Origin of the sequence: Brevibacillus nigriterrae, assembly GCF_049846925.1 — a bacterium.
Taxonomy (GTDB): domain Bacteria; phylum Bacillota; class Bacilli; order Brevibacillales; family Brevibacillaceae; genus Brevibacillus_H.
This window is the reverse complement of the sequence record NZ_JBNCMT010000003.1, coordinates 1-41,511: the sequence shown is the minus strand read 5'-3', so window position 1 is coordinate 41,511 and position 41,511 is coordinate 1. Positions and strand designations below refer to the sequence as shown.

Genomic DNA, 41,511 nt, shown 5'->3' with positions numbered 1-41,511 from the left:
CCCTGTTGCTCCATTGTTCGGTGTATAAGTAAATGCTCCCGTTGCAGTATTTGTAATATTGACAACACCTAACGAGCCATTGCTAACGATCGAATATGTTAACGGATCACTATCGGAGTCTGTAGCAATAAGTGTACCAGTAACGGCTACATCCTGTGTCGTTTGATATGAACCAGCATTCGCTACAGGAGCATGATTGATTGGAGCTCTTGTAATTACCACAGTATAGGTTTTGGTCTGAAGCCCATCCTCTGCGGTCACCTTAACGGATACCTGATTCTCTCCAACGTTCAATGCGAACGGGCCAAACTGCTGTCCACTTGTCACGTTGATTGGATTTCCGCTATTTACTGTTACAGTGATCGTTGCATTGGCACTTGATGCAGTAGGTGTTAACGAAATACTTTCTACTTCATTGTTCACATTCATCGTATAACTTGTTGTATTAGATGAGAAAGGAGGTGTTAATTGACCCGTTGACAGCACCAGATTGCTTAAATTTGCGTCAGTAGAAGCGAAAGCAACCTGAACTAACTTATTCGAATCCGAATATGATCCAATTCCAAGCTGTCCACCGTTATTGCGTCCGGTTCCCCAGATCGTCCCATCGTTATACACGATCATAGAATGAACAAAGGAAGAAGAGATTATGGTTGCTGCTTTACTAGTTTTCATTTTCACCGGAGTCAAACGAGGAGTGGAGGATTCATCCCCTAGTTGTCCGAATTGATTATCTCCCCAGCCCCACACCGTTCCGTCGTTCTGAATAGCTAAACTGTGAGTCGTTCCAGTTTCAACAGAAGTAATACCAATGCCAGTCAGAGAGTTTATTACGACTGGTAAGGCACGCATATTCGTTGTCCCATCACCAACTTCACCTATAACATTTCTTCCCCAGCCATAAACGGTTCCGTCCTCTTTTACTGCAAGTGAATGAGCACCTCCAGCAGAAATAGAAGTAATACCAGAAATTCCAATCTTTACTGGAGTCAATTGTCGAGCGTTAATGGTCCCATTCCCGATTTGACCTACCTGATTATCACCCCAAGCATAAACCGTTTTATCGTCTATCAATGCCATTGCGTGGGAATGACCTGCTGAAATTTTCTTTGCATTGCTAATATTTAATACTTGTACGGGAGTCGATTTTGAGTCAGTGGTTCCATCTCCTAATTGACCGTTATTGTTTAACCCCCAGGTATAAACCTTTCCATCATCCTTCAAGGCCATTGAGTAGCCATTGCCAGCTTCAATTGCTATTACGTGATCAAGTCCTGGAATTTGCAGTGGTACCAGTTGAACATTATTACTTGTACCATTTCCTAATTGACCATTATAATTCATTCCCCAAGCATACACGGTACCATCGTTTTTAAGCGCTAGTGTAAAATTGCCGGAAGCCGAAATGGCTGTGATGTCCGTTAATCCTGGAACCTTAATCGGACGCAGATGTGCTGTAGTAGTTCCATCCCCCAGACTCCCATTCATGTTACTTCCCCATGCCCATACAGATCCAGTCGAATCAATGGCTACAGTATGTTCATTACCAGCAGAAACAGATGTAAATGTCGTATTTGCACTTGCTTGCCCAAACGGGAGAAAACTCATGCATAAGAGTAAACTCAATAAAATTTTCCACATTTTCAAAGTCTCTTCACCTCTTCAGTGTAAATTTATGGGATACGCTTCTATCACCCCATATCTTAATACACACTGAAGGGAATGAAGTCTAACAAAAGTTATATATACGGTTATGTTATTCACCAAAAATAACAGACCGTCCATGATAACGGTCTGTGCAAGAATCAGGCTGCTTTTTCATTTTTTTCTGTCGAAGTTGTAGTTGACCGAAGTTGAATGCCTGCGTCTTGCAGCATCCATTCGATGTAGCAGCCATAACCAGAGGTTGGGTCATTGACAAAAACATGGGTAACTGCTCCAACCATTTTTCCGTTTTGGATGATGGGACTCCCGCTCATCCCCTGAACAATACCCCCGGTTTTATCCAATAAACGTTTATCCGTTACTTTAATAATCATCCCTTTTGTTGCCGGAAAATGCTGTTTCACTGTGTTGACGATTTCAATATCGTACTCTTCCACTTTTTGTCCTTCCACGACTGTAAGAATTTTTGCTGGTCCTGTTTGCACCTGCTCCGCCAACGCAACTGGAATCGGTTCTTGGTACACACTACGCTTTGGCTGCTCCTTCATTTTTCCGAAGATGCCAAATGGCGTATTTCGTGTAATGGTGCCGAGTACTTCCGATTCGTTGTAGAACCGGGCAAACTTTTCTCCTGGATTACCGCTTTCCCCTTTTTCAATGGATGTGACACTTGCTTGCACAATTTGTCCATCGCCTACAACAATTGGCTGTCCTGTATCGACGTCTGAAATGACATGACCTAGCGCACCATAAGCTTTGGAGTTGGGTTCATAAAACGTCAGCGTTCCTACTCCTGCAGCAGAATCCCGAATGTATAGACCCATCCGATAATCGCCGTCTTTGGCATCCTTTGCAGGTGTCAACACCATGTTTAATTTTTCTTTTCCTCGAACGACAAGGAGTTGCACGGGTTCACCCTTATTTCCGGCTTCTGTAATCAGTTTTTTCACATCGTTCATGTCGTTAATATACAGATCATTCATGCGAATAATCATGTCTCCAACATTGATGCCTGCCCTCTCACCGGGTGAAAATTTTCCCTTGCCGGTATCAACCAAATGATGTCCAACCACGAGAACTCCTGCTGTTTGCAGCTTGACTCCAATAGACTGTCCACCGGGAATGACGCGAAGATCAGGGAGAACATTAACCTTCATTTCTTTAATCGGAATATGTCCCCATTTTAACTGCAACTCTGTCTCTCCCGCTTTTTTTGGTTCGACAGACAAAGGTTTGCTTAAATCCACACTGACTTCATGCGCTTCTGTCCCATTCACGGCAACGATCTCTGGATTGCTATTGACTAAGGTACCCATGACAGGCATTGACAACTTCAATTGTTGAAATGACCCCTCGAAAAGCCTCAATTCTGTAGGCAACGAGACAAGGTCACGAAAGGGGGTTGAGCTGATAACTAATGCTGTGATGAGTAAAACCAAGCTTCCCATCCATTTTCTTCTGTGTTGTCGCATCACCAGCAATCACTCCTACTTTCCCTACCTACACCTTTTGCTACACCTCCACCCAACCGTATATATAATGTTGCCTAGCTTCCCTGCCTTTATAACAGCAAAAACAGCCATGTCCGTTTTTGTTGACCGCAAGCGGTCGCATCGACTTTTATGAAAAACGTCGAGACGTTTTTCACAAAAAAAAGCCATCAGACTGAACTGACAGCTTTGCGAGCTTTTCCCATTTGGATCATTTCTCTTGCATGGTCTTTGGTTGTATCGGTGACGATGGCGCCTCCCAGCATGCGGGCAAGCTCCACCACCCTCTCTTCTTCATGCAGCAGCTTTACCTGTGTTGTTGTTTCCCGGTCATTCATCTCTTTGTGGATGACAAAATGCGCATCAGCAAACGAAGCAACCTGCGGTAAGTGTGTAATGCACAGCACTTGGCGATTATCTCCTACCTTCGCCAGCTTTTCGGCTATGGCCTGGGCCACTCGTCCGCTAACTCCCGTATCAACTTCATCAAAAATGAGTGTTTGTACTTGATCAGTGGTAGCAAGAATCGCTTTGATGGCCAGCATGACGCGAGACAGTTCCCCACCTGAAGCAATTTTGGCTAACGGGCGAAGCGGTTCCCCCGGATTGGGAGCAATCATGAACTCCACCATGTCGATTCCAGAAGCGTCAATGCGCCGTTTGATCCCTTCCGCTTCAATGCCGCTCTCATCGTGTTCCTGGCGTACATCAATCTGGAAACGTGCTCGTTCCATGTGAAGCTCTCGCAATTGTTCCTCAATGGCTAGAGAAAGCTGTACAGCGAGGTTTTTGCGAATAGCGCTCAGCTCCAACGCTTCTACTGCCAAGTCTGCAGCCAACTCCTGAAGTTTATCCTGCAACTGCTGCAGGCGGCTGTCAAAATTGCGGATCTCGTCTAATTCATCTTGAATCGTTGCCGCATATTCCAGAATTTCATCGACTGATTTGCCGTATTTTCGCTTTAATCCCTGAATCAGATCCAGGCGTCGCTCAACCTCAGCAAGCTCTTCTGGTTGAAACTCCAGGCTGTCTTTCACCTGACGCATCTGGTGCAATGCATCCTCCACCTGATAATAGGCAGACCTGATGTTCTCGACAATCGACTCTATTTGCTGATCATACTGGCTTACTCGCTCCAGTTCACTCATGGCATGTCCTAACCAGTCCATCCCCCGGTGCTCCCCGTACAAGGAACGATAAGCATCCTGCAATCCAGAGAATACTTTCTCCATGTTGCTCCACTTTTTGCGTAATTGGATCAACTTCTCGTCTTCCCCGGGATTAAGTGAAGCGCCTTCAATTTCATCCAGTTGATACGACAAAAGATCGATTCTCTGAATTAATTCCCGTTCATTTTTGGACATCCGCTCCACATCCTGCCTGGTTTTGCGATAGGCTGTGTACAATGTTCCAAATTCTTTTTTGGTCAGCTCCAGTTCTTTTTCCCCATACGCATCCAGCCATTCAATGTGCTTGTTTGCTTGCATGAGTGCAATCGTATCGTGTTGGCCATGTATGTTTACTAGCCACGGACCCAGTTCCCGGAGCATGGCAAGCGTAATGAGTTGACCGTTGATCCGGATCACGCTTTTGCCCTGATTGGAGATCTCTCTGCGCACCAGAAGTGCTCCGTCCTGTTCAACAGCAATCCCAAATTGCTCACAGATGGCAAACGCAGGATGGTTCGTTTCAAACTCAAACAAGCCTTCCACTTCGGCTTTTTTTTCGCCATAGCGAACATATTCGTGAGAGCTCCGTTCACCCAACAGGAGTCCCAGCGCATCAATAATGATTGACTTCCCTGCGCCTGTTTCACCCGTCAGGATATTGAGACCTTGCTGAAACGGTATCGTCACTGACTTGATGATGGCAAAATTGCGAATCGACAGTTCAACTAACACGAGAATCCCACCTTATAGCATGTCCAAAAAGCGCTGGACCACGTCCTTGGAATAATCTTTGGAGCGGCAAATAATCAGAATGGTATCGTCTCCACAGATTGTCCCCATTACTTCTTGCCACTGCAAATTGTCGATCAGTGCTCCAATTGCATTGGCATTACCAGGCATCGTTTTCATAACAATTAAATTATCCGCATGATCGATTCCCACGAAACTGTCTACCAGCACTCGTTTAATTTTTTGCAGCGGATTGAATTTTTGATCTGCAGGCAAGGAATATTTGTAGCGGCCGTCTGTCATCGGAACCTTGACCAGATGCAATTCCTTAATATCACGGGAAACAGTTGCTTGTGTAACGTTATAACCTGCCTCTCGGAGTCGGTCAACAAGCTCGTCCTGTGTTTCAATCTCATTGTTACCGATAATTTCTCTGATTTTGATGTGTCTTTGTCCTTTATTCATGAATTTCTACTCCCATTCACCATTAAGTTTGGTTCGAATTGCCTCGAAAAATTTGCCAGGATTCCATGAAATGAGTGGAGTTACAAATGGAGATTGATAAATAATGATCTCATCTCCACCTTTCAAACGAGAACCCAGCTGACCATCGATGGATAATCCAATTTCATCGTGAATCGCATCAACTTCCACACGAATGATTTGATCGGCACTAACAATCATGGGTCGTGCGGTCAAGGAATGTGGTGCTACTGGCGTCATAAGCAAAACAGGTGCATTCGGAGCTACGATCGGTCCACCTGCAGACAACGAATAGGCTGTTGATCCGGTCGGACTGGCAATGATCAACCCGTCCCCACTGAAGGTCGCTACATAACAATCATCCAGATACACCGTGCTTTGAATGATCCGACAATACGAACCTTTAGCGATTACAACATCATTTAACGCTGTGAAAGCTGCAATTTCTTCTCCGTTGCGCAACAGCTTAGCCTCGAGCATCGTTCTCTCTTCAATCCCGTACGCTCCATTCAACAGTTTTTCAACGGTTACGTTCAAATCGGTTGGCTCTGCTTCCGACAGAAAGCCCAGTGTTCCCAAATTAATTCCAAGAATCGGAATGGAATACCCCGCCAACTGGCGAGCGATACTGAGCAAAGTGCCATCTCCGCCAAGGACGCAGACGAGATCGACCCGATCTGCAAACTGGTCAATGGGACAAGAGCGATCCACTCGCCCGATATCATTCGCTAACCCTTCTTCAATCAGTATGTTGGCACCTTTTTCTTCAAACAGGTACAGTAAATCGCGTACGACAATACGTGCTTCCGGTTTTCCTTTGTTAGCTACAATTCCTATTGTATTCACGGCGCCACCCCGCCTCGTATTGAATCCTTATACAATTATACAATGAAAAATGTATATAGGAAAATGGTTTGGGACAAAAACAGTAAAAAGGCATTCGTCCAAAAAGATTGATTCTTGGAGAACGCCTTTTTTGAGGTACTTTCTTTATTTCAGTGATCGGTGTGCTTCTTGAATCACTTCTTCGATACGTGCTAGCCATGCAGATTCAAGTTCTCGAGGGGTCGCATCTGCTTTTCGAAGATGCAACAGGAATTCAATATTCCCTTCTCCCCCTGTAATCGGAGAATAACTGATCCCAGCAAGGTCAAAGCCAGTCGTCTGTGCAAAGGATGAGACCGATACCAACACATCATGGTGAATGTCTGGGTCTCGGACAATCCCATTCTTGCCAACATTGTCTTTTCCCGCTTCAAACTGTGGTTTCACCAATGCCAAAACTTCTCCTTGAGGCTTGAGAAACTGGTGCAGAACAGGCAAGATCAACCTGAGTGAAATGAATGACACGTCGATGGACGCAAAATCTGGTTTCTCCTGATCAAATTCTTCAGGGTTCATGTGGCGAAAATTCGTCCGCTCCATGACCACGACACGAGGGTCTTGACGCAACGACCAGGCAAGCTGTCCATAACCAACATCAATGGCGTATACAAGCCGGGCACCGTGCTGCAGGGCACAATCCGTAAAACCGCCTGTCGAAGCACCAATATCCATCATGACCTTATCAGTCAAGTCAACACCAAAGGTACGAATCGCCTTCTCCAGCTTCAGCCCACCTCGGCTTACGTAAGGGTGAACTTCCCCTTTTACATGAAGCTGCGCATCTTCCGGAAGTTTGGTTCCCGGTTTGTCACAACGTTCCGTACCAATATAAACCAAGCCAGCCATTACAGCAGCTTTTGCTTTTTCACGAGTATCAAATAATCCACGTTCCACTAATAATACGTCAATTCGTTCTTTTTTCATTGTCTATGCCCTTTGTCTAGATAGCGGTGTAAGTGTGCGAACATGGGAAGCAATTAAATCAGCGGTCAAACCGATCTCTTGTCTTTGTTCCTTCACGCTTCCATGCTCCACGAAGTAATCAGGAATTCCGACCATTTTTACAATCGTGTCGTGGAAGCCTTCCTGTGCGAAAAATTCAAGAACCGCACTGCCGAATCCACCCATGGTCGAGCCTTCTTCCACTGTAATGATATGGTACCCTTCTTGTGCCAAGCGAATTAGCAATTCTTCATCTAGCGGCTTGCAGAAACGGGCGTTGATCAGCATAGGTGAAATCCCTTCCCGAGCAAGCTGTTCTACTGCCTGTTCGGCGAGATCAAATACGTGACCGAAGGAAAGAATCGCTACTCCCCTCCCTTGCTTGACGACTTCTGCTTTACCAATCGGAAGAACTTTCAATTCTTCATCCATTTTGACGCCCCTACCATTTCCTCTCGGATAGCGATAAGAAATCGGTCCGTCCTCATAGGCAACTGCGGTTTTCATCATATGCTGCATTTCATTTTCATCTTTGGGAGCCATGATGACCATATTAGGAATCGAACGCATGAATGCGATATCGTACGCTCCCTGATGCGTCTCACCATCTGCACCAACCAGACCTGCCCGGTCAACGGCAAAAACCACATTCAATTTCTGACGAGCTACGTCATGAATCATCTGATCGTACGCTCGTTGTAAGAATGTAGAATACACCGCAAATACTGGCTTCATTCCCTGTGTGGCCAGTCCTGCACAGAACGTACAGGCGTGTTGTTCGGCAATACCCACGTCAAACAATCGCTCAGGGAACACTTCTGCATATCGCAGCAGTCCTGATCCTGCTGGCATTGCTGGAGTTACGGCAACCACTCGGGAATCTTCTTTGGTTAAACGAATCATCGTCTCAGCAAAAACAGATGTGTAGGCAGGTGCCTTTGTTTTTGACTTGATTTCCTCACCAGATTCGATTTTGTATGTTCCGATTCCATGCCATTTGGTTGAATTTTCTTCAGCCGGTGCGTATCCTTTGCCTTTTTTGGTAATTGCGTGAATGAGTACAGGTCCTTCTGTATGAGCGGCTGTCTCCATGCTATCGAGCAGCAGCTCCAGGTCATGTCCATCAATTGGGCCGATATAGGTGAATCCCAACTCTTCAAATAACACTCCAGAGACCAACATATATTTCATGCTGTCTTTGAGGCGTTCGGCGAAGTGAACCAGCTTGCCACCTACGGCTGGTATGGACTTGAGGATATGCTCCACTTCATCTTTTGCTCGGCGGTAATTCGGTGCCGTACGTAATTTGCCCAAGTAGTTGTGAAGTGCCCCTACATTGGGAGCAATGGACATTTCGTTATCGTTTAGGATGACAATTACATTCTTTTTCTCATGACCGATGTGGTTGAGTGCTTCGAACGCCATTCCGCCTGTCAAAGCACCATCACCGATTATACCGATGACATGATTCTTTTCCTTTAGCAGATCGCGTGCGACAGCCATACCCATAGCTGCAGACAGCGAGGTGCTGCTGTGTCCTGTTTCCCAAACATCATGCTCGCTCTCGCTCATTTTTGGGAAACCGCATAAACCTTTATATTGGCGCAGGGTCGGGAACATCTCCCGTCGACCTGTTATGATCTTATGTACGTAAGCCTGATGGCCAACATCCCATATCAGCTTGTCTTTCGGGCTATTGAAGTAGTAGTGCAATGCCAAAGTCAGTTCAACGACACCAAGGTTGGGAGCCAAATGCCCACCTGTTTCAGCAAGATTGCTCACAAGAAATTGGCGGATTTCTTCGGCTAATTGTTTTAATTGGGGTAATGTTAACTTTTTCAGTTCTTCTGGGCTATTTATGCTTGGAAGCAACATGCTAACCCCTCACTTTCAACATAAATCATAAGGAATTTACACACAAAAACAAAAGAAAAATGCTTGATTAATTATAATCGTTTCTTCTGTAAAACACCACTTTTCGAAAATAAAAATAAATATGGACGTGTTTACTACGGCTTAAAAATGAAACAGGAGGCTTTCACACCTCCTACCTCTACTATATATACGAATGACCTATTTGGTTCGTTCCATAACATAATCAGCCAATTGAGAAAGAGCCGACTGTTCCAATCCAATACTTCCAAGAGCTGTTTTTGCTTCTTCAATCAATTTTCGCAAGCGTTCTTTGGATGATTCGAGTCCAAGCAGCGATGGATAAGTTGCCTTGCCACGATCAGCATCACTTCCAACTGCCTTGCCCAGCTCTTTGACGTTCCCTTCTACGTTCAAAATATCGTCCTGAATCTGGAACGCTAGTCCGATGCACACGCCGAACCGGGTCAGTGCTTGAATTTGTTGTTCACTCGCCTGCGCCAGGTAACCCGCTCCCCGAAGTGAAGCTACCAACAGATCACCTGTTTTATGAGTGTGAATATATTCAAGTTCCTCCAGATTGAGTTGGCGTCCTTCTCCCTCGATATCCGCCATTTGGCCACCAACCATGCCCTTTGCACCCGCTCGCATCGCCAGTTCAGCAACGAGTTGAAGAGCTACTTGGGCTGGAACATCAGGGTCTTGTTCATAAGAGTCGGCAATGAGGCCAAATGCACGCGTAAGCAGAGCGTCACCTGCGAGAATGGCCGTTGCCTCTCCGAACACGACATGATTGGTTGGTTTTCCACGTCGCAAATCATCATTATCCATGGCAGGCAAGTCGTCATGAATCAGTGAGTATGTATGGATCATCTCTAATGCTACTGCATAAGGAATGCCTCGTTGAATCGGGATATTCAATGCCTCCAGTGCGGCCAAAACGAAAATCGGACGCAATCGTTTGCCACCTGCCATCAGAGAGTATTCCATCGAGTCGTACAGATTCTTGGGAACTCCCATGTTTTCAAGTGAGGGCACGAGATGTTCTTCGAGGTAGCTGATTTTCTCTTGGAGGTACGTGTTGAGTGAAACTGACATTACTCTTCTCCCTCCAACTGAAATGGCTTCTCTGTAAGCTTGGCGTTCTCTTCTACAATTTGGGTCACCTGGGCTTCAATTGCATCCAGTTTTTGACCACATAAGCGGGAGAGACGAACACCTTCTTGATAGTATTGAATTGCTTCTTCTAGTGGAATATCTCCCTCTTCCAACAAACGAACCACTTCATCTAACCGTTGAATCGCCGCTTCGAAAGGGAGATCGATTTCTTGTTCAGCTTTTTTGCGAGCCATCTTGTTTCTCCTCCTGCTCAATTTCCGTCACAACAGAACGTACATTTCCATCAACCAATCGTAACATGAGTTCGTCTCCTACAGCAAACGATTTTGTCGTCTTGACCAACTGATCATTTTTGTAGACGAGAGCATACCCACGCTGCATGATTTTGAGCGGACTCAATGCATCCAATTGCTCGATCAAATGAACCCAACGTAGCCGATCTTGATCCAACCGTCGGCGAATGGCTCGTCCCATCCGTTCATTCTGTTGGGTGAGCGTGATACGATGCTGCCCGGTAATTCGATCAAACCGGAAACGGTATAGCCTTGCTTGCAATTGCTTCATTCGTTCGGATTGCAGCTTGCGAGTCTGCTGGAATGCCTTGTTTAATCTCTCTGACAGTTGATCTGTACGCTGTCTCATCTCATCGATACGTCGCTCAGGCTGACGCATACCATAGGACGATACGTATCGCTCCAGTTTCTTTCGTTCCTGGCTGATACGCACCTGCATGGAACGATGGACTCTGTGTTCCAGTTGTTTCAACTGCTGCAAGACATCCAGATAGTGTGGAACAGCCAGCTCGGCTGCCGCCGTCGGTGTTGCTGCTCGAATATCTGCGACGAAATCGGCAATGGTCACGTCTGTCTCATGTCCGACTGCCGAGATTACTGGAATTCTCGAACCAGAGATCGTGCGGGCAACCAGCTCATCGTTAAACGCCCATAGTTCTTCAATCGAGCCGCCTCCTCTTCCGACAATGAGAACATCGATATCCATGTACTGATTCATTTTATTGATTGCCGAGACGATTGAACGCGGGGCATCGACTCCCTGAACGATGGCAGGCGCAATGACTATCTGCACTTGCGGGAATCGCCGCTTGATTGTAATGACAATATCCCGGATGGCTGCACCTGTTGGGGAGGTTACGACACCCACTTTTCTAGGATAGGCAGGAATGGAGCGTTTCCGTTCTTGTGCAAACAGCCCCTCCTGGTTTAGCTTTTCTTTCAACTGCTCATAAGCGAGATAAAGTGAGCCAATTCCATCCGGCTGTAATTCACGTGCGTACATCTGATAGGCTCCGTCCCGTTCAAACACAGAAATGGAACCGCGCACTAAGGCCCTGGTTCCATCTTTGGGGATAAACGTGAGAAAGCGGTTATGACTAGCGAACATAACCACTTTTATACGGGAGTCTTTATCTTTCAACGTGAAATACATGTGCCCACTGGAATGTTTGGTAAAATTGGAAATCTCGCCTCGCAGCCAAATGTCTTGAAGAAGGGAATCTCGTTCGATGACACCCTTCAAATAGCGATTTAATTGACTGACCGACCAGATTTCAGTTGTTCTCATGGGTTCATCCCTTCACTTCTTGTTTGGTAAGCTCCAACGTTTGTTTTGCCGATTTGACTGTATTGGCAAGAAGCATCGTAATCGTCATTGGGCCTACACCACCCGGAACTGGTGTAATAAAGCTCGCAACATCTCTTACTTCCGTAAAATCAACGTCACCAACCAATTCACCCGTCTCGATGCGATTAACACCAACGTCAATGACCACTGTACCAGGTGCCACATCATCTGCACCGATAAAATGAGCACGTCCTACGGCAACAATCAGGATATCTGCTTTGAGTGTATATTCACGCAGGTTCTTTGTACGGGAGTGACACATCGTTACTGTTGCATTTTCTCTTTGCAAAAGTAATGATACTGGTTTCCCTACAATGTTGCTTCGTCCAATGACGACCGCATGTTTCCCAGAGATTTCAGTACCTGTCCGTTTGATCAGCTCAATAATACCATGCGGTGTACATGGTAAGAAGCTGTCTGTGCCAATAACCATATTACCAACGCTAATTGGATGGAAACCGTCCACATCTTTGGATGGATCAATTGCCATGATCACCGCTTCTTCAGAAATATGGGAAGGAAGCGGAAGTTGTACGAGTATGCCATGAACGTTCGGGTTTTGATTCAAATCCTTTATGATAGCAAGCAACTCATCTTGCGTAATGGACGTATCTTTGCGAATCAGTTCAGAGCGAATCCCAACCTCTTCGCACCCTTTTACCTTACCGCGAACATAGGATTCAGAAGCAGGGTTATTTCCTACCAAAATTACAGTTAGTCCAGGAATCATGCCTTCTTTTTTCAACTGAGCAACTTCATCTTTCAATTCCTGGCGAATCGACTTAGCCACTTCTTTTCCATCTACTACTACTGCTGTCATAACGAAAAAAGCCTCCTCGTATTCATTCACTTACTTCTAGTGTAGCGATAAGCGAATACGATGTAAAGACGAATTTTATCCAATTAAAATTCATTGATTGTTCGGATTTTGTGCTGTGCCCACCCTAACATGGCAACACCGTAGGCATTATCCCCGGAATAAACCGGATCACAAAAGGTTAGTTTTGCTTGTACAGCACGATGCTCCAATCGCTTGATTAAACGCTCACGAATGTACTTATTCGCCGCTACACCACCAACAATCAAGATTTCTTTACTGTGTCCAGACTCAATCGCTGCACGCAATGACTTCTCCAATGTGTTGGCAATACATTGTTCTGTTGCCCTTGCAATTTCAGCAGGAGAAGCCGTTTGCTGATCAATCGCTCGGAGCAATGCCGCTTCCGGGCCAGAAAAACTGAACTGCAATCCATTTACTGATGATGAAACGGCAAACGTTGAATCAGCCGCATCCTCTGCCAATTTTTCCAAATACGGCCCCGCAGGAAATGCAAGCCCGAGTGCGACACCAATCCGGTCTACCAACTGTCCTGCATGAAGGTCGATGGTACCTCCGATCTTTTCAATCTGATAACCAGTACGTGTACGGACACAGGAAAGAATTTCGCTTGTTCCACCCGATAAATGAACGGCAAGGAATTGATCACTTGCTGGTTTCACCTCTGAAGTGAATTCTCCAGCAGCAATATGCCCTTCTTGGTGACTCGTGATGTAATGAGGAACTTTTAGAAAGACAGATAGCGAACGTGCAAGTCCCTCTCCCACTTTAAAAACAGGCATATAAGATTTTTCCACCGGACGTGGCTTGGCACTTGCACACACAGCAACGATGTCCCAATCCGTCAACGACAGCTCGTCGCTTAGTTCAGGCAGGTTCATCACATGCTGAAAGACGGCTTCCGATTGCTGCAGTCCCCGCTTGCCTTCCTTCACACGGAGCAAGCGTTTGGCTTCTGCTACAATCTGGCCGTCTTCTGTTGCAAGGCACAGCGATGTCCGGTAGTTACTCGTATCAATCCCTAGCAAGACCTTTTGCATGCCTTCTCACCCTAATCTTTAAGCCTGTGTTTGTTCTTGAAGATAGCTCGACAACACACCATTCACGAAACGATACGATTGATCGTCACTGAACAGCTTAGCCAGCTCAATTGCTTCGTTTACAATAACCCGCTCAGGAACTTCTTTTTCGAACATCAGTTCATAAAAAGCGAGTCGCAAAATGGCTCGATCCACATTGGCAATCCGATCCAACTTCCATCCACGTAAAAACTTGCTGATCTCTTCATCGATTTCCGACAGGTTTCCGATTGCTCCCTCGACAAGGTGCAGCATATACTCTGTATCCTCTGTACTGTCACCCATAACCATTTCTACTGCGTCTCTCAATTGGACATCTGCCATGTCAATCTGGAACAAACATTGTACTGCTTTTTCTCGAGCAATTCTGCGCTTCATTCTAGTCACCTTCTAATTTAGCTTTGTTCAAAAAGGAGGACAAACAGAGCCTCGAAGTTCAAGGCACCGAAGACCCGAGGTCGACTAACTACACCAACGTCCTGTTGGAACGTCGACACTACCACATCCTGTGGGGCGCAGCAGAGCCAGTGAGCAGCGGAGGGGCAAGGGAACGCAGAAATTCGAACGCTATGTTTCCCGGACTTTTTGAACTTCCTCTACTTGAATTTACCTGGTAATATTCGGTCAAGAATCTCTAACAAGTCTTCCCTATTGTCAAACTTCTTTCCGAAATAAAGACCCGTGCTTACAAACACGATAAACACGATTGTATCCCAAAAACCGACCAACAGATAGATAATACCAAAAAAAAGTCCCGCGGCAACTCCTATTGCTTTGCCCTTGTGCTCATTTAGTATCTCCCACCACATGTTCATTCACCTTCTATTCCACTCGTCTACGAACGGAGGGGGCATTATTGATAGGAGCTACCTCCGTAACCTTCACAGCAACTTCGGCAATTTCGATCCCTGTGATTGCTTCTACTTGTGTCTTGACATCTGCCTGCAACTTTGCCGTCATATCAGGAATCGGTGTCTCACCATCGACAGTTACCAACAGAGTAATTGTGTTACGCATATCTTTGGCAGAAACGATTGTCTTCAATTCTCTAACGCCTTTGATTTTGTGCGCAACTCGCTCCGTAATTGAGCGAATGGTAGAAAGTGAGATACTGATTTCGCCTATGTCACTGCGGGAATATATGGCCTTGTCATCCTTTTTCTTTTTGCCAGACGTAAACGCAGTCAGGAAGAATCGGAAGCTGATCAGGATAAAAATAACCACAGCGATTATGTAAGGAAGATTGTACCCTGGCGTCGTTATGTTGTAATGAAGCTGGTACATGATATCCAAAGGCACGAGTTGCAGCATAACTGCCAGTACGAGAAACGAAATCACAAGCAGAGCGAAACTGTAAAGGGTTAGAATAAACCGATCAAACAAATTCATACTCTTCTCTCCTTATGTGGAAAATGCCCCCTAGATGGGGGCATTTTACGCTTAACGAACCCGTTGATACTCTTCTTGAACAACAATTGGAGCAGGTTGCGCTTTTTCTTCCGCTTTCAGTTCAACGTCAACAATATGTACGTTTACCTCCACAACCGAAAGTCCTGTCATGCTTTCAATCGCATTGCGAACACTATCCTGAATGTTACGAGCAACTTCCGGAATACGGTGGCCGTATTTCACGATAATGGATACATCAACTGCCGCTTCACGAGTGCCTACTTCTACCCTCACGCCACGTGCAATGTTCTTGCGTCCCAGACGTTCTGCGATTTCACCAACGAAACCGCCACTCATATGTGCGACTCCTTCCACTTCAGAAGCAGCCATACCAGCGATGACTTCCAAGACCTCGGGAGCTATTTGGACCTTGCCAAGTTCTGTTTTCTCTATGTCAGTAGCAAACTCTTCCATTCTTCGCACCTCCCATTGGATTTATAAACCATTATATCAAGTGAGAATCATCTTTACAAATCAAGACTCGTCAAGGTTCAGATCATACAATTCAAGGAACTTCGTATCAAAGTGACCACTGACGAACACTTCGTGGTCAAGCACTTTGAGATGGAACGGAATCGTCGTATGAATTCCCTCGATAACGAATTCACCGAGTGCACGTTTCATGCGATCGATCGCTTCTTGTCTGTCCTTGCCCCAAACGATTACCTTTGCAATCATGGAATCGTAGAAAGGTGAGATCGTATACCCTGGATAAGCTGCACTGTCAATTCGCACGCCATAACCGCCTGGCACGACATAATTAGTGATCTTGCCTGGAGAAGGCATGAAATTCTTGATTGCATTTTCTGCATTGATCCGGCATTCAATCGCCCAACCATTCATTTGAATATCCTCTTGCGAGAAGGAAAGTGGAAGATTCGATGCGACACGGATTTGTTCTTTGATGAGATCGAATCCGGTGACCAGTTCAGTAACAGGGTGCTCAACCTGAATCCGGGTATTCATTTCCATGAAGTAAAACTTGCCGTGTTTATCCAACAGGAACTCAACGGTACCTGCACCATGATAATTCACAGCTTGTGCTGCCGCTACTGCTGCCTTACCCATCTGCTGGCGCAATTCTTCTGACAGCGCAGGTGACGGAGCTTCTTCAATCAGCTTCTGATGCCGGCGCTGAATGGAACAATCACGTTCACCTAGATAGACGACGTTGCCAAATTTATCAGCCATGACCTGAATTTCTACGTGACGAGGACCCTCCACGAATTTCTCCAGATAGACCCCTGGATTTCCGAATGCTGTTTTGGCTTCGCTTTGCGCCTGGCGAATGGCCTTTTCCAAGTCCTCGTCATTGTGCGCCACACGCATGCCTCGGCCGCCACCGCCCGCTGTTGCCTTGACCATGACAGGATAACCAATTTCATTTGCAGTTGAAATGGCATCCGTAATATCCTCAACCAGACCGTCCGTTCCTGGAACAGTCGGTACACCTGCTTTTTTCATTGTTTCTTTTGCTGTTGCCTTGTCACCCATCTTGGTGATTGCTTCCGGATCAGGACCGATGAACGTGATTTGGCAAGCGGTGCAAATTTCCGCAAAATCCGTATTCTCCGCAAGGAAACCATACCCAGGGTGAATCGCGTCCGCACCTACTTTGGTAGCAACGCTCATGATGTTGGTCATATTCAGGTAGCTTTCTTTCGATGGTGTAGGACCTATGCAATAAGCTTCATCAGCCAATTTGACGTGCAATGATTCACGATCTGCCTCTGAGTATACGGCTACTGTGCTAATTCCCATCTCACGGCAAGCTCGAATAATGCGAACGGCAATCTCACCACGGTTGGCAATTAAAATTTTATGGATCATCCGTTTTTCCCCCCGTTTTATTCTGGTTTTACAAGGAACAGCGGTTGACCGTATTCTACCAGTTGACCATCTTCAACCAAAACTTTGACGATCTCACCAGAAACTTCTGCTTCAATTTCATTGAACAGCTTCATCGCTTCCACGATGCACACTACTTTATTGGCTGTTACTTTGTCGCCCGGTTGTACAAAGGCAGGTTTGCCAGGCTCGGAAGAACGGTAGAAGGTTCCTACCATCGGAGAGACGATTTTGTGCAAATTCGCCTCATCGGCTGCTGGAGCTTGTACTGGAGTTGCTTCTGGTGCTTTCGCCACTTGTGGTGCTGCTGGTTGCGCTTCCACAACTGGAGCTTGCACAGCAACCGGGGCTGCTACAACAGGTGCCACAGGTTGAGCAACGATTTGAGGTACAACAACTTCTCCGACACCAGCGTTTTTCTTAATGGCAATTTTAGCGCCTTCCAATTCAATTTTGAATTCCTGGATGGAAGATTGATCAACAAGCTTGATGATTTCACGAATCTCATGAATCTTGAACATAAAGGTTTGTCCACTCCTTTAATAGAGCATAATAATTGCAATCGTTTTACGGAGAATAAGAGATTAGATTCTGTTCAAAAAGGAGGACAAACAGAGCCTCGAAGTTCAAGGCGCCGAAGACCCGAGGTCGACTAACTACACCAACGTCCTGTTGGAACGTCGACACTACCACATCCTGTGGGGCGCAGCAGAGCCAGTGAGCAGCGGAGGGGCAAGGCAACGAAGAAATTCGAATGCTATGTTTCCCGGACTTTTTGAACAACCGCTATTATGAGTTGATACTAATTGTTGCTCATAATTACCATGGTAGCTTTTTGAACCTGACACTGTCAAGAACCGTGCTCAGAAAACCCACCCGACACAAGCTAAGGCTGGCGTTGGACTAGGCAACAAACTGCTCAGAAAAAGAGGATAGCCCAAACACCAGGATCGGTGCGGCTATCCTCTTGGTTCAACGACCGGAATACAGGTTCCCCAATACGAGTTATTGCTTGAATCGAACGGTTACATTGCTGCCTGACACTTGGAAGTGTTGTTTGGCAAGAGCGATTACATCAACCACTTCTTGTGCTTGCAGCTTATCTTTTTGTACGATTACATCAACGTTTTTATCTTGTACGTAGACAATTGCATCTTTATAACCTTTTGCCTTGAGCAGCTCTTCCATAGCGAGCGTTTTGGTTTCAAGATTGGACAGCTCTTCATGTTTTGCTTTTGCTTCTGCAATGGCTTGCGGTGTTGCTTCTCCATTTGTCATGATTTCCATTTGCTCATCTTTTTGCTGCTGAAGCATCGCTTCCCGCTTCATGCGATACCCTTGGAAGTAATCACTTGCTGTTTCAGGCAAGGAGCTTGCATCGACATTGCTCTCCGTAGAAGTTGGTGTCTCGATGGTTGGTCCTTGTCCTTCTACCGGAGTAGCTTCCACTCCTGGCAGATCCGTCTCTTCCGTTGACACCTCTACTCCTGTCAGAGGAGCTTCCTGTTTGGTCTTATCTCCAAGTGCCGGCATTTGCTGATTGGGTCCTTTCACCAGATAATAACCTGACAATACTACCATCACTGCCAACATGGTCAACAACCAGACTGTTTGTTTGCGCAATAACATGTACGATTCCCCCTAAAAGTTTTTTTCGAATGAATGGTTACTAATACCAATTTCCTTAGCCCTTTTTCGGCAAAATGGAAATTTTATAAACAGGTACTTCCAAAGCTTTTTGAACCGCTTCTGTAATCCATGCTTTGACTTGAATGTTCTCTGCCCCTTTTGCGACGACTAGCACCCCTCTCACTTTCGGCTTCAGAGTTTTGAGCACGACAGGCTGCTCCTGTTTGGCACTCAGTACGACCACTTGTTCATCGCGTGATTGATCGCTTTGGTTTCGTGTCGCCTTGTCCTTATCTACTTCTTGCGTGTTGGCTGAACGAGAGTTACGATTCTTTTCAACCACAAGCTCCGGTGTTGAATCCAGGTTAACCATGACTTCTACCTTATCTACACCGACAACGGTTTCGAGAATCTCTTCCAGTTGGGTTTCATACATATTTTCGTATTCCCGGATGAGATTATTTTCGGGTGAGCCCCCCAGAGTCGGTGAACTCGGAATATTGGCTTGCGACTGCTCTGATCCCGAGATAACTCCACCAGATCCAAAACCTGATCCATCTTCACCAAATGTCTCAGACTTCACCGCCAGGAAATCGGTAAATATCATAAAAGCAATCCCGATCCCTAACAGAACGATGAAATAATGAATTGGACGCATTTTTTTCTGGTTCGGTTCAGACTGGAGCAACTTGCGCAACCATTCCTTCATCGCTTTCCCCTCCTTCCTTATTGGCGATTATCCTTCGTGTCATTGCGAATGACATGGACTTGATGCGGCTCCAGATTCCACTCGTTTGCAACCGATGTTGCGATATCTTTGGACAAAGGGTCATTCTGGGTACCTGAGGCAGGAATTGCTTGTTTGTTTTCTGTTTCACTTTTCGGGTCAATCTGTATTTCAATCGGTTTGATTGGTTGGATGGCAGAAATTTGGTTTGTATTGATTTTCTGTGGATCATCTATATCAATCGTAATGGCTTGAATGTGCGGCTCTTTTTCTGTGGTCTCGTCAATTTTGATGCGAACCGCAGCAACAGCCACTTGATAATTGTTTTCTACCTGACGACGGATTAACGTCTGCATTTGCTCGGTCACATACTCTGTCATCTGCTTGTCTTGTTGTCCGATGAGGTTGTCGGCAATTTGTTTCCACTGATTCTCTGTGGGTTCTTTGACCATTTTTTGCTGGTATTGACTGATGCGAAGCGACAGTTCTTCTTGTGATAAATTGAATACGCTAAAAACCGGGGACAGGATCGTCATCAAAATGATTAATCCCATGACCATTTTGACGTACCGTTGCAAATTCGTATTCGGTAATATCAGATCAAGGAAGGCTGCCAACAGTACGAGCAAAATAATTTTTTTAAGCCATAGCGTAAGCAAGTCCATTGCATTCACCTACCGAACCATCATTGAGATATTTCCTGCCGTAATGATGATTGTTATCGCTAAAAAGAACATGAGTCCGACAGTTGCCAATGCGGCGAAGACGAACAGCAAGCTTTTACCAATCGTCCCGAGAGCCGTAATGATCGGGCTGTTGCCCAACGGTTGCAGGACGGCTGACGAGATATTATAGATTAGCGCCAGCACCAGAATCTTGATTGCAGGAAAGGCACACAGGAATAAAAGAATGACTACTCCTGCCAGTCCTACTGCATTTTTGACCAGAAGCGAAGCGCCAACTACCGTATCGGCTGCATCGGAAAACATCCGACCGACCACTGGTACGAAGTTCCCTGTCACGTATTTTGCCGTACGGAGTGTCACCCCGTCTGTAATTGCGCTGGTTGCTCCCTGTATGCTGATGACAGCTAGGAAGATCGTTAGAAATGAGCCCAACGCACCCATCGCCACATTCCGCAGAAGATTCGCCAATTGTGTAACCTTGTATCGCTCGGAGAAAAGACTCACGATGGACAAAAGCGCTGATAAAAAGATGAGGGGAAACACAATGGTTGCAATCAGGATTCCACTGATGTTGATCATGAAGACAATCAGCGGATGAAGCATAGCAGCCGATGCAAAGTTTCCCATGGATGCAAGCAAGGCAACAACGAGCGGGATCATGGCAAGCATGAAATCGGACATGTCACTAATGGCATCCTTCGCATACGAGATAGCGAGATGAAAGCTGTTCATTGCCAGCACCATCAAGACGAGATAGGTAATGGAGTAGGCGACGGTACTGACCGTGTTACGTTCGAAAGCATTTTGCATGGATTCCAGAATCATGGCGAATACCGTAATCACGATGATTGAGCTTAATAGCTTCCCATTAATCCAGATTTCGTGAAAAACAAATTTCACCAACCCTTTACAGATGCTTGAGAACGTAAATTGCTCATCCTGCATGATCATCGGTACAAATCCGGGTGATTGAATATCCGGGAGGTATCCTTTGTATTCCTCCAACGTCTTCTTCCAGAACTCCTCTACTCTATGGGTATCAAGGTGCTGCGCCTGTTGTTTCACAATTGTATCGATCGGATTGATCGGATTGGTTGTAGCCGGTTCTTGCGCCAATGCGATTCCAGGTAGAAAAAGGAGTAGGAGGATGAAACAAAAGCGCCCGATACGATACATGAGTATCACTCCTGCATTTCTACTGCTTCATCCGATGAGTTAGGTCTTACACCGGAAGCAGATGAATAATGGTTTCGATAATGATCTGAACGATTGGCACTGCCAGAATCAGGATCAGGACTTTTCCGGCAAGTTCGATTTTGGAAGCTATGGCTCCTTGCCCTGCATCTCTCGTTACCTGAGCACCAAATTCCGCAATATAAGCAATCCCGATGATCTTGAGGATTGTCTCGAGAAATACAAGGTTCAGGTCAGCTTGTACAGCCAATCGCTCCAGCACCCGGATTACATCTGAAATCTTGTCAATCAGGAAGTAAAAGATGATGATCCCGCTGACGATAGCGATGAGAAATGCGAAGATCGGTTTTTGTTCTTTTACGACAATTGCGAGTATGGTTGCGATTAATCCAAGTCCGACAATTTGGACGATTTCCACCCTGATTCACCTCTTCCTAGTTGAACAAGAAGACGCGTTTGACCTCGGTAAACAAATCTCCCAGATAGTGGGCAACCATGTAAAGGACTACAACGAAACCTACCAGTGTCGCCCAATGGGCAATTTCTTCTTTCCCTGACTGTTTGAGTACGGTATGAATGACGGCCGTGATAAAACCGACTCCAGCGATCTGGAATACAGGAGTCACATCAAAATCCACGATCAACACCTCTTTTCAGAGCATCAATATTGCCACCAAAAGACCACTTAAAACGCCTAAGCTCTTGTACATTTTCTCGTACTTACTCTGGTCAAAACGCGCCTCTTCTTCGATACTTCTCATTTGTGTAACAGCTAGACGCAAGTGCTTCTGCTGGTCTTCCCGATCGGAGCTGCCGAGAACATAGCCTAAATTCAAGAGCACGTTCTTTTCATCCTGACGAAGTGAGGTTTCCTTCCAATGACGATTCAGTGAATGCTGCCAGCAAGTACTTGTCGCCATTCCCTCTGTCGACTGCAGCAGCTCGGCACCCGTCAGAAAAAAGTTACCTACCTCGGGTTGGACTCTTTTACCGATCTTGACAAATGCCCGGTAGAGTGGAGTCGCTCCATAAACTATTTCTGTCTCAAGCATCTGCAGAGATAAGATCCAGCTTCGCAACTGCTGCGGTCTCATCGCATAGTACTTAGCGATTTGCCAACCGACCATGGTGGCAGAGAATATGATAATGGCTGCTCCAATCAGCTTGACCATGCGACCTTCTCCTTTTCAAGCAGCTTTAACCCGGCATCGTATACACCACGAATCGTTCCTACTCCTGATGATCGATCGAGCACAACATAGCGGGAAAAAACTTGCTGACTGATCAGTTTGGCAATGGTGGGGCGCCGCATCATATCCTCAATTGTTGCGCCATGTGCCGAGCAAATCACGCTGACACCCGCATGGATGGCTTCCCAGATCGCTTCACTGTCCTCGCTTCTGCCGATTTCGTCCACGATGATCACGTCAGGAGACATGGACCTGATCATCATCATCATCCCCACTGCCTTCGGACAAGCATCGAGCACATCTGTACGAGGCCCTACATCTCGTTGAGGTACTCCATTGAGACAGCCTGCCAATTCTGAACGCTCGTCCACAATCGCCACTTTACGGCTGGAAGCATATTCGTTTCCGTAGCTGATCATACGTGCCAAGTCTCGAAGCAAGGTCGTTTTCCCACATTGTGGCGGTGAGAGAATCAAGGTGTTGCACACTTTGGAGTTATCTAAAAGTGAAGGCAATACTTTTGCTGCCACACCCTTTTTTTCTCGGGCGATCCGAATATTGAAGCTTGTTATATCGCGAATTCCTTTGATATCACCACGTTCGAGGACAACCTTACCTGCAATTCCGATTCGGTGCCCTCCCGTGATCGTGATATATCCTCTCTTCAACTCTTCTTCGAGTGCGTACAAGGAGTGTTGGCTGATTTGATTCAACAGCTTTGTTGCATTTTCTTCCGTGAAAATCCATCCGTTCCTGGCATTTGCCGTTAGCTGGCCTGTTGCTGTAATGAAGCTGACTTGTTGCGAGTACCGAATCTCAAGGGGGAGATTCTGCCTTAGCCGGATTTCCTCGATGTTCTCCCTTACAGCGGTGGGTAAAGCGGAAAGAATTTGGCGGATCGGAGCAGGTAGAATCGGTATTACTTCCTTCATCTCATTTCCCCCCTTTGTCCACATTTACTTATCTCATCCTATGCGGGGGTGGACGAGATTTATTCCAATAAAATACCCACTTGGCATAAGCAGAAATGGGTACACGTGGTAAAAAAAACTTCGAGATGTTTTTAACAGAAAAAAAAACCGGGAATCGACTCCCGGCTGTATCTTTATGTTGGATTTACTGCATGGATATCCTCTGTTGGCTCGATCACATAGTAATTGGAATGGCAGGTCGGACATTCGGTTTCAAAGATATAGGCATCCTCGCTATCGTCGAGGTCATAGAATTCCGTATCATCCTCGTCATCGTATACGGAATAGACCGTTACATCGTCATCCCCATCATCGTACACATTTTCATATAAATCATCATCGTCATCGAACAGAAACAGCTCCACATCGTTTAAGTCTTCATCAACAGCTTCCACATACTCTTCCGTCTCTTCCAATCGACGATAAACAGCTTTGACCTCACTTGTCAGCTCGTCCAAGACTTCGATCATTCCTGTCATGATCTTGCCCTCACGACTCGTCTCACCTAATTCCAGCCCGTCGGCTAGACCGCGCAGATAGGAAATACGCTTTTCCAAATATTCCATGGTGATCCCTCCTCGCACTTGTTTCAGATGTATTATCCCCATTGGAATGCGAGTTACCATTGGAAAAATATGTGTTACTCTCTTTTTTCCTACAGTATTATTTGCGAATCCCTATAAAAATCAGAGCAACACCCAAAAAGATGATCAGCATTTTGGAATAGTTGATTTTTTCAGCCATACCGACAAGCCCGATTGTCGTTGTAGAGAGCAAAATCAAGGGGCCTACCAATGCTAAGCCTGAATTGACCAGCAATGCCTTTTCTACCTGATTTAATTTCAGAATCAATATGGCTGCCATAATCTCGATGCTACCTGAGAGAATACGAAGAACAGCCATTCCCAAGACAGCTTTTTCAAACATCCCCTGTCCCCCCTCTACACAACTGTATGCACCTCAAGCTTAAATTAGTCTCGTCCATGTCACTCCAAAAGTTTGTCTCGCATAGGCTGTATGAAATGCAAAGAAAGAAATGAGGAGACACCATGATCGAAACACCAACTACACCATGGCCAGACGATTGGATCGATCCTTCCCAGGTGCGATGCAAGAAACCACGTCATGATGGATTAACCATGGTCATTGATAAGGGGCTCGGACTGCATGCCTTTCGGGATTTGCTGGAGACGGGAGGACCATACATTGATATATGTAAATTAGGCTTTGGCACTTCAGTGTTGTATACAGCATCACAGCTTCAGGAGAAGATCAAGGGTGCGATTCAACACCAGATGTACATCATGCCAGGTGGTACTTTTTTTGAGGTTGTCAGCCAATTTCATTCGGTTAGTGACTATCTACACTTCATCCATCAAGTTGGCTTCAATGCGGTGGAGATATCCGATGGCACATTTCCCATCCCAACGGAACAACGAGAAGAAGCCATTCGATTGGCCTGTGATCTCGGTCTGATGGTCTGTACAGAATATGGTAAGAAAGCGTCCAGTTTTGTCGCTGAGCTTGAGGAACTGATTCATACGGTAGAGGCAGATATACGCGCAGGTGCTTCCTTTGTCATTATTGAAGCAAGAGAAAGCGGGAATGTCGGAGTGTTTAACAAGGAAGGAGAATGCGATCTTTCTTTTGTGTCGGAAGTGATAAAAGCCGCAGGACCCTTTACGAGTCGACTGATTTGGGAGGCACCCAAGAAAGCACAGCAAGTAACTCTCCTTGATGCTGTCGGCTTTCAAGTTAACTTGGGCAATATTGCACCTTCTGACGTACTGTCGGTGGAAGCGTTGCGAAGAGGCCTGCGAGCGGATACATCTGCTGCGGTTATCGAGAGGAGATTGCGATCATGCGAATCGAAGTAGTACCGACAGTAGAAGAAATCCGGCAAGATCATATCAGCAACCATACTGTCGTCATGATTGATGTCCTCAGAGCGTCTAGCACCATTCTTACCGCCCTTGCCAACGGCTTTGAGCAGGTCATCCCTGTGGAGACAATTGGTCAGGCATACACCCTTCGCACCTCACAGACAATCCTTGCAGGTGAACGCCATTGCAAAAAAATATCCGATTTTGATTTCAACAACTCTCCTACCGAACTGGCGAAAGGGAACCATAAAGGATTTCAGCTTGTGCTAACTACTACAAACGGGACGAGAGCGATCCAAAAAGCAGAACGGTCTGCCCATCTCCTGATTGGTTCTTTTTTAAATGCGACGGCGTGCATGAGAGTGGCTGCCGAAAAAAAGCTGGATATAACTTTATACTGCGCCGGGTCGAGGCAAGAATTTGCCCTGGAGGATGGTCTTGCCGCCGGATGTATGATTCACAAGCTCAAAACTCTTCTGCCCAACATTCAGGTATGTGATTTGGGGGAAGCATTAGAGGCGAGCTATTTGTACGATGCTGACAAACTACCGCAGCGATTGCAGCAAACAACCACCGGAAGACGCTTGGTCCAACATCAATTCATGGCTGACCTAGCCTTCTGCGCTCAGGTTGACCTGTTTTCAATCGTTCCCGTTGTAAAAGAGAGACGCATACTCCCCCACCTTGTCTCATAGAAATGAAAAGGAGTACATGGGACAGGGGTTCGATTTGGCATGCAGATATTTTCTGGAGAAGTAATGTTGGTCATCCTGATCGTTGTCGGGCTAATTGGTCGATCACCGATAATTGCAACTGCAGCCAGTATGCTCTTGGTGTTAAAGCTCACTTCATTGGAACGGCTGTTTCCTTCGGTTGAGCGGAGGGGGTTGGAATTGGGATTGCTCTTTCTGACCATCTCCGTGCTAGTGCCGTTTGCCAGTGAAAAAATATCATGGCGTGATGTCATTCCCTTATTCACTACACTATTGGGAGTACTTGCTTTAGCAGGCGGGGCCATTGCGACGTACATGAACGGAAAAGGGCTAGATATGCTTCGCTCCGACCCCCAACTCATATTGGGACTGGTCATTGGTTCGATTATTGGCATCGTATTTTTCCGGGGAGTTCCCGTTGGTCCGCTGATGGCGGCAGGAATTACTGCCTTTTTGTTAAAGCTGTGGGAATGGATCGTCAAATAGTACGGATTGCAACAATAAAAGGCTGTCGACGGGACAACAATACCCTGTCAACAGCCTTTATTATTTCACTGATTATGCACGAGATACGTATGCCTCTGTACGTGTATCGATGATCAGCTTATCACCTTCATTAACGAAGAGAGGAACGTTAACTACGAAGCCTGTTTCCACAGTTGCTTTTTTCGTAACGTTACTTGCTGTATCGCCTTTTACGCCTGGCTCACACTCAGTTACCACGAGTTCAACTGTATTTGGAAGCTGAATACCAATCACTTCGTTGTTGTATTGCATAATATTTACGTTCATATTTTCTTTGAGGAAGTTCAACTCACGCTCGATTTGTTTACGAGTGAATGTCACTTGCTCAAAAGTTTCGGTATTCATGAAAGTGTAGTCGTCACCGCTGCCATACAAGTATTGCATCGTGCTTTGCTCGATACGTGCAGGGCTAACTTTTTCACCACCGCGGAATGTCATCTCTGTTACGTTGCCGTTACGGAGATTGCGAAGTTTTGAACGAACAAAAGCAGCGCCTTTACCCGGTTTTACGTGTTGGAATTCAAGTACGCTGTAAATGTTGTTATCAACTTCAATGGTTAAGCCAGTACGAAAGTCGTTAACTGAAATCATGATAAGCCTCCTAACAGATCTTCAACAAAAATATTATAATTTAGACAGGCAAAATGAGCAACTCTTTCGTTGATTTCGTCAGAATCTCAATGCCTGTTTCCGTGATGACCACATCATCTTCAATTCTCACTCCGCCTAAGCCTGAAATGTAAATACCCGGTTCGACGGTTACCACATTGCCCGGTTTTAATTCTGCTGCACTCACTGCAGACAAGTTTGGCGTCTCATGAACGAGCAGTCCAATTGAGTGACCAGTGGAATGGCCGTACGCTTCTGCATAGCCCGCATCCCGAATAATATCTCTCGTGAGCGCATCTGCTTCTTTCCCCGTCATACCTGGTTTCAGGTTCTCTACACAATTTAATTGTGCACGGAGAACGATATCGTAAATTTCCTTCATTTTCGGATCCGGTTCCCCGACAGAAACCGTTCTTGTGATATCAGAAATATATCCTTGATAGAGTGCACCGAAATCAAGAGTGACCATTTCTCCCGCCTGGATGATCTTGTCACTGGCAACTCCGTGTGGAAGAGCACCACGTACACCTGATGCAACAATGATATCGAAAGAAGAAGAAGTAGCACCAAGCTTGCGCATATAGAATTCCAGTTCGTTTGCAACTTCAATCTCACTTACACCTGGTTTGATAAACGTACAAATATGGGCAAAGGCAGCATCTGCGATACGTACTGCTTCTTTAATGATTGCAAGCTCTGATTCATCTTTCACTTCACGGAGGTGTTCAACGAGTCCATTTGTCGCAACAAGCTCCACGCCCTCGAATGCATTGCTCCACTCTTCAAACGTGCTGTACGTGATATGATTTTTTTCAAAAGCAAGTTTTTTCACGCCAAGCGCTTGCAATTGGTCAAGAATGGCTGGCAGTGTATTGCGCAAAGTATCGACAATCGTGAAGTCCTGTGCTTGTTCTGTCGCTTGGTCAATATAACGGAAATCGGTCAACAAAATGGCTTTATCTTGTGAAACAATTACCCAACCTGCTGAGCCGGTAAATCCGCTCAAATATCGACGGTTGATCTTGTAATCCGTAATAAACGCATCCACACTCTGTTCAACCAAGAACTTCCGCAAGTTTTCAAGACGTTTTTTCATAATCCCTCTCCCCTTCAATATCTGCTTTCTTATTTTGATTTCTCGTGCAAACGGCGAGCAAGTGCACGGACCGCCCACTCATATCCGTCACTTCCCAACCCGACAATCTGTCCGATTACCACGGGAGCGATGACAGAATGATGGCGAAATTCCTCTCTTGCATGTACATTGGAGAGGTGAACTTCGATGGTTGGCAAATTCACGGCAGCGATTGCATCACGTAAAGCGTAGCTATAGTGTGTAAATGCACCCGGATTCATAATGATCCCATCGTGAACACCCTTGGCCTCATGGATGGCATCAATCAATACTCCCTCATGATTGGACTGCTTATGTACGAGAGTAACACCAAGTTCTTGACACACCAGACCTAACCGTTCAACGATATCATCCAATGTCTCATAACCGTAAATCTCCGGTTCCCGCTTCCCCAACAAGTTCAGATTAGGTCCATTTAGCAACAATAATGAAGCCATGGCTCGCCCCCTCGGAAAAAAATTTTTTTGTTGTCATTTTACCATAGAAGCGAGCAAAAGTTGAATCATTATTCTTCACTAAACCGTTCGGCAGTAAGAGTCATTCCAATAAACAGGCCAAATGAAAGAAACCAGGCTAACTCGGTACTTAATGTGTTCATAGTCCACTCCATGATGTGAAAGAAAAAACCAAAAACGACCATAAATGCCAGACCATAAACAATACCCAACCACCAGATTTTTCGCCCACTCAATAGAATCGAATAAATGACAGTAGCAATAAGCGTGTAGAAAAATAAAAGCCCTATTCCGAGCACGATGGCGGTATACGAATCTTCTGCCGATGCGCCAATCAAGGGCCTTGAAAAAGCTCGGACACCATAAGGAGTAAAATTCAGGAAGAAGAAGACCATTCGAAACAGCCCCCAGAAAATCGCTCCCCAAAATGAAACTTCTATAATTTTTCTCCACTTGATTGGCTTCAATCGGACACCCTGAAAGAAGTCCTGTGAATCATTCATCATACCTCTCATCATCATCACCTCTTGTCTAGTATGCGCTGGAGGCAAAAAATCATTTCATACTCAAGAGTGAGATCGGCTCATTTTCAAGGTTGATTTCGTTGAAATTATACCCATAACCCTATCTACTGGTGGCATGAGACATAGGAAATAAGGTAATATAGTAGGAAAGGATGGTGATTTCTTTTGGCACAACAAAACGTTCCAGCATACGGTGGTCAAGCCGTCGTCGAAGGTGTCATGTTTGGCGGTAAAAAAGTAACCATCACTGCTATTCGACGGAAAAACCAAGAGATTGAATACTATGAAGAAGAACGCAAAGAACATAAATGGACGTCTCTTTTAAAGAAAGTTCCTTTTCTTCGCGGAGTTGTTGGGCTGGTTGAAGCCAGTGCTAATGGAGCCAAACATCTGAACTTTGCTACCGAACGTTATCATCTGGAATCGGATGAAGAACCTTCGCAGGGCCCTTCCAAGCTGACGATGATCCTCGGAGTAGCTGTGGTCGGTATCCTCTCCTTCTTGTTTGGAAAATTGCTATTCACACTCGTTCCCGTGTTTCTGGCAAAATTCCTCTTTGGGAAATGGGTTCCGGACGGTGTATGGCAAAACCTCGTGGAGGGTGGAATCAAACTTGTTCTGCTTCTCGTTTACATTTATCTGATTGCACAGACCCCGATGATCAAAAGACTATTCCAATATCACGGTGCTGAGCATAAAGTGATTAATGCCTATGAAGCTGGGGTAGAATTAACAGTAGCGAACGTACAGAAGTTTTCGACTCTGCATTATCGTTGTGGAAGCAGCTTTATTATTTTCACTGTATTGGTTGGGGTTCTCGTCTACTCCATGTTCACATATGAAACCATGCTCGAACGTGTAGTACAACGAATTGTATTGTTGCCGGTCGTAATCGGTCTCTCTTACGAAGTTCTGCAATGGACAAATCGCATGCGTGACTTGCCAGTGCTTCGCTTCCTTGGATACCCCGGATTGTGGCTACAAAAGGTGACAACTAGAGAACCTGATGATTCACAAGTGGAAGTAGCGATCGCTTCATTCAACAAGATGCGTGAACGTGATCAAGAATTACTTCAAAGCAATTACGCAACAACAGGTTAGTATTATTCCCTAAATCGAGGTGGGGACAATGTTGGCGAGGGTTTCACCTGTAATTTTGTTGATATTAATTCTGGCTATAATCGGTTTTGTCATTGAATTTATGCAAGATCCGATTAACATGATGATTATCCTGGGTCTCACTGCCGTAGTACTGTTCCTAGTCAAAAATTTTATGAAATCAGGCAAGTTTCTCCCTCAATTCTCAAAAGCAGCTCCTCCCAAACCTGTACGCACACCTGTGAAAAAAAGCAAAAGACACGTACCATTTCAAGTGATTGAGGGAAGCAAAGGAAAGAACAAAGAGAAAGAGAAAGACAAAGAAAAAGAACCTCGGATTTTTCATTAACACACCACACATAGAAAGCGGCCGCCTCAGGAAGAAGGCAGCCGCTTTTTTGCATCTCTATTTTTCAGATTTTCATTTTTTCTTGTGGGATCCTGCGGAATACTTCTACATACCGTTCGAAGTTCCACGTCTTTAGAAATTTCCTCGCTGCATTTTGACCCGATTCATACAATTGCACTCTCGTCTCTTTGGATAAATGAAACTGTGTCGTTCGAACACCTAATGTCGGTATAAAAATGGTCCGAACCGCATGAGCCGTCTGAATATGTTGCCTGTCGTGGGCATCCAGCATGGTTGTGAGTAACGCTTTACTGAAAGAAGCAATTCCTTTAATCTCTGCAGGCTGATCGACTTTATGCTCTTCGCTCAAGCGAAACCCAAACGTTGGCCATCTCGGCCGGTCGGGCACATCGAATAGCCAGACGGGAAAATTACTTAACAGGGCTCCATCTACGATCAGATGAGGTGCGTAATCTTTTGTAATCGTTGCTGGTTGAAAAAAATACGGGATGGATGAGCTCATACGTACCGCCTGTGCAATGGGAAACGTATCCGGATTAATCCCGAAAGTGCTGAGAGCATCCGGTAAGACAAGCATTTGACCGCCCGTAATATCGGAAGCAATGATCCGTAACTTTTCTTTCGGCAAATCCCCAAAGGTACGAATTCCCTTCTTTCTCAACAAACCATTCATGAATTCTTCTACCGGGTGCGCTGAATAGAGTCCCTTTTTCCAAAACAGATTGTACATGGGACCGACAATCGGGATCCGAGTCCATCCTGTCCGCCTCATGAACATGGAATAATCAAGCGTATCAAACACCTCATACAGCTCACGACTAGTATAGCCAGCACTTAGTAGAGCTGCTACGATTGATCCTGCCGATGTTCCCGCTAATTGATCCCAGACATAGCCATGCTCTTCCATCTCAGCCACGGCCCCAATCAAAGCAATACCTTTGACGCCGCCCCCTTCGAACACACCATCCGCTTTCACCCGCATCCCTCCTCTCTACAATATAGGAAGGTGAATAAAAAAAAGAACGCATGTAACTACCTGCGTTCCTGCACTTCTTCTTTCTGCTCGTCTTCCATTCGGATTCGTCGAAGTTCTGCTGCCCGTAATGGATCCTGGAGGAAATACTGCATCAAATATTCAATACACGTAATGGACTCCCAGCTTAAATGGTGTTCGATGCCTTCCACATCTTTATAAATATGTTCCTCATCCACACCAATCGTGCGTAAGAAATCCTCTAGTAACGCATGTCGGTCCACTAACCGCTTTCCGATTTTCTTCCCCTTGGAAGTAAGTACCAGACCACGATACTTTTCATATACTAGATATTTATCTTTATCAAGTTTTTGAACCATTTTGGTAACTGATGAAGGGTGTACTTCCAAGGCCTCGGCGATATCGGAGACGCGAGCATATCCTTTTTCTTCAATTAAGCTGTAAATTCTTTCTAAATAGTCTTCCATACTTGGAGTTGGCACACTAATCCCTCACTTTATCCGTATTACCAATTAAGCACGTAAAATCATAATACCGTGCTTCGTAGACATAAGGCAAGCTTAATAGTCACATATCCTGTCTGCCACTTGTTCTTATTTCTTCCTAATACCCATACACTTGTACCAAGCGCACTTCGAAATAAAGGATGATGCTTGATGAAGCTTGGGACGTGGCAGTTTGCTGGTTTGTTCACGTTAGCAATTCTTGGCGCCAATCATGTTAGTGGTGCTGAGTGGATGCGTTATTTTACCTATTATGGCAGTTGGGGAACAATCGGTCTTGTCTTGACAATACTTTTGATTACGTATTTAAGCAGTAAACTCGTGCGTCTCATCCACTTCTTACAAATCCGCTCCGTCTCAGAGCTTTTTCAATTGATCTTTGGGCCTGTCGTGAGCCCTGTTCTCACCTTTCTGTTTTATTGTATAACGATTGGTTTTTCTGCGTTTGTGCTTCAGGACCAGGTACAGCAGCTGTTTTCACTTGCGGGGATTGCACCTGTCATTTCTCTGTTGGTGTTTTTAGGTATACTTCTTTTCGCAGTAACTATTTCCATTCAGAACGTTAGTAAAGCTGCCCTTGTTGGTGTCATTTTAGCAATCATCTATGTCTTGCTTTTTTTCATAAAACAACCGCATATCCAATTGCCCAGCTTCGCCTATCAGTTTAATCTTTGGTGGGGGGTTCGAGCGCTATTTTTTACCTCTTCCCATCTTTTGCTTTCACTGGTTATCCTTATTCCTGCTGTCGCACGGATGTCAGATGTGCGTTTGGCTGCCAGGGGAGTATGGATCGGTGGCAGCTTTTTTGCACTTCTAGCTCTTCTATCTCATTTTGTCTTGCTGGCATTCTGGCATGATGTGAATGCAACTACACATCCTTTTTATGTTCTGAGTGCAAACCTGTTCCTCAGTGGTTTCTCACTCTTTCTGGTGATTTCAGCATTGCTTTGTTTACTTTATATTGCGATCTGGTCAGAGGGGCTCGCACACTTGGTTGCCATGCGTTTTGATATCAATCAACGGCCTTTGCAGATCTTGTTATTGGCAAGCATCGCGGGTATTTCGTTTATCTATGCTCTCAGTTTTTGGTTCGGTTTGTTCACCTACTTGTCTGCTGTATACTTTGGTTTATTCTTTCTCCTGTTTTTGATTCGGCATATATGGCGTGCTGCTAAAAAAAATAAATAAGAAAAGGTACGAGAACCAAATCTCGTACCTTTCTTTTTTACTTCTTGGTGTATTCAATTTGGAAAATTTCCCAACCATACAGATTCTTGCTGTTGTCGTTATATTTGATGTAATACACGACATCGTACAAACCGAGTGAATTTTCATTATACTCGCCACGTACCTTGAATTCTGTGGTGTGTTCATCCGAGATGGTCAATACACCTTTGTAATCATGCAAAAAGACTTTTTGTACACCAAGTTTAGTTGCAGCATCTTGCAAATTATTCAACGCATCTTGCTGGAAGTAATTCGCAGCGGTTGGGCTGTTCTTTTTGTAAGCGTATGTTGCTGCAGTCAGGAAGAAGTTTAATTTGTCAATTTTGGTTTGCTGTGTAATCTTGCGCAAGTAGACATCATGCAATCTTTTCAATGTTACGGCAAATTCTGCACGAGTCATTTTCTTAGCAGGCTCCAACACTTTTTCATTCGGTGTATAGATCGCATATTCCTGAAGCGCAGTGGCATATGGTGATATCGTATCCGTGTATTTCGTCGGTTGTTTCCACGCATAGAAGCTGTCAAAACGGGCTTCTACATCCCAAGGCTTCACGTTGAAGGAATGGGCAATGTACGGTGATAGCACATGGAAGAAAACAGCACTTGCTTCTTCACGAGAGAGTGGCTGGTTGAGTTGCGGTCCTGTTACTGACCAGGTATGCCACGTTTTTTCTGTGTTTTTCATTTTCTTGCCATTTGCTGAAAGATGCAGATAATACAGCAAGTTCTCTGCTGGGTTGTACTTGATGTACATCCGTTGATTCGTATAAAACATGCTGTTCAAATTGCCAAACAACTGTTTTGCTTCTGCTGCTGACCAATGCTTGCCATCGATACGATTGGTAGCAAGTGGATCCGCATAGTTACCAAACGTCGCAGTGAACACTCGATTAATCAACACGAGCGCTTCACCACGCGAAACAAGTGCATTTGGTTGAAACTCATTTTTATAACCGTTATACACACCCAGCGCAGACAGATAGTCGACGTATTCTTTGGCCCAATGTCCCTGAAGGTCTTTAAACACTGGAGCTGCTGTGGTGGTAGATGCACCAACACTTGCTGTTGGTACCAGTAAGGCAAATACAAAGAAAAAAACCAATAATTTCCTTAACATGGATGCTCCCTCCAAACAAAAATATACAATCATAAGTATACCGAATAGAGCAGGAACTTTCATCCAATTTTTAGATTTTTTTATTTATAAATTTAACTATTTATAAATGTAACTATCAGAAATGTGCGACACGGTTACGTCCACCTTGTTTGGCTTGATACAGTGCCTGATCGGCGTGCTCCACCAGTTGTTCATGTCGTTGATCCTTCGTCATGAAGAGAGAAGCAACACCCAGACTGACCGTAACGTGTTCACTTACTACTGATGCAAAATGCGGAATCTGTAATAATTCCACTGTTCTCCGCAATTCGTGTGCGATAAGGATAGCTTGCTCTACTTTATGATCTGGCAGAAGGATGGCGAGTTCTTCTCCACCGTAACGTGTCAGGAGTCCATTAACCCGATTAACTTTTTCATCCAACGCTTTCGCTACTTGCATTAAACAGTTATCCCCTGCTTGATGACCGTACGTGTCGTTGAATTCTTTGAAGCAGTCGATATCCAGCATGATCAAAGACAGGTCTTGTTGGCGGTACAAGGCCTCTTCAGTAAGCATCGGCAGCTTTTGGTCAAACACCCGGCGATTGGCAATGCCCATCAAACTGTCAATACTGCTCAAATGTTGCAGGTACTGATTCTCATAATACAGACGTTTTTCCCACTCTCTTTGGACAGTAACATCCCTGAAAACAACAATATACGCAGGCATGCCTTGATACATCAGGTAAGTCATTTTCCCCTCTACATCTATTTTTTTGCCAGAGGGTAGATGTAGCTGAAATTGAAGAAGCTCTTGTTGCTTCATCTCTTCCTTTGTCACAACAGTATTGGTATCCAATGAAATCAAGCTGGTGGATTGAATGAAATCCTCCAGTTTGCTCCCAATCAATTGTTGGGGATGATTCAATTCGAACAATTTGGCACCCTTATCATTCGTCAGGACGACCTCGCCATTCTGCACAACCAACAGTGCCTCTGGTGATAGTTCAACCAAATGGCGATAGCATTCTTCACTTTGAGCAAGTAAGTACATCTTGTTTTGAATGGTCGTGACCATTTTGGTGAATGCATCGCTTAGCTGACGAAACTCTCGTGGGGCTTTGCGAAAATGAGCGGGATTAAAAGTGATCTGGTAATTTCCCTTCTCAATCTGTTCTGCAGCTCGTTGGAGACTGAACAGTGATTCTCTTATCGTTTCCACCAGATTATAAATAATGGTTGCCCCGATCAGCATGACTAGGATGGCGCTCACACTGATCATCAACAGTTTTTGGTTAAACGAAGTGAAAACTTCTTGCTTGGTGATTTCACTGATTAAGAGCCACTTATGCTGGTTCACCCAAGCATATGAGCCATAGACTTCATTATCTACATAATTAAAATAACTTTTTTTGATCTGATCATCTGATAATGCTGCATCAAAGACAGGACTGGTCACACGGTACTGCAATCGGGTCGAGAACTTAACTTTTCCCTGATCAATCAGATTCTTGGTATATCTCGATTCCGTAAGCATGGTTCCATCCTGATTCAAGAGGTATGTTTCTGATGATAGTCCTTCACGAAAGTGAGTAATTAATTCTTCAATGGAGCGGATATAGACAGTTCCAACGATCACTCCCTTGAACTGGAGCTGCTCATCTAGCACTGGTGCAGTGAACAAAACGACTGGTCTGCCCATAGTTTTATCGATCATCACTTCACTGACGAATTCCTTGCCATTTTGGGCTGCATGAAAATAGTCTTCGCCAGACACATCAATCCATTGACTGCCATTGGTATCAACCGCACGAATACCAGCAGCATTGACAAAAGACAGGGAATAGAATTCCCGTTGTTGCGCTTGAAATGAAAACAGGTCGCTTCGTAAATCCTCCATTATCAATTGCTTTGTTCCAAAAAATTTGGCTAATCCACGAATATCAGAAGACCGCTCGTCCAACCACTTCTCGATAAATTCCTTTTTGATGTTGATTGATTGTGATAGTCTCTTCTGAATATTTTGTTCTTCTCGCTGGTACTCCAGAATAGAAAAAGGAACCATCGTTACGAATATAATTACTACCATTAGTAAAAAATTCCAAAAGCGCAATCTGTTTCGAAGTGTATCCAATTGGATGAAGTTTGCGATTCGTCTGAACATTCGTTTCACCCCTCGCTCATTTCGATACCGATAATGAGCAATCATTCTGTTAATTCTACGCTCGTAATTGTAAAAAGAGATGTTCAATTCGTTATATCATTCTAACATAGGTGCGCAACTTTTGTCGAAATATGTCTAATTACTGGTTGATTGTGTACGAACTGGGTTCTCTCTCCTGCCGTATTGTGTATGAGGATGACTTACAAAGGGGGATCAATCCTGCATGGGCAGAATCCAGCGAGTTTTTAATAAATGGTCAAAGGCAAAATTGGTGATGAAACACGGTGAACTGAACAATTATCATCCGAAAACAAAATACCTCTCCGAAGGCAGTCTGCATCAGATGTTGAAAGACTACAATATGGTCTATATCAAGCCTGTGTACGGGATGCACGGAAAAGGCGTAATGCGCCTGGATCGCAAAAATAGTGGCTATCGGCTACGATCAGGATCCAGCAAAAGGAAATTCTCTTCTTATTCGTCCCTCTATCAAAAAGTCAGGAATACAATTAAAAAGAAGCCGTATATGGTGCAAAAAGGTATTCGCTTGATGAAATATCAGAATTGTTCGTTTGACGTCCGTGTAATGATCCAGAAAAACAATCAAAAGCACTGGGAGTACAGTGGCATGCTCTGCAGGGTTGCCAACCCCAAAGGAATTGTAACCAATCTGGTACGTGGCGGACGTGTCATGCCTGTCGATCGATTGCTACAGCTTTATCTTTCTACAAAAAAGAGCGACGAATTAAAAGCGAAAATGAAGAAAATCGGTTTGAAAACCGCTTACCATTTTCAAAAGAGGTACCCGGGAATCAAAGAACTTGGGCTGGATATCGCAATCGATCGGGAGGGTAAGCCGTGGATACTGGAAGTAAACACAATGCCTGATTTATATTTGTTCTCCCGCTTATCCGACAAGAAAATGTTTCGACGCATTATAAAAAACGCCAAAGACTACGGACGTATGTAACGAAAAAAAAAGGCTATTTCAGAGAGATTGTTTCCTCTTTTGGGCAATGGACATACCATACGCAGAGGATTCCTCATTCTCATGAAATAGCCTAATAGAGAAAAATATGGGATTGAACTACTTGTAGTATACTAATAATACAAAACATTTTCAATTAAAAAGTATGTTTTCACAATAAAAAAAGACTGGCCACGAATTGACCAGTCTTTTTTTGATTAACGATTTACCAGAGAAAATGCCTTTTTTACTTCGTTAAAGGAAAGTACCATTGAGTCAAAAAGTTTTCCGTCAGCACTTGTCATCTCAAAAGGATTGGATTGTGGCATCGCTACCACGAAGACTTGAGATGCATCTTCCATGAGAACTTCTCCGATTGGTGGTCCTTCTTCTGCTGCAATTTTCTTCCACTCTTGCTTATCTAAAACCATGATTGTGAATAGTGATTGAGAATCTTCAGGATTTTGAGGTTGATAGGCAAATTCAACTACATGCTTTGCAAAGGAGTAGTTTTCTTTGATTTCTTTATCCGTAAACTCATGTATGGCATAATGTCCATTCCAATGCGCAGGGATCTGGAATCCAAAGTTTGCTGCTTTGTTCGAATATAAATTGGTTTCTTGTTCTAATGAATTTGGTACTTTGCGGAAATTCTGAACTTGATCGAGGTTTGTTCCCCACATCAACTGATCGCCGTCCACTACAAATTCAAGCGTACTCGCTTTGTTTTCACTAATGAGGAAAACTGAGTTAGATGACAAGAAATGATACGTTCCCACCGCAACACCCGCTCGCAATAACTGACCGTCTGGTGTTAGCTCCATTTTTGTTCCCTTTTTTTGATCTTCCCATTGACCATATATGGCAAATGTTTCTGGCAAAATGCTTGATACCTGGGTTAACTCCCACTGTTGCTTGTTCCATTTCCATATAGAAGAAAGATAGACACGAGTATCAGCATTTGCCTTGCCAACAATTCGTTCCAGGCCCTGCAATTCGTATACACCGTCCTGATTGAGGTCGATTGGACGAACTGACGTAAAAGCTTCAACCAATCCCACCTTTTGATCAGGGCTTATTCCTGGCAAAGGCAATTCTTTCAGGTTTCCATTATTCATCGTATACAGATGAGATGTAGAGAATCCTCCACTTCCGCCTGTATCCGCCGATACCAACAAATCAGCTTTCTTGTCACCAGTGAAATCGATGAGTGACAGTTTCGGCTCATAACCGCCATCTCCTACAAGCAGCGTCTCTTTCTGGTGTGTTGTCTGATTTTCTACTACAACTTGCAATTCTTCATAGTAAACCGTACTATCCTGAAATTTTTTCCCGAGCAACGTAATGTTCTCAGCCTTTTGATCACCAGTTACATCTGCTTGTAATGAAACAATGGGCTTCATGCCTTCAGGTACGTTGACCCCGGCAGCAGCTTTATCTGTTGTAGCTGCGACGTTTGGCTGGCTGAGTGCATGCACACCGCCTGCTCCCAACAGAGAAGTTACGATAATGCTTGTTGCTAATAAAGAATACGTTCTTTTCATATGTGTTTCCCTCTCTTTCTTCTTATACTTCTGTTATACCTTTTTCTATCCGAGAGAGGGTTACAAAAAGGTTACAGCTTACATGCTGGTATGAGAACACAAACTTCTGTTCCTTTTCCTTCTGTACTGTGAATGGACAGTTCTCCCTGATGAAGGGTCAATATCTCTTTGCAGATCGCCAAACCCAGCCCACTACCCGATTGATTGGACTTACCTTTATAGAACTTGCCGGTTACTTTGGGCAAATCTTCAGACGAGATGCCCGCTCCGTTATCGGAGAATCGAGTGAGGACATAACCTCCCTCCCCCCACGCTTTCACTTGGATCATTCCGTCTGCTCGGTGTCTGGTAAATTTCACGGCATTATCAATAATGTTAATACATACTTGCTTCAGCCGATTCATATCGCCCATCACGAGAAGGGGCTCATCGCCTATTTCAAATGAGAAAGAGATTGTACCTCCCGGACGAAATCCATACTGATGACGGACTTCCTCCAGAACATGGCGCAAATCAATCAGATGAAGCTCCATTTTCATTTCACCTGACTGAAACCGTGAGAAATCGAGCAATTCTTCTACCAGTCCAGCTAATCGGTCTGTTTCTCGTGAAATTACCTGCAACCCTTGTGTCGTCTCCTGTTTATCGTCCAAATCACCTGTTAAGAGCGTCTCACTCCATCCTTTAACCGAGGTGAGTGGCGTACGCAATTCATGAGATACAGAAGAAATAAAATCGCTTTTAAGCTTTTCATTTTTGACCAGTTCATCAGCCATATAGTTAAAAGTGGCCCCAAGTTTGCCAATCTCATCGGTGCTATCCGTTCTGATTCGTGATGTGAAGTCTCCCTTCGCCATTAAGGCAGCTATTTGGGTCAATTCCTGGATGGGTTCCACGATTCTTCGAGACATGAGCAAGCTAATCAAGATAAAAGCGGCAATCACCACAATTCCGATCACGACTGAAATTAGCGTAATTTGATTGACAGCTTCTTCTATGGATTCCATTGACACGGAATAGCGCAACACTCCGATTGTCGTATCCATATCTCTCAGTGGATTCGATACGGCTAGAACGCTTTCCCCAGTGCTCTGCACTTGTCCCGACCAAACACCAGTCTGACCTCGGAGCGCTTCTTGTACATCCTGTGTAACAATTCGATCAGACGAAACATACCCATACGACTGACGGATTATGTTCCCCTGCCAATCAATGATTTCTACCTTTGCCGACTCATTCGCCGGGATACTCTCCAAAATGTAATGGGCTTTTTCACTAAGTTTATAACCCGGGATATACGTGTTGAAAAAAGACGTTGAGGTAACGGCACGATTGACAAGAGCTTCTTTTGCACTCGTAAAATAGTACAGATGAACCGATGCGAGGAATAGCCCTTCGAAGATAGCAACTATCAATATAATGATGAGTGTGAAGCGAAGAGCCAGCTTGCGTTTGATACTACCTGAGAAATTCCTCATAACGTGCTATTCCTTTCTCCATAGATACCCGACTCCCCAAACCGTCTGAATAAATTGCGGCTGAGAGGAATCTTCCTCAATCTTTTGGCGTATGCGCCGAATATTGACATCGACAATTTTCAGATCACCAATGTAGTGCTTTCCCCAGATGTGATTCAAGATCTGATCTCTGCTGATCGCTTTGTTGGGATGTTCAACAAACAACTGTATAATCTGGAATTCCGTTGGAGTCAGTTCAACCTCCTTGGAATGCTTGAACAATTTGTGTTCATCAAGGGAGAGGGTGAATGGTCCTATTGTCAGTTGGTTCAACACCTCATGCTTATCATCCGGGAGTGGTACTAGTTGGAGTCGACGCTGCAATGATTTTACCCGGGCAACCAATTCGGCAGGACTGAACGGTTTTACAACATAATCATCGGCACCTACTTCCAGACCCTCTACCTTGTCGGTTTCCTGCCCCTTGGCGGTCAACATAATAATTCCCATTCTCGGATACTCATTTCTCAGTTTCTGACAAACCTCCAATCCAGAGATGCCAGGGAGCATCACATCCAGAATGGCTATTTGTACCACTTCACCTGCTCCAACCAGTTCGAGTGCTTCTTCACCAGTCGATG

General features: G+C 44.9%; 46 protein-coding genes. 7 read left to right on the top strand and 39 right to left on the bottom strand.

What is annotated here, in order from left to right; genetic code table 11:
• The 28 genes from ACPW7N_RS03055 to ACPW7N_RS02920 form a co-directional block, all read right to left on the bottom strand.
• Positions 1-1,641, bottom strand: a 1,641-nt coding sequence (locus ACPW7N_RS03055; RefSeq protein WP_425649540.1) for an RCC1 domain-containing protein, incomplete at its 3' end; no start/stop codon positions are given.
• A gap of 164 nt (positions 1,642-1,805) precedes the next feature.
• Complete coding sequence (spoIVB, locus tag ACPW7N_RS03050; RefSeq protein ID WP_425649539.1) at positions 1,806-3,140, bottom strand: SpoIVB peptidase; 1,335 nt, start codon at positions 3,138-3,140, stop codon at positions 1,806-1,808.
• A 185-nt stretch (positions 3,141-3,325) separates the two neighbouring features.
• Entirely contained in the window at positions 3,326-5,056 is a 1,731-nt protein-coding gene (recN, locus tag ACPW7N_RS03045; protein WP_425649538.1) for a DNA repair protein RecN, read from the bottom strand.
• Between the two features lie 12 nt (positions 5,057-5,068).
• A complete protein-coding gene (gene ahrC, locus ACPW7N_RS03040) occupies positions 5,069-5,518 on the bottom strand; it encodes a transcriptional regulator AhrC/ArgR (RefSeq protein ID WP_425649537.1) in 450 nt (149 codons plus the stop codon).
• Between the two features lie 6 nt (positions 5,519-5,524).
• Positions 5,525-6,382 (bottom strand): NAD(+)/NADH kinase, encoded by an 858-nt coding sequence (locus tag ACPW7N_RS03035; protein ID WP_425649536.1) that lies wholly within the window; start codon positions 6,380-6,382, stop codon positions 5,525-5,527.
• Positions 6,383-6,526: 144 nt separating this feature from the next.
• Positions 6,527-7,345 (bottom strand): TlyA family RNA methyltransferase, encoded by an 819-nt coding sequence (locus ACPW7N_RS03030; protein ID WP_425649535.1) that lies wholly within the window; start codon positions 7,343-7,345, stop codon positions 6,527-6,529.
• Between the two features lie 3 nt (positions 7,346-7,348).
• On the bottom strand, positions 7,349-9,238 hold the full coding sequence (dxs, locus tag ACPW7N_RS03025) for a 1-deoxy-D-xylulose-5-phosphate synthase (RefSeq protein ID WP_425649534.1): 1,890 nt from the start codon (positions 9,236-9,238) through the stop codon (positions 7,349-7,351).
• Between the two features lie 198 nt (positions 9,239-9,436).
• On the bottom strand, positions 9,437-10,333 hold the full coding sequence (locus tag ACPW7N_RS03020) for a polyprenyl synthetase family protein (RefSeq protein ID WP_425649533.1): 897 nt from the start codon (positions 10,331-10,333) through the stop codon (positions 9,437-9,439).
• On the bottom strand, positions 10,333-10,587 hold the full coding sequence (gene xseB / locus ACPW7N_RS03015; RefSeq protein WP_425649532.1) for an exodeoxyribonuclease VII small subunit: 255 nt from the start codon (positions 10,585-10,587) through the stop codon (positions 10,333-10,335). The genes ACPW7N_RS03020 and xseB overlap by 1 nt, the downstream gene beginning before the upstream one ends.
• Complete coding sequence (gene xseA, locus ACPW7N_RS03010; protein ID WP_425649531.1) at positions 10,568-11,935, bottom strand: exodeoxyribonuclease VII large subunit; 1,368 nt, start codon at positions 11,933-11,935, stop codon at positions 10,568-10,570. The genes xseB and xseA overlap by 20 nt, the downstream gene beginning before the upstream one ends.
• A gap of 4 nt (positions 11,936-11,939) precedes the next feature.
• Positions 11,940-12,815, bottom strand: a complete 876-nt coding sequence (gene folD / locus ACPW7N_RS03005) for a bifunctional methylenetetrahydrofolate dehydrogenase/methenyltetrahydrofolate cyclohydrolase FolD (RefSeq protein ID WP_425649530.1) — start codon at positions 12,813-12,815, stop codon at positions 11,940-11,942.
• 83 nt (positions 12,816-12,898) lie between these two features.
• The gene (locus ACPW7N_RS03000) at positions 12,899-13,873 is read right to left on the bottom strand and encodes a Kae1-like domain-containing protein (protein WP_425649529.1); all 975 of its coding nucleotides are present in this window, start codon (positions 13,871-13,873) and stop codon (positions 12,899-12,901) included.
• 18 nt (positions 13,874-13,891) lie between these two features.
• Entirely contained in the window at positions 13,892-14,290 is a 399-nt protein-coding gene (nusB, locus tag ACPW7N_RS02995) for a transcription antitermination factor NusB (RefSeq protein WP_425649528.1), read from the bottom strand.
• Between the two features lie 218 nt (positions 14,291-14,508).
• On the bottom strand, positions 14,509-14,721 hold the full coding sequence (locus tag ACPW7N_RS02990) for a DUF2273 domain-containing protein (RefSeq protein WP_425649527.1): 213 nt from the start codon (positions 14,719-14,721) through the stop codon (positions 14,509-14,511).
• Between the two features lie 13 nt (positions 14,722-14,734).
• The gene (amaP, locus tag ACPW7N_RS02985; protein ID WP_425649526.1) at positions 14,735-15,301 is read right to left on the bottom strand and encodes an alkaline shock response membrane anchor protein AmaP; all 567 of its coding nucleotides are present in this window, start codon (positions 15,299-15,301) and stop codon (positions 14,735-14,737) included.
• Positions 15,302-15,352: 51 nt separating this feature from the next.
• On the bottom strand, positions 15,353-15,775 hold the full coding sequence (locus tag ACPW7N_RS02980) for an Asp23/Gls24 family envelope stress response protein (protein ID WP_425649525.1): 423 nt from the start codon (positions 15,773-15,775) through the stop codon (positions 15,353-15,355).
• Between the two features lie 60 nt (positions 15,776-15,835).
• Complete coding sequence (accC, locus tag ACPW7N_RS02975; RefSeq protein WP_425649524.1) at positions 15,836-17,191, bottom strand: acetyl-CoA carboxylase biotin carboxylase subunit; 1,356 nt, start codon at positions 17,189-17,191, stop codon at positions 15,836-15,838.
• Positions 17,192-17,208: 17 nt separating this feature from the next.
• Positions 17,209-17,730 (bottom strand): acetyl-CoA carboxylase biotin carboxyl carrier protein, encoded by a 522-nt coding sequence (gene accB / locus ACPW7N_RS02970; RefSeq protein ID WP_425649523.1) that lies wholly within the window; start codon positions 17,728-17,730, stop codon positions 17,209-17,211.
• 484 nt (positions 17,731-18,214) lie between these two features.
• Positions 18,215-18,838, bottom strand: coding sequence for a SpoIIIAH-like family protein (locus ACPW7N_RS02965; RefSeq protein ID WP_425649522.1), 624 nt, complete (start codon positions 18,836-18,838; stop codon positions 18,215-18,217).
• Positions 18,839-18,893: 55 nt separating this feature from the next.
• Complete coding sequence (spoIIIAG, locus tag ACPW7N_RS02960) at positions 18,894-19,547, bottom strand: stage III sporulation protein AG (RefSeq protein WP_425649521.1); 654 nt, start codon at positions 19,545-19,547, stop codon at positions 18,894-18,896.
• A 17-nt stretch (positions 19,548-19,564) separates the two neighbouring features.
• Entirely contained in the window at positions 19,565-20,230 is a 666-nt protein-coding gene (gene spoIIIAF, locus ACPW7N_RS02955; RefSeq protein WP_425649520.1) for a stage III sporulation protein AF, read from the bottom strand.
• 9 nt (positions 20,231-20,239) lie between these two features.
• Complete coding sequence (gene spoIIIAE / locus ACPW7N_RS02950) at positions 20,240-21,427, bottom strand: stage III sporulation protein AE (RefSeq protein WP_425649519.1); 1,188 nt, start codon at positions 21,425-21,427, stop codon at positions 20,240-20,242.
• A gap of 46 nt (positions 21,428-21,473) precedes the next feature.
• Positions 21,474-21,863 (bottom strand): stage III sporulation protein AD, encoded by a 390-nt coding sequence (gene spoIIIAD / locus ACPW7N_RS02945; RefSeq protein WP_425649518.1) that lies wholly within the window; start codon positions 21,861-21,863, stop codon positions 21,474-21,476.
• Between the two features lie 16 nt (positions 21,864-21,879).
• A complete protein-coding gene (gene spoIIIAC, locus ACPW7N_RS02940) occupies positions 21,880-22,083 on the bottom strand; it encodes a stage III sporulation protein AC (RefSeq protein WP_425649517.1) in 204 nt (67 codons plus the stop codon).
• A gap of 15 nt (positions 22,084-22,098) precedes the next feature.
• Positions 22,099-22,617, bottom strand: coding sequence for a stage III sporulation protein SpoIIIAB (gene spoIIIAB, locus ACPW7N_RS02935; RefSeq protein ID WP_425649516.1), 519 nt, complete (start codon positions 22,615-22,617; stop codon positions 22,099-22,101).
• On the bottom strand, positions 22,605-23,567 hold the full coding sequence (gene spoIIIAA / locus ACPW7N_RS02930; protein ID WP_425649515.1) for a stage III sporulation protein AA: 963 nt from the start codon (positions 23,565-23,567) through the stop codon (positions 22,605-22,607). The genes spoIIIAB and spoIIIAA overlap by 13 nt, the downstream gene beginning before the upstream one ends.
• Before the next feature lie 173 nt (positions 23,568-23,740).
• Positions 23,741-24,172, bottom strand: a complete 432-nt coding sequence (locus ACPW7N_RS02925) for a CD1247 N-terminal domain-containing protein (RefSeq protein WP_425649514.1) — start codon at positions 24,170-24,172, stop codon at positions 23,741-23,743.
• A 97-nt stretch (positions 24,173-24,269) separates the two neighbouring features.
• Positions 24,270-24,533, bottom strand: a complete 264-nt coding sequence (locus tag ACPW7N_RS02920; protein WP_425649513.1) for a YqhV family protein — start codon at positions 24,531-24,533, stop codon at positions 24,270-24,272.
• A gap of 122 nt (positions 24,534-24,655) precedes the next feature.
• Between ACPW7N_RS02920 and comA the strand changes: the two genes are divergently transcribed.
• Genes comA through ACPW7N_RS02905 form a run of 3 tightly spaced genes read left to right on the top strand, consistent with a single transcriptional unit; the run spans position 24,656 to position 26,688 of the window.
• Complete coding sequence (gene comA / locus ACPW7N_RS02915; protein ID WP_425649512.1) at positions 24,656-25,483, top strand: phosphosulfolactate synthase; 828 nt, start codon at positions 24,656-24,658, stop codon at positions 25,481-25,483.
• Positions 25,468-26,184, top strand: a complete 717-nt coding sequence (locus tag ACPW7N_RS02910) for a 2-phosphosulfolactate phosphatase (protein ID WP_425649511.1) — start codon at positions 25,468-25,470, stop codon at positions 26,182-26,184. The genes comA and ACPW7N_RS02910 overlap by 16 nt, the downstream gene beginning before the upstream one ends.
• A 45-nt stretch (positions 26,185-26,229) precedes the next feature.
• Positions 26,230-26,688: a DUF441 domain-containing protein gene (locus tag ACPW7N_RS02905; RefSeq protein WP_425649714.1), complete on the top strand. Its 459-nt coding sequence runs from the start codon at positions 26,230-26,232 to the stop codon at positions 26,686-26,688.
• A 72-nt stretch (positions 26,689-26,760) separates the two neighbouring features.
• Here the strand turns inward: ACPW7N_RS02905 and efp are convergent, their stop codons facing one another.
• The 4 genes from efp to ACPW7N_RS02885 form a co-directional block, all read right to left on the bottom strand.
• Positions 26,761-27,318 carry an elongation factor P gene (gene efp, locus ACPW7N_RS02900; RefSeq protein ID WP_425649510.1) on the bottom strand — a complete coding sequence of 186 codons (558 nt, stop codon included), beginning with the start codon at positions 27,316-27,318 and terminating at the stop codon, positions 26,761-26,763.
• 40 nt (positions 27,319-27,358) lie between these two features.
• On the bottom strand, positions 27,359-28,432 hold the full coding sequence (locus ACPW7N_RS02895) for a M24 family metallopeptidase (RefSeq protein WP_425649509.1): 1,074 nt from the start codon (positions 28,430-28,432) through the stop codon (positions 27,359-27,361).
• 29 nt (positions 28,433-28,461) lie between these two features.
• Positions 28,462-28,908, bottom strand: coding sequence for a type II 3-dehydroquinate dehydratase (gene aroQ, locus ACPW7N_RS02890; RefSeq protein ID WP_425649508.1), 447 nt, complete (start codon positions 28,906-28,908; stop codon positions 28,462-28,464).
• A gap of 68 nt (positions 28,909-28,976) precedes the next feature.
• A complete protein-coding gene (locus ACPW7N_RS02885; RefSeq protein ID WP_425649507.1) occupies positions 28,977-29,444 on the bottom strand; it encodes a YqhR family membrane protein in 468 nt (155 codons plus the stop codon).
• Positions 29,445-29,615: 171 nt separating this feature from the next.
• Here ACPW7N_RS02885 and ACPW7N_RS02880 point away from each other — a divergent pair, with 171 nt between their 5' ends.
• Together ACPW7N_RS02880 and ACPW7N_RS02875 are read left to right on the top strand one after the other, a co-directional pair.
• Positions 29,616-30,551 (top strand): DUF1385 domain-containing protein, encoded by a 936-nt coding sequence (locus ACPW7N_RS02880; RefSeq protein WP_425649506.1) that lies wholly within the window; start codon positions 29,616-29,618, stop codon positions 30,549-30,551.
• A gap of 28 nt (positions 30,552-30,579) precedes the next feature.
• Complete coding sequence (locus ACPW7N_RS02875) at positions 30,580-30,897, top strand: hypothetical protein (protein WP_425649505.1); 318 nt, start codon at positions 30,580-30,582, stop codon at positions 30,895-30,897.
• Between the two features lie 64 nt (positions 30,898-30,961).
• On the opposite strand, the gene ACPW7N_RS02870 is transcribed toward ACPW7N_RS02875, so the two are convergent.
• Complete coding sequence (locus tag ACPW7N_RS02870; RefSeq protein ID WP_425649504.1) at positions 30,962-31,894, bottom strand: patatin-like phospholipase family protein; 933 nt, start codon at positions 31,892-31,894, stop codon at positions 30,962-30,964.
• Between the two features lie 56 nt (positions 31,895-31,950).
• A complete protein-coding gene (gene mntR / locus ACPW7N_RS02865; protein ID WP_425649503.1) occupies positions 31,951-32,394 on the bottom strand; it encodes a transcriptional regulator MntR in 444 nt (147 codons plus the stop codon).
• A gap of 174 nt (positions 32,395-32,568) precedes the next feature.
• Here mntR and ACPW7N_RS02860 point away from each other — a divergent pair, with 174 nt between their 5' ends.
• Positions 32,569-33,603 (top strand): hypothetical protein, encoded by a 1,035-nt coding sequence (locus ACPW7N_RS02860; protein WP_425649502.1) that lies wholly within the window; start codon positions 32,569-32,571, stop codon positions 33,601-33,603.
• 37 nt (positions 33,604-33,640) lie between these two features.
• Here ACPW7N_RS02860 and ACPW7N_RS02855 read toward each other — a convergent pair whose 3' ends face one another.
• Together ACPW7N_RS02855 and ACPW7N_RS02850 are read right to left on the bottom strand one after the other, a co-directional pair.
• On the bottom strand, positions 33,641-34,759 hold the full coding sequence (locus ACPW7N_RS02855) for an S-layer homology domain-containing protein (RefSeq protein WP_425649501.1): 1,119 nt from the start codon (positions 34,757-34,759) through the stop codon (positions 33,641-33,643).
• Positions 34,760-34,874: 115 nt separating this feature from the next.
• Positions 34,875-36,902 (bottom strand): diguanylate cyclase, encoded by a 2,028-nt coding sequence (locus ACPW7N_RS02850; protein WP_425649500.1) that lies wholly within the window; start codon positions 36,900-36,902, stop codon positions 34,875-34,877.
• Between the two features lie 223 nt (positions 36,903-37,125).
• On the opposite strand from ACPW7N_RS02850, the gene ACPW7N_RS02845 reads away from it, so the two are divergent.
• Positions 37,126-37,872, top strand: a complete 747-nt coding sequence (locus tag ACPW7N_RS02845; protein WP_425649498.1) for a YheC/YheD family protein — start codon at positions 37,126-37,128, stop codon at positions 37,870-37,872.
• A 215-nt stretch (positions 37,873-38,087) separates the two neighbouring features.
• On the opposite strand, the gene ACPW7N_RS02840 is transcribed toward ACPW7N_RS02845, so the two are convergent.
• From ACPW7N_RS02840 to ACPW7N_RS02830, 3 genes are all read right to left on the bottom strand, one after another.
• On the bottom strand, positions 38,088-39,413 hold the full coding sequence (locus ACPW7N_RS02840) for a hypothetical protein (RefSeq protein ID WP_425649497.1): 1,326 nt from the start codon (positions 39,411-39,413) through the stop codon (positions 38,088-38,090).
• Between the two features lie 71 nt (positions 39,414-39,484).
• Positions 39,485-40,891, bottom strand: a complete 1,407-nt coding sequence (locus tag ACPW7N_RS02835; protein WP_425649496.1) for a sensor histidine kinase — start codon at positions 40,889-40,891, stop codon at positions 39,485-39,487.
• Between the two features lie 6 nt (positions 40,892-40,897).
• On the bottom strand, positions 40,898-41,511 hold a 614-nt coding region (locus tag ACPW7N_RS02830; protein WP_425649495.1), incomplete at its 5' end, for a response regulator transcription factor.

Excerpts from the sequence above, each read along its gene's own strand:
- ahrC (WP_425649537.1), bottom strand. The coding sequence starts at position 5,518 with ATGAATAAAGGACAAAGACACATCAAAATCAGAGAAATTATCGGTAAC.
- ACPW7N_RS03030 (WP_425649535.1), bottom strand. The coding sequence starts at position 7,345 with ATGAAAAAAGAACGAATTGACGTATTATTAGTGGAACGTGGATTATTT.
- dxs (WP_425649534.1), bottom strand. The coding sequence starts at position 9,238 with ATGTTGCTTCCAAGCATAAATAGCCCAGAAGAACTGAAAAAGTTAACA.
- ACPW7N_RS03020 (WP_425649533.1), bottom strand. The coding sequence starts at position 10,333 with ATGTCAGTTTCACTCAACACGTACCTCCAAGAGAAAATCAGCTACCTC.
- xseB (WP_425649532.1), bottom strand. The coding sequence starts at position 10,587 with ATGGCTCGCAAAAAAGCTGAACAAGAAATCGATCTCCCTTTCGAAGCG.
- xseA (WP_425649531.1), bottom strand. The coding sequence starts at position 11,935 with ATGAGAACAACTGAAATCTGGTCGGTCAGTCAATTAAATCGCTATTTG.
- folD (WP_425649530.1), bottom strand. The coding sequence starts at position 12,815 with ATGACAGCAGTAGTAGTAGATGGAAAAGAAGTGGCTAAGTCGATTCGC.
- ACPW7N_RS03000 (WP_425649529.1), bottom strand. The coding sequence starts at position 13,873 with ATGCAAAAGGTCTTGCTAGGGATTGATACGAGTAACTACCGGACATCG.
- nusB (WP_425649528.1), bottom strand. The coding sequence starts at position 14,290 with ATGAAGCGCAGAATTGCTCGAGAAAAAGCAGTACAATGTTTGTTCCAG.
- ACPW7N_RS02990 (WP_425649527.1), bottom strand. The coding sequence starts at position 14,721 with ATGTGGTGGGAGATACTAAATGAGCACAAGGGCAAAGCAATAGGAGTT.
- amaP (WP_425649526.1), bottom strand. The coding sequence starts at position 15,301 with ATGAATTTGTTTGATCGGTTTATTCTAACCCTTTACAGTTTCGCTCTG.
- ACPW7N_RS02980 (WP_425649525.1), bottom strand. The coding sequence starts at position 15,775 with ATGGAAGAGTTTGCTACTGACATAGAGAAAACAGAACTTGGCAAGGTC.
- accC (WP_425649524.1), bottom strand. The coding sequence starts at position 17,191 with ATGATCCATAAAATTTTAATTGCCAACCGTGGTGAGATTGCCGTTCGC.
- accB (WP_425649523.1), bottom strand. The coding sequence starts at position 17,730 with ATGTTCAAGATTCATGAGATTCGTGAAATCATCAAGCTTGTTGATCAA.
- ACPW7N_RS02965 (WP_425649522.1), bottom strand. The coding sequence starts at position 18,838 with ATGTTATTGCGCAAACAAACAGTCTGGTTGTTGACCATGTTGGCAGTG.
- spoIIIAG (WP_425649521.1), bottom strand. The coding sequence starts at position 19,547 with ATGAAGGAATGGTTGCGCAAGTTGCTCCAGTCTGAACCGAACCAGAAA.
- spoIIIAF (WP_425649520.1), bottom strand. The coding sequence starts at position 20,230 with ATGGACTTGCTTACGCTATGGCTTAAAAAAATTATTTTGCTCGTACTG.
- spoIIIAE (WP_425649519.1), bottom strand. The coding sequence starts at position 21,427 with ATGTATCGTATCGGGCGCTTTTGTTTCATCCTCCTACTCCTTTTTCTA.
- spoIIIAB (WP_425649516.1), bottom strand. The coding sequence starts at position 22,617 with ATGGTCAAGCTGATTGGAGCAGCCATTATCATATTCTCTGCCACCATG.
- spoIIIAA (WP_425649515.1), bottom strand. The coding sequence starts at position 23,567 with ATGAAGGAAGTAATACCGATTCTACCTGCTCCGATCCGCCAAATTCTT.
- ACPW7N_RS02925 (WP_425649514.1), bottom strand. The coding sequence starts at position 24,172 with ATGGAATATTTGGAAAAGCGTATTTCCTATCTGCGCGGTCTAGCCGAC.
- ACPW7N_RS02920 (WP_425649513.1), bottom strand. The coding sequence starts at position 24,533 with ATGTTTGAAAAAGCTGTCTTGGGAATGGCTGTTCTTCGTATTCTCTCA.
- comA (WP_425649512.1), top strand. The coding sequence starts at position 24,656 with ATGATCGAAACACCAACTACACCATGGCCAGACGATTGGATCGATCCT.
- ACPW7N_RS02910 (WP_425649511.1), top strand. The coding sequence starts at position 25,468 with ATGCGAATCGAAGTAGTACCGACAGTAGAAGAAATCCGGCAAGATCAT.
- efp (WP_425649510.1), bottom strand. The coding sequence starts at position 27,318 with ATGATTTCAGTTAACGACTTTCGTACTGGCTTAACCATTGAAGTTGAT.
- ACPW7N_RS02895 (WP_425649509.1), bottom strand. The coding sequence starts at position 28,432 with ATGAAAAAACGTCTTGAAAACTTGCGGAAGTTCTTGGTTGAACAGAGT.
- aroQ (WP_425649508.1), bottom strand. The coding sequence starts at position 28,908 with ATGGCTTCATTATTGTTGCTAAATGGACCTAATCTGAACTTGTTGGGG.
- ACPW7N_RS02885 (WP_425649507.1), bottom strand. The coding sequence starts at position 29,444 with ATGATGAGAGGTATGATGAATGATTCACAGGACTTCTTTCAGGGTGTC.
- ACPW7N_RS02875 (WP_425649505.1), top strand. The coding sequence starts at position 30,580 with ATGTTGGCGAGGGTTTCACCTGTAATTTTGTTGATATTAATTCTGGCT.
- ACPW7N_RS02860 (WP_425649502.1), top strand. The coding sequence starts at position 32,569 with ATGAAGCTTGGGACGTGGCAGTTTGCTGGTTTGTTCACGTTAGCAATT.
- ACPW7N_RS02855 (WP_425649501.1), bottom strand. The coding sequence starts at position 34,759 with ATGTTAAGGAAATTATTGGTTTTTTTCTTTGTATTTGCCTTACTGGTA.
- ACPW7N_RS02850 (WP_425649500.1), bottom strand. The coding sequence starts at position 36,902 with ATGTTCAGACGAATCGCAAACTTCATCCAATTGGATACACTTCGAAAC.
- ACPW7N_RS02845 (WP_425649498.1), top strand. The coding sequence starts at position 37,126 with ATGGGCAGAATCCAGCGAGTTTTTAATAAATGGTCAAAGGCAAAATTG.
- ACPW7N_RS02840 (WP_425649497.1), bottom strand. The coding sequence starts at position 39,413 with ATGAAAAGAACGTATTCTTTATTAGCAACAAGCATTATCGTAACTTCT.
- ACPW7N_RS02835 (WP_425649496.1), bottom strand. The coding sequence starts at position 40,891 with ATGAGGAATTTCTCAGGTAGTATCAAACGCAAGCTGGCTCTTCGCTTC.